This is a genomic window from Cereibacter sphaeroides 2.4.1, assembly GCF_000012905.2.
GTDB lineage: Bacteria > Pseudomonadota > Alphaproteobacteria > Rhodobacterales > Rhodobacteraceae > Cereibacter_A > Cereibacter_A sphaeroides.
The window spans coordinates 599,596-657,266 of record NC_007494.2 but is presented as its reverse complement, the minus strand read 5'-3'; the positions used below and the strand labels follow the sequence as shown (position 1 = coordinate 657,266).

Sequence of the window (57,671 nt, the reverse complement as noted above, 5' to 3'; positions counted from 1 at the left end):
GCCCACCGCCACCCACGGGTTGGAGGGCACGAAATGATAGGTGGGATCGCGGGTCACGACAGTGATCCGGTCCTCGCTGCGGAGCTGCTGATGCAACTCGTAGGCCATGATCGAGCCGCCCAGACCGGCCCCGAGAACGACGACATGCGCCATTGATTCCTCCTCTTCCCTGCCAAGACGATAGATCATGAAACATGAATATGTCGAGCGGCGAGGCGGGCGCGGTAGACAGGCACAAAAGGACCCCGGTCGCGGGGACCGGGGCCGAGGAGGTCGCATCGGGAAGGGTATCGACAGGCAGCGGTCCCAGGGCTTCGTGATGAAAAGGCATTGGGGTCAAAAAAAGCCGAACGATGGCGAACTCGTGCGGGGGAAGGTCTCAACGGATCGATTGAACAGGCATCCCCGGAACCGCTGAATTCTGAATAGCACGCCTTGCCTTTCCCGCGAATACGGGGGGCCGGGGTTCCCGTTCGAATTGACGGAAGTTTCACGTCAAAACGGGAAGAAGGGCGCAGTTTCGCGCGTGCGGGGCAGAGGGGAGGGGGCGAGCGGCCTCGTCCGGCCCGCGAAGCCGACGGTCCAGAGCGCCCGGAATTGGCTCCGGCCGCGACTCGGGCAACGGACCGGCATGGTGTGCCAGCCCTGTGGGAGAGAGCCGGGCGCGCGACCTTTCGGGCCGGGGAGTGCATGGTCCGCACCGGATACCGCCAAAGAAGGCGCCGCGCGCCGAGGAGCCGCATCCTTCGCGCTTCGCGAATGGCAGGGGCTCCGGCGCGTCCGGTTCTGGGTTCTCATCCCGGACATCCCTGCGACGGACTCAGGCGCGCGAGAGGGAGGTCCGGCGCGCCGGGAGGCCGCCGGCGAGGAACTCGGAGGCTCCTGCCCGGAGAAGCGACGAAAGCGCGTCCAGAATGGCCAGAGGCCCGGGCCGTTCCGGCCCGGGCCTCTTGAACGAATGGGGCAGGGCTTACTTCGGGATCTCGCCCGAGATGCCCTCGACATAGAAGTTCATGCCGAGAAGATCCGTGTCCGCCGCCGTCTCGCCCTCCGCGAGCCACGCCGAGCCGTCCTGCTTGTTGAGCGGGCCGGTGAAGGGATGATAGGTGCCCGCCCCGATGGCATCGTGAACTTCCATCGCCTTGGCCTTCACCTCGGCCGGAACGGCCTCGGTGATTTCGCCGATCAGCACCTCGCCGCCGCCGATGCCTTCCCAGGCGTCCGTGCTCTCCCAGGTGCCGTCGAGCACCATGCCCACGCGCTTGACGTAGTAGGGCGCCCAGTTGTCGATGATCGACGAGACCCGCGGCGAGGGCTTGTAGTTGGCCATGTCCGAGGCCTGACCGAAGCCGATCACGCCCGGCGTCTTGGCGGCCTCGGCCAGCGGCGCGGTCGAATCGGTGTGGGCGAGGATCACGTCCATGCCCTGCTCGATGAGCGCCTTGGCCGCATCCGCTTCCTTGGCCGGATCGAACCAGGTGTAGGCCCAGACGACCGAGATGGAGACGTCCGGGTTCACCTTCCGCGCATGGATGAACGAGGAGTTGATGCCCTGGATTACCTCGGGGATCGGATAGGAGCCGATGTAGCCGATCTTGTTCGACTTGGTCATCAGGCCGGCGATGGTGCCGCAGACCGCGCGGCCCTCGTAGAAGCGGGCGTTGTAGGTGGCGACGTTCGGATGCTCGCGCTTGAAGCCGGTGCAATGTTCGAACTTCACGTTCGGGAACTTGGCCGCGACATTGTTCGTCGCATCCATGTAGCCGAAGGAGGTGGTGAAGATGATGTCGCAGCCCGACAGCGCCATCTGGGTCAGCACGCGCTCGGCGTCGGAGCCCTCGGGCACGCTTTCCTGATAGATCGTCTCGACCCGGTCGCCGAATTCCTTCTCGACGGCCAGCCGGCCCTCGTTGTGCTGGAAGCTCCAGCCGCCATCCCCGATCGGGCCGACATAGACGAAGCCCACCTTCACCTTGTCCTTGGCCTGGGCCATCGCGACCCGGCCTCCCGCCAGCGACAGCGCGAGTCCCGAGGCGGCGCTCGCGAGAAGCGTTCTGCGATCCATTCTTTAGCTCCCTGTTCCTGCCGGACGCTGCCGGCCGATAGCTGCCTCAGCGCGAGGCGTGGAAGGTCTTGCCCAGCGAGGCCGGTGCCGCCGTGCTGCGGCGGCGGTCCGCGGACATGATGACCAGCACGAGGATCGTTATCAGATAGGGCGACATGGACAAGTATTGCACCGGGATCCGTGCGCCCGCCGCCTGCAGGTTCAACTGGAGGACGGTGATGCCGCCGAAAAGATAGGCGCCGAGCAGGACCCGCCAGGGCCGCCAGCTGGCGAAGACCACGATGGCCAGCGCGATCCAGCCCGCACCGGCGGTGATCCCGTCGGTCCATTGCGGCACCCGGATGAGGCTGAGATAGGCCCCGCCGAGCCCCGCCATCGCGCCGCCGAACAGGATCGCCAGCACCCGGATCCGCACCACATGGTAGCCGAGCGCATGGGCTGCCTCGTGATTCTCGCCCACCGCCCGCAGGACGAGGCCCGTCCGGGTGTGGCGCAGGACGAACCAGACCGCCGCCACCGCCGCGATCGAGAGATAGACCATCGCGTCGTGCCGGAAGAGCATCGTCCCGATCCAGGGGATGTCCGAGAGCGGGCCGAGGTCGAGCCGCCCGGTCGGCGGCGGTTTCACGCCCACATAGCTCTGGCCCAGAAGGCTCGAGAGACCGAGGCCGAAGAGCGTGAGCGCGAGGCCCGTTGCCACCTGGTTGGCCATCAGGACCTGCGTGAGGAGCGCGAAGATCAGGCTCAGCGCCGCGCCGCCCAGGGCCCCGCCCACGAAGCCCAGAAGCGGGCTTCCGGTCTCGACCGCCACCGCAAAGCCGCAGATGGCGCCGATGATCATCATGCCCTCGACGCCGAGGTTGAGGACGCCCGACTTCTCCACCACCAGTTCGCCGATGGCCGCAAGGATGATCGGCACCGAGGCCATCATCAGCGAGGCCACCAGCACGGCGGGATTGATGCCTCCGAGCAGGTCCATCAGGCGGCCTCCTTCCGGCTCGGGCGGATGCGGTAGTTGGACAGAAGGTCCACGGCGAGGAGGAAGAAGAGGAGCATCCCCTGGAAGGCCTGGATCGAGGCCGCGGGCAGGCCGAGGTTGGTCGAGGCATTGTCGCCGCCGACATAGGTCAGCGCCATGAGAAGCCCCGCGAGCAGGATGCCCACCGGGTTGAGCCGGCCGAGGAAGGCCACGATGATGGCGGTGAAGCCATAGCCCTGCGCGAAGTCGATCGAGATCTGACCGGCCGGGCCCGTCACCTCGAAGAGCCCGGCGAGGCCCGCGAGCGCGCCCGAGATCCCCATGCACAGGAGCACCAGCCGGTTGGGCGAGACGCCCGCGAAGCGCGCGGCCCGCGGCGCCTGCCCCGCAAGCCGGATCTGGAAGCCGAGGATATGGCGCTGCAACAGGATATAGGCCGCGATCACCGAGGCGAAGGCCGCGACCACTCCCCAGTGCATGCCCGTTCCCGCGATCAGCTCGGGGTTGGCCGAGGAAGCCCATTGCGAGAGGTTGCGCGAGCCGGGAAAGCCGCCGCCCTCGGGGTTTCGCAGCGCGCCCAAGGCCATCGAGGCGAGGATCGACTGCGCTACATAGACGAGGAGCAGCGAGACGAGGATCTCGTTCGTGCGGAATTTCGTGCGCAGGATCGCGGGGATCATGGCCCAGATCCAGCCGCCGAGCGCGCCCGCCACCACCATCAGCGGGAAGATCAGCCGGTTGTCGGCGGGATAGAGCGCAAGCCCCGCCGCGGCGCCGAAGATGGCGCCCATCATGTATTGTCCCTCGGCGCCGATGTTCCAGATCCCCGCCCGGAAGCCGAGGCTCAGGCCCACCGCGATCAGGATCAGCGGCCCCGCCTTCACCAGAAGCTGGCCGCGGAAATACCAGGCGAACTCTCCGAACAGCGGATCCCAGAAGATCGTGCGGATCGCCTCGACCGGGTTCTTGCCCAGCAGCGCGAACATGAGCCCGCCCGCGACCATCGTCAGCACGACGGCGAGAACCGGCGTTGCGTAGTTCCAGAACCGCGACGGGTTCGGGCGCTTCTCGAGCCTCAGCATGGGCGCGCCTCTGCGCCGTTACCCGTGAGCATGATGGGCCACCTCCATTCCATGCGCGCCGCCCATCATCAGACCGATCTCGTCGATGGTCAGCCCCTGCGTGGGTCGGGGAGCGCTCAGGCGGCCCTCGTTCAGCGCGGCGAAGCGGTCGGCGATTTCCAGAAGCTCGTCAAGGTCCTGGCTGATGACGACGACCGCCGCCCCCGCCGCGGCCCGGTCGAGGATCGCCTGCCGGATCGCCGCCGCGGCCGAGGCATCGACGCCCCAGGTCGGCTGGTTGATGACGATGACCGAGGGCTCCTGCGACAACTCGCGCCCCACCACGAACTTCTGCAGGTTGCCCCCCGAGAGGGCGCGGGCCGCGACCCAGGTGCCGGGGGTGCGCACGTCGAACCGCTCGACGATCTCGGAGGCGAAGGCGCGGGTGCCTGCCCAGTCGATGAAGCCGCGCCAGGTCAGCCGTTTGCGCACCACGCCCGAGAGGAGTGCGTTCTCGACGAGGCTCATGTCGGGTGCCGCCGCATGGCCCAGGCGCTCCTCGGGGGCGGCCACGAGGCCGCGCAGGCGCCGCTCGTTCGGCCCGAGGTCGCCCACGCCGCTCCCTTCGATCTGCACCGCATCGCGCGCAGCCCGCAGTTCGCCCGAGAGCGCGATCAGAAGCTCGTCCTGCCCGTTGCCCGCCACGCCGGCGATGCCCAGCACCTCGCCGCGGCGCACCTTGAAGCCGATGTCCTTGAGCGAGGTGCCGAAGGGGATGGGCGAGGCGACCGAGAGCCCCGCCACCTCCAGCGCCACCTCGCCCTTGGGCGTTGCATGCCGCTCGGGCGGGGTCAGGACGGCGCCCACCATCAGTTCCGCCATCTCGCGGGCCGAGCGCTCGCGCGGGGTGCAGGTCGCCACCACCTTGCCGCGGCGCAGGATCGTCGCCTCGTCGCAGAGCGCGCGGATCTCCTCGAGCTTGTGGCTGATGTAGAGAATCGCCGTGCCTTCGGACGAGAGCTGGCGCAGGGTCTGGAACAGGATCTCCACCTCCTGCGGGGTCAGGACCGAGGTCGGCTCGTCCATGATGAGGAGCTTCGGATCCTGCAGCAGGCAGCGCACGATCTCGACCCGCTGCCGCTCGCCCGCCGACAGATCGCCCACCATCCGGTCGGGATCGAGCGGCAGGCCGTATTCCTCGGACACCTGCCGGATACGGGCCGCCAGATCGCGCAGCTTCGGCGGATCCTCCATGCCGAGCGCCACATTCTCCGCCACGTTCATCGCCTCGAACAGGCTGAAATGCTGGAACACCATGGCGACGCCCGCCGCCCGCGCCTCGCGCGGCTCGCGCGGGGCGTAGTCCTGCCCGCGCAGGCGCATCCGCCCCTCGTCGGGCCGCACGAGGCCGTAGATCATCTTGACCAGCGTGGATTTGCCTGCGCCGTTCTCGCCGAGAAGCGCATGCACCTCGCCTTCCCGGATCGAGAAAGACACGTCCGAGTTCGCGACCACGCCCGGATAGGCCTTCGTCACTCCCTCGATCCGCAGAAGTTCCGTCATGACGCGATCTCCGCCCCCACCCTGCGCTTTTGCCCCAGCAACCCCACCGCGACGCCCAAGGCAATTGCCTGCGGATGCTTGCCCAAGGACTTGTCGCCGATCGGGCACACCATGTGCGCGATCTGCCCGTCCGAATGGCCAAGCGCGCGCAATCTGCCGCGGAAGCGGGCGGCCTTGGTGGCCGAGCCGATCACGCCGAGCCCGGCCGCGCCGCGCGACAGGATGCGATGGCAGAGCTCGAGGTCCAGCGCATGCGAGAAGGTGAGCACGAGATGCTCGGCATGGGGCGGCGCATGGGCCACCAGTTCCTCCGGCCGCGGTGTCCAGATCGCCCGCGGCCCCTCCGGCAGGATCTCGGGAAAGCGGTCGCGCGCCACATCGATCCAGGTCAGGGCGAGATCGGGCAGGGGGCTCAGCACCGCGACCAGTGCCCGGCCGACATGACCCGCCCCCCAGATCCAGATCTCCCGCTCGGGCAGGGCCAGAGGCTCGATCAGCCAGCCCTGCCGGATCTGCGCCGGAGGCCGCGCCCCCTCGCGCCGGGCGCGGTCCAGAAGGCGCCGCACCTCGAGCCCCATCGGCCGCCCGTCGAGGCTGCGCGCGACGAGCGGCCCCTCGATCCCGTCGAGGGCCGCCGCGTCCCAGACCTCGGTCACCAGCGTCACCGATCCGCCGCAGCACTGGCCGAGCGCGGGGCCGAGCGGCCTCCGGTCCACCCTGAGCCCGCCCTCCGCCAGAAGCGCGCGGGCCCGGGCGATGGCCTCCCATTCGAGCGCGCCGCCGCCGATGGTGCCCCGGGCTCCCCCGGCCCAGACCAGCATCGCGGCGCCGGGTCCGCGGGGTGCCGAGCCCTCGACGGCGCCCACCACCACGCGCGCCACGCGTCCGTGGCGGGCCACCGCGGCCCGCAGCCCCCCGAGGTCGAAGCCCTCAGCCACGCTGCCGCCTCACCGCGGCAAGGATCCGCTCGGGCGTCGCGGGCGCATCGAGCGCCGGATAGATGCTGCCGTCGCCGCAGGCCGCCACCGCCTCCGAGAGCGCCATCAGCACCGAGATCCCGAGCATGAAGGGCGGCTCGCCCACGGCCTTCGAGCGGCCCACGGTCTCCTCGGGGTTGGGCCGGTTCCAGAGCGCCACATTGAAGATCCGCGGCCGGTCCGAACAGGCGGGGATCTTGTAGGTCGACGGCGCATGGGTCCGCAGCCGCCCCTCGGCGTCCCAGACCAGCTCCTCGGTGGTAAGCCACCCGGCGCCCTGCACATAGCCGCCCTCGATCTGCCCCAGATCGAGCGCCGGATTGAGGCTCGTGCCCGTGTCATGCAGGATGTCCGCGCGCAGGATCCGGTTCTCGCCGGTGAGGCTGTCGATCGCCACCTCCGACACGGCCGCCCCGTAGGCGAAGTAGAAGAACGGCCGCCCGCGCCCCTTCAGCCGGTCCCAGACGATCTTCGGCGTCCGGTAGTAGCCGGTGGCCGAAAGGGGCACGCGCGCCTGATAGGCCATGGCCGCCACTTCGGCAAAGGAGAGATCCGCGCCGCCCACGCGCACGCGCCCCTCCTCGAACCGCACCTCCTCCGCCCGCGCCTGATGCCGCTCGGCCACCAGCTCCGCCAGCCGATCCCGCAGCGTGACGCAGGCCGCACGCACCGCCATTCCGTTCAGGTCCGATCCCGACGAGGCCGCCGTGGCCGAGGTGTTCGGCACCTTGCCCGTGTCGGTCGGCGTGATCTTCACCGCCTCGACCGGCAGCCCCAGTTCGGCCGCTGCCACCTGCGCCACCTTCTGGAACAGCCCCTGTCCCATTTCGGTCCCGCCATGGTTCAGATGCACCGAGCCGTCCTGATAGATATGGACCAGCGCCCCCGCCTGGTTCAGCCAGCTGAGCGTGAAGGAGATGCCGAACTTCACCGGCGTCAGCGCGATGCCGCGCTTCAGGATCGGGCTCTGCCGGTTCCAGTCGCCGATCTCGGCGCGGCGGCGGGCATAGTCCGCCCGCTCGGCGAGCTCCGCCACCAGCGCGTCGCCGATGAAATCCTCGACCGGCATGTGATAGGGCGTGGTCTGCACCCCCTCGGGCGCGGGCGGCGGCAGATCGTGCTCCATCGCCTCCGCCCCGCGCGAGGTCAGATCCACCTCCTCCGCCCCGAGCCGCGCCCGCGCCTCCGTCTCCTCCTCCTTCATTCTGGCGGAAATATCCCGGGGGTCCGGGGGCAGCGCCCCCGGCCTTCCCGCCGGATCCGCGGCACGTCCGCCCCCGACCTGCCCCATCGGCGCGTAGAAGTTCGCCTGCCGCACCGCCAGAGGATCGCGCCCCACCGCATGGGCCACATGGTCCATCACCCGCTCGATCCCGATCATGCCCTGCGGGCCGCCGAAGCCGCGGAAGGCGGTGGCGCTCTGGGTATGGGTGCGCAGCCGGTGGCTCTCGATCCGCACCGCGGGCAGGTGATAGGCATTGTCGGCATGGAGCATCGCCCGATCCGCCACCGGCAGCGACAGGTCCTGCGACCAGCCGCAACGGAAGAGATGGCGGAACTCGACGCCCGCGAGCCGCCCTTCGTCATCGAAGCCCGCGCGATAGTCGATCCGAAGGTCGTGGCGCTTGCCGGTGATCGCCATGTCGTCGTCGCGGTCGTAGCGCATCTTGCAGGGCCGCCCCGTCGCGCGGGCGGCCAGTGCGCAGGCGATGGCCAGCGCATTGCCCTGGCTCTCCTTGCCGCCGAAGCCGCCGCCCATGCGCCGCACCTCGACCCGCACCGCGCTCATGGGCAGTCCCAGCGCATGGGCCACCTTGTGCTGGATCTCGGTCGGATGCTGGGTGGAAGAATGGACATGCATGTCGCCCGCCTCCTGCGGCAGGGCGAGCGCCACCTGACCCTCGAGGTAGAAATGCTCCTGTCCCCCCACCTCCATCGTTCCCTCGATCCGGTGCGGGGCTGTGGCGATGGCTTCGGCCGCGCGGCCCTTCTCCCAGACGACGGGCCCCGCCTCGAAGCGGGCATTCGCGGCGAGCGCCTCCTCGACGGTCAGGATCGCGGGCAGGGGCCGGATCTCGGGGCGCGCGGCGCGCGCTGCGCGGCGGGCGGCGCGGTGGCTCTCGGCCACGACGAGGAAGAGCGGCTGGCCCACATACTGCACGCGGCCCACTGCAAGGAGCGGCTCGTCATGGGCCGAGGGCGAGCAGTCGGGCATCGGATCGAGATCGCCGGGCCCGATCACCCGCACCACGCCCGGCATCCGGCGCACCGGGTCGAGATCGAGGGTCAGGATCTCGCCATGGGCCACGGGCGACAGGCCGAAGGCCAGATGCAGCGTGCCGCGCGGGGTGGGCAAGTCGTCCACATAGCGCGCAGCGCCGGTGACGTGAAGCGGGGCCGCATCGTGCGGCAGGGCGCGACCGAGGCTCATGCCTCCACCTCCAGCACCGAGACGGGGTGGCCCTGAAGATCGTGGAAGGCGCGGACGAGAAGCGCCGCCGCGGCCTCGAGACGGTAGCCGGCCGAGGCGCGCATGTCGGAGAGCGGGGTGAAATCCTCGGCGAAGGCCGGGCGGGCCGCCTCGATCGTGGCGAGGGTCCAGGGGCGGCCCAGAAGCGCCGCCTCGACCGCCGCCGCGCGCTTCGGGATCCCGGCCATGCCGCCGAAGGCCAGGCGGGCCGCCGCGACGCGGCCCGCCTCGACCGAGATGTTGAAACAGCCGCAGACCGCCGAAATGTCCTGATCGAACCGTTTCGAGAGCTTGTAGCAGCGCAGCCCCGGTGCCTCGGTGGGGATCGTGACCGCCTCGACGAACTCGCCCGGGCGCCGGTCCTGCTTGCGGTAATCGAGGAAGAACTCCTCGAGCGGCAGGTCGCGGCGGGTCTCGCCCCGGCGCAGGTGCAGCGTGGCGCCGAGCGCGATCAGCGCAGGCGGCGTGTCGCCGATGGGCGAGCCGTTGGCGATATTGCCGCCGAGGGTGGCCGCGTTGCGGATCTGCACGCTGGCGAAGCGGCGCAGCAGGTCCGCGAGGCCCGGCAGGCGGGGGGCAAGTGCCGCGCGCAGGTCCGAGATGGTGACCATGGCCCCGACACGCAGACTGCCCGCCGCCTCCTCGATGCGGCGCAACTCGGGGATGGCGCCGAGGAAGAGGGGCATCGACAGGTCGCGCAGATCCTTGGTGACCCAGAGGCCCACGTCGGTGGCGCCTGCGATCAGCGTGGCCTCGGGATGGGCCTCGTAAAGCCGCGCGAGCTCCTCGAGGCTGGTCGGGCGGCAACCGGCTGCGGGGGGGCTGTCTGCCCCCCCGGGCCCGCCCGCGGGGCGGGCGTTCGCGGCCGCCCCTCCGGGGGAGGGGCTCTCGCCGCTCACGGTCCCCCCCGAGGATATTTGAGGCAGAGTGAAAGAGGGCAGCCAGTCGGGCGGAGGCGCCTCCTCGGCGGCGCGGGCGGCGCGGACGATGGGAGCATAGCCCGTGCAGCGGCAGAGGTTGCCCGCGAGCGTATCGTCATGGTCGCGGCAGCCGGTGGCATGGGCCGCGGCCATCGACATGACGAAGCCCGGGGTGCAGAAGCCGCATTGCGAGCCGTGATGGTCGATCAGCGCCTGTTGCACCGGATGGAGGCGGCCGTCGGGCGCGGCGAGGCCCTCGACAGTCCGGACCTCCTTGCCCTGAAGCTGGGGCAGGAACAGGAGGCAGGCGTTCAGCGCGCGGGGCCCGGTCTCGTCGGTCACCATCACCGTGCAGGCGCCGCAGTCGCCCTCGTTGCAGCCCTCCTTGGTGCCGGTGAGCCCGCGGTCCTCGCGCAGGAAGTCGAGCAGCGTCCGGGTGGGCTCCGCCGCGACGCTGAGGGGCGTTCCGTTCAGGATGAACGCGATCTCCGTCATGTGAAAACCTGCCGCCTTCTGTGGGTCCGGCTGCGCCGGTGCAGGCCACCCGATGCGGCGTAAAGCGGCCTGCGACAATTCGGACCCATCAAAGCCTGCCGGACCGCCCGATGGCAAGGGGGTCCTCTCGCCCGGCGCGCAGCATCTTTCCGCGGGAGAGCGGCTTCTGTAGGCTCCGCCCCATGTCGAACGCTCCCCGATTCATCCATCTGCGCGTCCATACCGAATATTCGCTGCTCGAGGGCGCGGTGCCGGTGAAGAAGCTGATCGGCCTCTGCACGGCCGCCGCCATGCCCGCCGTGGCGGTGACGGATACCAATGCCATGTTCGCCGCGCTGGAATTCTCGGTGCTGGCCAGCGGCGCAGGGATCCAGCCCATCGTCGGTTGTCAGGTCTCGGTCGCCTACGAGACGGCGGCGCTGGGCGAGCGGCCGAAGCCGCCCGCGCCGGTCGTGCTGCTGGCCCAGACCGAAACGGGCTACGGCAACCTCATGAAGCTCTCCTCCTGCCTCTATCTCGGCAAGGAGGGTGCGCTGCCGCAGGTGACGCCGTCCGAACTCGAGCGGCATGCGGAGGGGCTGATCTGCCTGACCGGCGGGCCGGACGGGCCGGTGGGCCGGCATCTGCGCGAGGGGCAGCGGGCGAAGGCCGAGGCGCTGCTGGGCCGCCTCGCCGCGATCTATCCCGGGCGGCTCTATGTCGAGTTGCAGCGCCATCCGGGCGAGGGCGGGCGGCTGACCGAGGCCGAGCGCGCGACCGAACCCGGGCATGTCGAGCTGGCCTATGCGATGGGCCTGCCGCTCGTGGCCACGAACGACGTCTATTTTCCGAAGCCCGAGATGTATGAGGCGCACGATGCGCTGATCTGCATCGCCGAAGGGGCCTATGTCGATCAGGTGGCGCCGCGGCGGCGGCTCACGCCGCAGCATTACTTCAAGTCCGAGGCCGAGATGGTCGCGCTGTTCGCCGACCTGCCCGAGGCGGTGGAGAACACCGTCGAGATCGCGCGCCGCTGCGCCTTCAAGGCGGCCAAGCGCCCGCCGATCCTGCCGCGCTTCGCCGATGACGAGGTGGAGGAGCTGCGGCGGCAGGCCAAGGAAGGGCTGGCCGCGCGCCTCGCCGTGATCCCCCATGCGGCGCCCGTCGAGGACTATGAGGCGCGCCTCTCCTTCGAGCTCGGCATCATCGAGCAGATGGGCTTTCCGGGCTACTTCCTGATCGTGGCCGACTTCATCAAGTGGGGGAAGGCCAACGGCATCCCGGTGGGACCGGGACGGGGGTCGGGCGCGGGCTCGCTCGTGGCCTATGCGCTGACGATCACCGACCTCGACCCCTTGCGTTACCAGCTTCTCTTCGAGCGGTTTCTGAACCCCGAGCGGGTGTCGATGCCGGACTTCGACATCGACTTCTGCATGGACCGGCGCGAGGAGGTGATCCGCTACGTCCAGGAGAAATACGGCCGCGACAAGGTGGGGCAGATCATCACCTTCGGCGCGCTCCTCTCGAAGGCCGCCGTCCGCGACGTGGGGCGCGTCCTCCAGATGCCCTACGGGCAGGTGGACCGGCTGTCGAAGATGATCCCGGTCGAGGGGGTGAAGCCCGTCTCGATCCAGAAGGCGCTGGCCGACGAGCCGCGGCTGCGCGAGGCCGCGAAGACCGAGGAGGTGGTGAAGCGGCTTCTGGACTACGGGATGCAGATCGAGGGGCTTCTGCGCAACGCCTCGACCCATGCCGCGGGCGTGGTGATCGGCGACCGGCCGCTCGACGAGCTGGTGCCGCTCTATCAGGATCCGCGCTCGGACATGCCGGCTACCCAGTTCAACATGAAATGGGTGGAAGCCGCGGGGCTGGTGAAGTTCGACTTCCTCGGCCTCAAGACGCTGACGGTGATCCAGAACGCGATCGATCTGATCCGCGGCACGGGGCGGCCCCTGCACATGGCTGCGGACGGGCGGGTGCTCTACGATCCGCCGCCGGGAGCCGAGAACGACATCGGGCATATCCCGCTCGAGGACAAGGCCACCTACGAGCTCTATGCGCAGGCCAAGACCGTGGCGGTGTTCCAGGTCGAAAGCTCGGGCATGATGGATGCGCTGCGACGCATGAAGCCCACCTGCATCGAGGATATCGTGGCGCTGGTGGCGCTTTACCGGCCGGGGCCGATGGAGAACATCCCGGTCTATTGCGAGGTGAAGCACGGGCTGCGCGATCTCGAGAGCCTGCATCCGACCATCGACCCGATCCTGAAGGAGACGCAGGGCATCATCGTCTATCAGGAACAGGTGATGCAGATCGCGCAGGTCATGGGGGGCTATACGCTCGGCGGCGCGGACCTTCTGCGCCGCGCCATGGGCAAGAAGATCGCCGAAGAGATGGCCAAGGAGCGCCCGAAGTTCATCGAAGGCGCAAAGAAGACCCACGGAATCGACGCGAAGAAAGCCGGCGAAGTCTTCGACCTGCTTGAGAAATTCGCGAACTACGGCTTCAACAAGTCCCACGCCGCCGCCTATGCGGTCGTGAGCTACCAGACCGCCTGGCTGAAGGCGAACCATCCGGTCGAGTTCATGGCCGCGGTGATGAACTGCGATATCCACCTGACCGACAAGCTCGCCGTCTACAAGCGCGAGGTGGACAAGCTCGGCATCCGCACGGTGGCGCCCTGCGTGAACGCCTCGCTCGCCACCTTCACGGTGCGCGACGGCGCGGTGGTCTATGCGCTCGGCGCGCTGAAGAATGTGGGTGTCGAGGCGATGCGGCTCATCGTCGAGGCCCGCGGCGACCGGCCCTTCGCCACGCTCTTCGACATGGCGCGGCGGGTGGAGCTGAAGCGGATCGGCAAGCGTCCTCTCGAGATGCTGGCGCGCGCCGGGGCTTTCGACGCGCTCGACCGCAACCGTGCCCGGGTGTTCGAGGCGCTGGATGCGCTGGTGGCCTATTCCGCCGCCATTCACGAAGCGCTAAATTCGAGCCAGGTGTCGCTGTTCGGCGAAGCAGGGGCGGACATCCCCGAGCCGCGGCTGCCGTCGCGCGACGACTGGCTGCCGGTCGAGCGACTGGCGCAGGAGCATCAGGCGATCGGCTTCTATCTCTCGGGCCATCCGCTCGACGATTACATGGGGGCGCTGAAGCGGCGCAACGTCACCACGCTTGCCGCGCTGACCGATCTGGCGCAGCGGGGGCCCATGGTGGCCAAGCTCGCCGGTGCCGTCTCGTCGCGGCAGGAGAAGAAGTCGGCCAAGGGCAACCGGTTCGCCTTCGTCCAGCTTTCGGATCCGACGGGGCTCTACGAATGCACCGTCTTTTCGGATGTGCTCGAGCAGGCGCGCGACCTGCTGGAGCCGGGCGGCCATGTGGTGCTGACCGTCGAGGCCACGCTCGAGGGCGACAGTCTGAAGCTCCTCGCCCGCGGGGTCTCGCCGATCGATGCGGTGGCGGCCGATGCGGGCGCGATGAGCCTGCGCGTCCATCTCGACCGTGCCGAGGCCGCGGCCTCGGTGGCGGCGCTGCTGGCCCGTGCGCAGGGCCGCGCCCGGGCGCCGGTGCGGATCTGCGTCCGCGATCCGTCGGGCGGGCAGGAGATCGACATCGAGCTCGGTCAGGATTTCGCCGTCTCGCCGCAGATCCGCAGCGCGCTCCGCGCCGTGCCGGGTGTGGAGATGGTCGAGGAGATCTAGCCCGCGCCTATGGCTCGACGGCGAGAGCAACGGCCCGCAGCTGGGCCGATCCACACCGACCGGCACGGCGGGCAAAGTCGGCGGCGCTCAGCCGGCCGTCTCGCTTCGCGCGGGAGCCGCCCCTTGGCGCGACACGAGGGCGCAGGCGTCAGTAATGCGGCGGGCGCTGGTCGGCGATCAGCGCCACCCCGTCCGCCTCGCGTTCGGCCTCGCGCTCGAGCAGCATCTCGACGCGGCGGCGGAGCTGCGCGATCTCGCCCGCCTGCCGCGCCACCACCTCCGAAAGATCCTCGACGCTGCGCACCAGATGCGCGATCTGCACCTCTGCCGCCTCGATCCGCTCGTCCATCGTCTGCTCCTCGTGTTTCGCCCGGCGCTTGTCCGCGGCCCGCCCATCCGATACACCGCGCGCGACGAACAGCGAAGGGTGCGATCCATGGCCAAGGACAAGGCTTCCCGCCGCCCGCGCGCGGAAACGCCCAAGGGCTTCCGCGACTATTTCGGTGCGGATGTGACCGAGCGCAAGGCGATGCTCGACGCCGTGGCCGAGGTCTACCATCGCTACGGCTTCGATCCGCTGGAAACCTCGGCCGTCGAGACCGTCGAGGCGCTGGGCAAGTTCCTGCCCGATGTGGATCGCCCGAACGAGGGCGTCTTCGGCTGGCAGGACGAGGATGGCGACTGGCTCGCGCTGCGCTACGATCTGACGGCGCCGCTGGCGCGGGTCGCGGCGCAGTTCCGCAACGACCTGCCGAGCCCCTACCGGCGCTATGCGATGGGCCCGGTCTGGCGCAACGAGAAGCCGGGGCCGGGGCGGTTCCGCCAGTTCTATCAATGCGACGCGGATACGGTGGGGTCGGCGAGCGTCGCGGCCGATGCCGAGATCTGCGCCATGCTGTCGGACGCGCTCGAAGTCGTGGGCATTCCCCGCGGCGACTATATCGTGCGGGTGAACAACCGGAAGGTCCTGAACGGGGTGATGGAGGTGGCGGGCGTGCTCGACCCGTCCGACCCGGCGAAGTTCGAGGCCGAGCGCGGCATCGTGCTCCGCGCCATCGACAAGATCGACCGGCTGGGTGAGACGGGCGTGCGCGCACTGCTGGGCTCGGGCCGCAAGGACGAGAGCGGCGATTTCACCAAGGGCGCGGGGCTCTCGGACGAGCAGGCCGAGGTGGTCATGGGCTTCATGGCCGCCAGGCGCGACACGGGCGCGGCGACGGCTGCGCGGCTGCGCGAGCTGGTGGGGGCCTCGACCCTCGGGTGCGAGGGCGTGCAGGAGCTCGAAACCATCGCCGAACTGCTTGACGTGCAGGGCTACGGGCCCGACCGGATCGTGGTGGATCCGTCGGTGGTGCGGGGCCTCGGCTATTATACCGGCCCGGTGTTCGAGGCCGAGCTTACCTTCGAGATCCTCGACGAGAAGGGCCGCAAGCGGCAGTTCGGCTCGGTCGCGGGCGGCGGGCGCTATGACGATCTGGTCAAGCGCTTCACCGGCCAGTCGGTGCCGGCGACCGGCGTCTCGATCGGGGTCGACCGGCTGCTGGCGGCACTGCGCGCCAAGGGTCGTGCGGGGGCCGAGGCGCAGGGGCCGGTGGTGGTGACCGTCATGGACCGCGACCGGATGGGCGACTACATGGCCATGGTGGGCGAGTTGCGCCGCGCGGGCCTCCGGGCCGAACTCTATCTCGGCAATCCGAAGAACTTCGGCAACCAGCTGAAATATGCGGATGCGCGGAAGTCTCCGGTGGCGGTCATCCAGGGGTCGGACGAGGCCGCGCGCGGGGTCGTGGTGCTGAAGGATCTGGTGCTCGGCGCGCAGATCGCGGCCGGCGCGAGCCTCGAGGAATGGAAGAGCCGGCCAGCGCAGGTCGAGGTGCCGCGGGCGGATCTCGTCCGGGCGGTGCAGGACATGCTCTCGTGACCAAGGCCGCGGTCCGCGCCGAGGCCGAGGCGCTGTTCGCGGCCTTTCAGGCGGCGGGGGCGCTGCCGGTCGAGGCGGACATCCTGCTGCCCGCGGGCACGCTCCTCGATCTTTACGGCGAGGACATCCGGGCGCGGGCCTATGTCACCTCGGACCCGCTCCGGGGCGAGATGATGCTGCGCCCCGACTTCACCGTGCCCGTGGTGCAGGCCCATATGGCCGAAGGGGCCGAGCCCGCGCGCTACACCTACATGGGCGAGGTCTTCCGGCGGCAGGAACATGCGGGGCCCCGGGCGTCGGAATATCTGCAGGTGGGCTTCGAACTGTTCGACCGCACTGAGCCCGAGGCCGCCGATGCCGAGGTCTTCGCGCTGATCGCCGAGCTGCTGGCGCCTCTGGGCCTTCAGGCGGCCACCGGCGACATCGGCATCCTGATGGCTGCGGTGCGCGGTCTCTCGACCACCGAGAAGCGCAAGGCGGCGCTTCTGCGGCATGTCTGGCGGCCCACGCGGTTCCGCGCGCTGCTCGACCGGTTCGCCGGGCGCACGCCGGTGCCCGAGGCGCGGCTGCGGCTGCTCGACCGGCTGGCCGGGGCGAGCGCCGTCGCGCTGATGGAGGCCGCGGGCCCGGCCATCGGGCTCCGCGAGCCCTGCGAGATCGAGGCCCGCGCCGCGGCGCTGATCGAGGATGCCGAAGCCGCGCCGCTCGGGGCCGAGGAGGCCGCGGTGCTCGACGATCTGCTGTCGCTCGAAGCTCCGGCGGCTGCGGCGCTCGGCCGCCTCGAGGCGCTGGCGCGGCGGATGCCCGCGCTCGAGCCCTCGGTGGCGCGGTTCGGCCGCCGTCTCGCCGCGCTGGCGGCCCGCGGGATCGCGGTCGAGCGGCTGCCGTTCGACGCCAGCCACGGCCAGAGCTCGCTCGAATATTACGACGGATTCGTCTTCAGCTTCCACGCCGCCGACGCAGGGCTGCCGCCGGTCTCCACCGGCGGGCGTTACGACGCGCTGACGGCGGTGCTGGGGCAGGGGCGGTCCATCCCGGCCATCGGGGGCGTGATCCGCCCGGGCCTCGTGGCCAGGCTGAAGGGGCTCGCATGACGCTGAAGATCGGGGTGCCCTCGAAGGGCCGGCTGATGGAAAAGACCTTCGACTGGTTCGGCGCGCGCGGCGTGACCATGCGCCAGACCGGGGCCGAGCGGGAATATTCCGGCGCCGTCGACGGGGTGGACGGGGTCGAGCTCGTGCTGCTCTCGGCGGGAGAGATCCCGCGCGAGCTCGGCGCCGGGCGGATCCATCTGGGGGTGACGGGGTCCGATCTGGTGCGCGAGAAGCTTGCGGACTGGTCGCTGCAGGTGGCCGAGATGGCGCCGCTCGGCTTCGGTCATGCCGATCTCATCATCGCGGTGCCGGCCTTCTGGATCGATGTGGATACGCTCGACGATCTCGACGCCGCCGCCGCGGCCTTCCGCGCGGCCCACGGCTTCCGGCTTCGGATCGCCACCAAATACCACCGGCTCGTGCGCGAGTTCCTGATGGCCAACGGGGTTGCGGATTATCAGCTGGTGGACAGCCAGGGCGCGACCGAGGGCACGGTGAAAAACGGAACCGCCGAGGCCATCGCCGACATCACCTCGTCGGGCGAGACGCTGCGGGCGAACCACCTGAAAATCCTTTCCGACGCGCTGGTACACAGTTCGCAGGCCGTGCTCTTCGCCTCGCGCCGGGCCGACTGGTCCGAGGCCGCGGGGCCCTTCGCGGCGCTCGGCGCGCGGCTGGGCCTGCCCCTGCCCGAGGCGCTTACCTGAGGCCTATGTCGGCCAGAGCCCGCGCCAGTTCCGGCGGCAGCGGCTCCTCGCGGGCGCGGTCCCTGGGCAGGTCGGCCGGGGCCTCTTCGGGCGAGAGATAGCGCCAGCCCTGGAACGGGCGCCGCGGGGCAGGGACGGTGCGGATCACCTCCGGTTCAAGCACCAGTGCGCAGCGCGCGATCCCGTCGGCACCCGTCACGGATTCGAGCCCGACGATGGGCTGGCGCGCCAGCACGAGCCCCTTGAACACCCAGTAGAGCGAGCCCCCGGCCAGCACCTCGGCCTCGCGCTTCGGCCACATGCGCGTGACATGGCGCGGAAAGCCGTCCGGCCAACGGGCGCGCTGGCTCTTCTGCCAGTCGAGAAGGTCTTCGACCGCCTCTGCGCCCACGCAGAGCTTGAGAATGTTCACATGATCGGACAAGGGGATTCTCCGCCGCAGAGGACCATCATATAGACGCGCGGGCCCCGGCCTCCAAGCGCCCCGGACATGGCTCTTTACGTTTGACCGCTCCCGCCCATGGGCATATCTTGGGCAACTCCTCCCTGAGAACCACAAGCCCAAGGATCTGCCCATGTCCCGATTCCATGCCCCCATCGCCGAGCAGATCTGGGATATGAAGTATCGCCTGAAGGATGGCGCGGGCCATCCGGTCGACGGATCGGTCGAAGATACCTGGCGGCGGATCGCGCGGGCGCTGGCCGAAGTCGAGGCCGAGCCTGCGCTTTGGGAGGATCGGTTCTACAGCGCGCTCGAGGATTTCCGCTTCCTGCCGGCCGGCCGGATCACCGCTGGGGCGGGCACCGGGCGCACGGTCACGCTCTTCAACTGCTTCGTCATGGGCACCGTCCCGGACAGCATGGCGGGTATCTTCGACGCGCTGAAGGAAGCGGCGCTGACGATGCAGCAGGGCGGCGGGATCGGCTATGACTTCTCGACCATCCGCCCGCGCGGCGCCGAGGTGAAGGGCGTCGCCGCCGACGCCTCGGGGCCCCTTTCCTTCATGGATGTCTGGGATGCGATGTGCCGGACGATCATGTCGGCAGGCTCGCGGCGCGGCGCCATGATGGCCACGATGCGCTGCGACCATCCCGACATCGAGAGTTTCATCGAAGCCAAGAAAGACCCGGCCCGGCTGCGGATGTTCAACCTCTCGGTTCTCGTGACCGACGCCTTCATGGAGGCCGTGAAGGCGGACGGCCCGTGGGAGCTCACCTTCGGCGGCAAGGTCTACAGGACGCTGCAGGCGCGCGACCTCTGGAACCGCATCATGCGTTCCACCTACGATTTCGCCGAGCCGGGCGTGATTTTCATCGACCGCATCAACCAGATGAACAATCTCGCCTACTGCGAGACGATCTCTGCCACCAACCCCTGCGGCGAGCAGCCGCTGCCGCCCTATGGCGCCTGCCTTCTCGGCTCGGTGAACCTCGCCCGGCTGGTCGCGAAACCGTTTTCCGACGGGGCGGAGCTCGATCTAGCCGAGCTGGACGAGCTGGTGCGCCTTGCCGTCCGGATGATGGACAATGTGGTGGATGCCTCGCGCTTCCCGCTGCCCGAACAGGCGCGCGAGGCGCAGATGAAGCGCCGGATCGGCCTCGGCGTGACGGGCCTTGCGGATGCCCTGCTGATGGTGGGGCTGCGCTACGGCTCGGAAGAAGCCGCCGCCCGGACCGAGGCCTGGATGAAGGCCATCGCGCGCTCGGCCTATCTCGCCTCTGCGGATCTCGCGCGCGAGAAGGGCGCCTTCCCGCTGTTCGAGGCCGACAAGTATCTCGGGTCGGGCTCGCTCACCCATATGGACGAGGATGTGCGCGCGGCGATCCGCACCCACGGCATCCGCAACGCGCTGCTGACCTCGATCGCCCCCACCGGCACGATCAGCCTCTACGCCGGCAACGTCTCGTCGGGGATCGAGCCGGTCTTCGCCTATGCCTACAAGCGCAAGGTGCTGCAGAAGGACGGAAGCCGCACCGAGGAGGAGGTCGTCGATTACGCCGTCCGCCTCTGGCGCGAACAGATGGGCGACGCCCCGCTGCCGGACTATTTCGTGAATGCCCAGACGCTGGCGCCGCTCGAACATGTGCGGATGCAGGCGGCGGCGCAGAAATGGATCGACAGTTCGATTTCCAAGACGATCAACTGCCCGGAAGATATCGGTTTCGAGGAATTCGCCGACGTCTACCTCGCGGCCTGGGATCAGGGCTGCAAGGGCTGCACGACCTATCGGCCGAACGAGGTGACGGGCTCGGTGCTCTCGGTCTCCGAGGCGGGGCAGGCGGCTCCGGCCGAGGCGCCCGAGCCCAAGGGCGGCGAGGTGGTCTATCTCACCGATCCGCTCGACCGCCCCGCAGCCCTTGAGGGCGCGACCTACAAGGTGAAATGGCCGGGCTCGGAACATGCGCTCTACATCACGGTGAACGACATCGTCATCTCCGGCCACCGCCGGCCGTTCGAAGTGTTCATCAACTCGAAGAACATGGAGCATTTCGCCTGGACGGTGGCGCTCACGCGGATGATCTCGGCCGTCTTCCGGCGCGGCGGCGACATTTCCTTCGTGGTCGAGGAGCTGAAGGCGGTCTTCGACCCCCGCGGCGGCGCCTGGATGGAGGGGCGCTACATTCCCTCGATCCTAGCAGCCATCGGCGGCGTGATCGAGCGCCACCTGATCGCGATCGGCTTCATCGAGGGCGAGGGCATGGGTCTGAAGACCGACCCTCATGCCGATGTGCAGGTCTTGGGGGTGAAGGCCAAGGCCTGCTCCTCCTGCGGCAGCTACGACCTCCGCATGGTGGAAGGCTGCATGACCTGCGCCAGCTGCGGCTTCTCCAAGTGCGGATGAGGGCGGGGAGGCAAGAGTCTCGCGGTTCAGATAAATTGTCCATTATGCTGAAAAACGACGTCAAATGAGCAAAAAGCGACGGCTAGTCGTGGTGCGCAATGGATCCGCGGACTGACGAAGTGGTGTTTGGTGAAGGAGGTGAAGAGGCATGGCGAGATGTACTGCACCAGTAAATGGTCATCGCTCGGCAGCTGCCGCAGCCGCATGTCCTGCATGTGGGAGCCGCTACAGCCGCTCCAGCGGCTATAGCGGGTATGGCTACAGCAGTTACGGGTCATATTCGTCCCCTTCATCCTCCTCAGGGAGCAGCAGCGGTCGGACCAGCGGTAGTTCAGTGCGCCGCACCGCCAAACCGCGCTGGTCGGGAACAGGTTCGTCAGTCTGGTACACGCCTGAACAGGTTCAGGCGCTCACGCCGGTTCGAGAAAACGTCGAAAACCTGGCGGCCTCGCAGCCTGATCTTCGAGATGTGTTTCTATGCCACGCATGGGATGACAGGCAGGGCTCCGCCAAGGAATTGCATGATTTGCTGGAGGCCCGGGGTGTCCGGGTATGGTTCAGTGAAAAGGACCTTGGCCTCGGGGTGCCAATGATGCGGGCGATCGACAAGGGCTTGGTAAACTCTCGAGTCGGTATTGTGTTGGTAACCCCGGCCATGTTGCGCCGCCTCCCCGCGGAAGGCATCGCAGACAAAGAGCTTTCGGCTCTCCTCCGGCGTGAGCGTCTTGTCCCGGTCGTTCATGGAACGACCTATGAAGAGCTTGAGAAGGTCAGTCTACTGTTGGCGTCCCGTGCGGGGCTGAGCACTGCCGAAGAGTCAATGGCGGAGGTCGCGGCTAAAATTGCAGAATTGGTAGCCATTTAGTCGCGGCGAGTGCTAATGGAGGACGGGCGGAGCGCGCGAGCGGGCGCTCCCACCTCAGATGGTCTTCCTCTCATCCCCATAGAACTGATCTTCGTAGAACCAGACATACTCTTTGAACATGTCGTAGCATTCATGAATTCGTTGTATTTGTTCAACGAGTACAGCGACGACATCATCAAGCTTCAGCGCTTCTTGTCCGCCAAACACGTAGATGATACGCTTTTCGCCAGGGTTCATTGGCGGGCGCCGAAGTTCTTGCGGCATCCTGCTCTGGTCTCCGAAAATGACGTCAAGATCTTCCTGATTCTTGAAAATGGACCGGGTGACAAACCGAGTCATCCCAACGTGAATGCCCGGCGTAATTTGATGGCTGAAGCCATTTCTGAAGTTCTGAGTTCTTCTGGACATTTCTTCATCAGAAATCCGATCCAGAAGGGTCAGAAAGTCTTGTCCTTTCGGCCAGTCGCCAATCAATTTCCTCGCAACATCGCGATTTATTCGATGATCCTCGACAAGGTTATCCTGCACTGGTCCATGTGATATTCGTCGCACCTGATTGGCGAGATGCGAAATGTAGAAGTAGAACTTCTCTTTCATGGCTTGCGGCATGCACAGCGCGAGCGTGACTGGTAACCTAATAAATTCATAGTAGATCTCGTTTCTTTAACTTTCATCGGCGGTCTCGCTCATCATGGCAGTCCAATCCGCAACATCCCTCGTTAATACCACGAGTTTATTGATGTGGTTTGCGGCGTCTCTGGCAAACTCGGCGGACATTTCATCAAACTCCATGAAGTCAAAGGAGAGGCTGCCCTTGTTGGCGTCACTGCGGCGCCAATTGTTGTCGGCGAGCTTGAGGTTGAGGCCTTTGCCGCAAAACTGTCGACGATGGAGTTTCTCATACAAATTCAGTCGTTTTCTCAGGAGTTCCTCAAACTCTTCTTGTGATACTCTCTGACCGTCCATATTGCCCTCCGATTGGCTGCATTTTAACTACATGTGTATTTCGTCAGTCAACTTAAATACGGTGGTTCTTTTGAATTGCCCGATGTAATTTCGGGAAGGCCTTTCTGCCAGACGAGTGCTTAATTCTCAATTTCTATGCTGACTTTCTTGCTCCGCGCACGGCTCGCCCGAACATCAGCCCCATGATCATCTCCCGGCCTTCCCGATCTTGGAGGAAGGCGCTCTGCATCTGGCGGTCGCGTTGGAACGCCAGAATGGCCCTACGCATGAACTCCTCGCCGAACCTGGGCCGCACGACCTCGGGCGGGTTGTTCCGCAGCATTTCGGCCCAAGCCTCGTCGTCGAGGATGGCCTCGTTCACTGCCTCGAAGCGGATGTAATCCTCTTCGGTGAAGTTCGTGGCGTGCCGGTCGTTGAACGCCTTGATGATTTCCGAAAGCGTGCGCCGCTCTTCTTCAGTAAAAGGGTTCGCCCCGAAACGGTCGATCGGGGACAGCGGCTTCGCCTCTGTTGCTTCGAGCGACGCATCGACAACCTCGCCTTCCGAGAGCCGGAAGGCCTGCAACTCCAGCATGTCGTCGGTGACATCGCCGCCTTGCGGCGCCTCGCGCGACGGAAGCAGGCGTTTCAGCCAGCTGCCGAAGAGGTACATCTTCTCGAGGTCGCTGTCCTCGAGGGCGATGACCTGCGAGATGAAGGCATAAAACCGCAGGAAGGAAGCCAGCAGCTGCCGGAACTCTTCCTGCTGCTCCTCGGTCAGGGCCGTCCGGAAGCGCTCCACTGTCTGCCGGACGATGCCTTCCAGCACCGGCCGCTCATCGGCCCGCTGATTGGCTTGCAGGAAGCGTGACACGAACCGGTCGATCTCGCCTTGGTCGAGGATGTGCATCTCCTGCATCCGGGCAAGCAGTGCATAGACCTGGTGCGGGTCGGAGACCTCTAGCTTTATATCGCCGCCGAAGATGCCGTCGCGTTCCACCGGCGATACCTGACCCCGTGTACCCTCGCGCATGAGGTTGGGCGCAGTCGTGAACTGTCCGAAATCGGATACCCCATTGCCTTGAGGGTCTTCCTGTTGAGGTCCTTCCAGCCGCCCTTTGCATCGAGAATGCACTCGACGATCCGTGCCGGCTGGCCCGACGGGAGGACCGCCGCGCTTTCCTGGAAGCGGCGCAGCAGATCGCGAATTTCCTTCGTCTTGCCGCTTCCCGAAAGGCCCGTGACGACGAGGCATTCCGACTCGAACGGGCGGCCACCACGGAGGCTTCCGAGGTGCGGCTGAAGATCTTGGCGAAGGCCGTCTGCAGATCCGTCGCGCGGGCGAGCGGGAAATGTCGGTGCGATACCTGTTCCGCGAGATCGGCGATTTCGGGGATGATGAAGGGATTGGTCACAGTTTGCTTCCCTTGATGGGGGCGAATGCAGGGGCGTCGGTGGGAACGGCCGTCGTGGCCGCCTGGAGGATCGAAGCCGGCGGGAGAGCCGGAGGAGGAGCGGACGCTGTTGCCGCCCGCCGGGAGGGCGTTCTCCCGGACCAGTCCATGATGCTTCCGGGCGCCGCTGTCACACCCATCGTCGGTACAGGTCGCGCTTCGACCTGGGCCAGGTGATCGGCCTCTTCCTCCAGTTGCGCGATGGTCCGATTGCTCGACGGGGCCTGGGGATCCGGGAAGAAGCCCGATTCACCCGGGCACGCTGGGCAAGCGCCTCCTGAAAGTGGCCGTTGTTCAGCACGCGCTTCTTCGGATTGGCTTCGGCGGTGGCCTTCTGCAGGTCGAGGATTTCCTCCAGCGTCAGGTCATTGAACGCCGTCATGCGAAGATCGACCTTGATGATTTCAGGGTGACCCTTCGCCGTGACATAGGCGTGCCGGATGAAGTCCGGATCGATGTGAACCGTGACCTCCTTCGATCTGCCGGCCGCGAACACTTGCAACGCGGTGGAGTTGAAGGGGATGTTGAAGGGATTGACGCCTTCCGAGGTGGTATGCATCTTGCGCTTCACGCCGAGGTGCAGACAGCGATCGCGACGGTTGGGCACATCGATCCCGCCATAGAACTTCGTAACTTCGTCGTACTTCTGCCAAGGCGTCGCTTTATACATGCCGGTGCCGCGGTGCGGGGCGAACGGATATTCGTCGACGAAGTAGCGCGTGATGATCCCGTAGAGTTCGTCATGGGTGATCCGGGCGTTCGCCTCCGGCTCGTAACCCTCCAGTTCACCCGGACGACTGCCGGCATAGCCATCGAGGAAATTCAGCACCTGCCACTGCAGGGTTCCGAACGGCCGTTCGATGAAGGAATTGTCCGTGGAGTGATGGGTTCGGCTCTTCATGACGATCGAGTCGATGCCAAGCTGGCTAGCGTAGACGGTCCCGTTCCGCGTTGCCGTCCCGTTGTCCGCCGTCGTCAGAAGCAGACCAGCGGGGGGCGCCGGATCCCGCTTGCAACGATAGCGGACCTTCTCCTTCGTCTTGTCGCGGGTTGCCATGCGAAGGAGCGCGTGGCTGTGATCGGCATCGGCGGACTCCGCGATGATCCATCCCAGCGGAAGACGCGTCGCGACGTCGATCATCAGATGCAACCAGAGCCGGCAGATCTCGTTGTCTTCCAGATCTTCCGACGCCTTCGCGGGATCGATCTCCGTCGCGCGCACGATGCCTTTGCCATCGGTGTGGATCGACAGGTAAACTTGGTCGACTGCGCAATACTCGCCGAACATCAGCGCAGGAATGTCCGTGGATCCCGCGCCCTTCAGGTTCGCGCCCTGACGGATCCCCTTCCGGCCAAGTGTCTGTGCCACCTCGGAGATCGCGTTCTTTCGGGTTTGTAGCGTGGTGATTGTGGGATACCAGCGGTCGCGCGCGATTTCCTCCGGCGGAATGGGAAACTGAGTCTCGGCCATTCTCGCGAGCGGCGCGAGGGGCGGCTTCTTTTCATCGTGCCAGAGGTTGAGGACGTAGGAGATGAAACGCTCCTGCCAGTAGCTCATTCGCTGGCGATCTTTTGCCTCCCTCGGCCCTTTCATGTGGTCCCGATCCAGCAGCACCACGGAATTCCTGCCGAACCTGAGGTAGGTGTCGACGTATTTCCTGAGGGTCCTGCCCTGAGGCCAGTCGAGGCTGACGGTAACCCTGCCGCCCCTCTTTGCCCCCAGCAGCGGATCATCGTTGGCGATGACCCGGGCACGCTCCTTCAGTTCCCTCAGCGCCCTGCCCTCGGAATGGGTGGCCTTGTTGGGGCTCATGTTCCGATGGGTCAGCGCCGTGAGGTCATCGAGGATCGGCTGGGCCGCCGCGGCGTCGAAGGTCTCCCAGCCATCGCATGTGCCCTCGGCCGCGTCCGCCACGATCCCGGCCTCGGCCAGCATCCGGCGCATGCGCCGCTGGTCGATGCCGGTCGCCTGCCCCGCGGTTCGTACGGAATGCAGGCGGCGCACCGTCACCGGCTCGCCCATCAGCTCGTCGCCCGGCCCGAGTGGCGAGGTCTCCACCAAGTGGTCGCGCAGGATCCGGCGGAACACCTCGACGTTCGGTACGCCGCCATCGACCTCGCGCCCTAAGCCGACGGCAGCATCGCTCCCGCCTGCGCCACCATCCACGAAAGCGTCGGCAGCTCCGCCATCGATGCGCAACCGGAGACAATGAGCCTCCGGTAAGCCCGGCGCGGTTCAAATCGACGTGGGAGCCGGTCCCCGCTCTGGCTGGACGGGTCCTGTCGCCCGGTCGGTGCTCCATCCCGCCAGAGCGGGGCCCTTGGACCCCGCACGGCGGAGCACTGATCCGACAGCGGCTTCGTCGGACGAATGTCGCGCGACGGCCCACGGTGTCCGGGCAGGGCGCACAGGCACCGCGCGTGGGGTGTTTCCAAAGTGGGGCAGCCGGCTGCCACGGCACTGATGACCCCCATAAGGAGGGCTGTCCCGTCCGTTTCCGAACACATGGGCTGAAAAGACCGTCCTTCGGACAGTCAGGGCGACCGTTGCAACATTGCCACCATCCTCTTCCCTGACGCCGAGCGACGATCATCAACATTGCACGCTCAAGATGAGACTTTTATCGCAGAAATCACGTTCCGGTATTCTTGTTCGGGAGCGCGGATCTGCCGCTCGTTCCCTTAGGTCAACTCAGCGACAGCCGAGTCAAATTCGGCACGAATTTGCCTCAATTTAGACGCCCATTCGACACATCCGATGCGGAAAAGCCGAGTGCAGCCCTCGTGGAGATTCTCATGCCGACAGTGAACCTGACCTCTGCCCTGACCTTCTCCGAGGGCGGCGTGCCGCAGCTCGTCGACCCGAACATCACGATCACGGGCGGCGGAGCCTTTACCGAAGGCTACATCGAATTCTCGGTCAGTTCGCCCACGGCCGGCGACAACTTCAGCCTGACCAGCGCCGCCAATCCGCTGGCCAACGGCGCGATCTCGTTCGAGAACGGCGACGTCTATCTCGGGACCGGCTCGGCCCGCGAGCGGATCGGCTCGGTCGATGCGACCTTCGACGGCCAGGACGGCCAGCCGCTGCGCATCCTGTTCTCGAGCCCGCTGCCGAACGCCGGCTTCGAGGAAGGCGAGGCGAACTGGACCATCCGCGACGAGCAATATGGCGACAACGGCAGCGAGCTGAACCTCGACGGCCTGCAGATCACGCTGGCCAATGACTCGGCCTACAGCGGCGGCACCGGCACGACCAACGTCCAGGCCTCCGCCGGCATGACCTGGGACGGGTCGGTGCAGGATGGTGCGGGCGTTGACGGATCGCGCGCCCTCTATCTCGGCAGCGGCGGAAACATCGTTGCGGGCGATCAGAACCCGGCCGGCGGCTATCAGGTCAACGGCTACGGCTCGATCCACGGCCCCTATGCCACCAGCTCGGTGATCACCGTCGCGCAGGGTGACTCGATCTCGCTCGACTTTCAGGCCGTGGGCACGAGCGACGACTACGAGGTGTTCGGCTTCCTGCGTCGCGTCGACGCCAACGGCAACTTCCTGAGCAACAGCGTCAGCAGCCCCGACAACATCCTGCTCTTCGCCCAGCGGGGCGATGACACCAGCGGGTGGACGACCATCAGCAAGGACGGCCTGCCCGCAGGCAGCTACCGGTTCGAGTTCGTCGGCGGCACCTATGATGGCACGGGCGGCCTCGCGGTGGGCTCGAACCTCTTTGTCGACAACATCCGCCTGATCTCGGCCACCTCGGTGAACGACAGCATCGCCCAGGCCATCGCCCGGCAGGTCGCCTACCAGAACGACGCCAATGATGCGCCGGTCACCCGCCAGATCACGGTCACGGCCGTGGACGGCAACGGCATCAGCGGCTCCTCCTCGAACGGCCTGACCTTCGAAGGCGAGAACGACGCGCCGAGCCTTGCCAACACCACGCTCACCTCGATCGCCGAGGACAGCAGCCCCGCCGGCCAGACCATCGCCGCAGCCTTCGGCGGCTCCTTCTCGGATCCCGACAACGCCTATTCCCCCACCGACTCGATGGCGGGCGTCGTCATCACCGGCAATGCGGCGACCGGCGCCCAAGGCGACTGGCAGTATTCGACCGACGGCGGCACCACCTGGATCTCGGTCGGCAGCGTGACCTCGCAGAGCGGGCTCGTGCTTTCCTCGGCCACGCTGATCCGCTTCGAACCCGCGCTGAACTGGAACGGCACGCCCGGCGCGCTGACGCTCCATGCGCTGGACAGCACCTATGGCGGCAGCTTCACCAGCGGCACGACGGCGGTGAACCTCGACACGACCGGCGCCACCGGCACCGGCGCGCTCAGCCAGAACAGCGCCACCGGCTCGATCACCGTCACCCCGGTCAACGACGCCCCCGTCTTCACCGCGGCCCCGGTCGCGCTGACGGTTGCCGACACCGAGGCCGTGGACACGCCGGCCGCGCTCACCGGCTCGATCTCGGCCTCCGACCTGCATGGCGGTGCGCCGGGCGAAGGCGGCACGCTCAGCTACGGCGTTCAGGGCGGCGTGTCGGCCAACGGCTTCTCGGTTCTGACGCTGCCCTACGGCACGCTGTCGGTGAACCAGTCGACCGGAGCCTACAGCTTCCTGCCGAACCCCACGGCGCTGAACAGCCTCGCCGAGGGTGCAGAGGCGAACTTCTCCTTCACGCTCACCGTCTCGGACGGGCAGGGCGGCACGCAGACCGCGCCGCTCGACATCACCTTCACCGGCGCCAACGACGTGCCGGTCGTCAGCGCCCAGACCGGCACGGCGGTCGAGGCCTCGGGTCTCAACAACAACGTCGCCGGCAGCGCGGCCACGGGCTCGCTGCTGACCGGTCCGAATGCGGCGACCGATATCGACGGCGACGAGATCTCGGTGGTGGGTGTGCGCACCGGCGGCCAGTCCGAGACCGGCACCGAAGGCGTCTGGACCGACGGCACGATCACGCTTCAGGGCACCTACGGCACGCTGACGCTGAACGAGGACGGCAGCTGGTCCTACGCGGCCGACGATGACAACCCGACCGTCGACGGCCTGACCGGGCCGACCGACACGCTGGAGGAGACCTTCACCTACACCGTGACGGACGCGAACGGCGCCACCGCGTCGCAGGAGCTGACCGTCACCATCTCGGGCCGCAACGACGCGCTGAACGTGTCGAGCAGCATCGGCACCGATATCTCGACGGGCGAGGATGCCGACACGCAGATCGACCTTACCGGCCTCGTGTTCGAAGACCCCGATCTGGGCTCGGAAATCTACGAATTCGCCGTGGATGCGGGCCAGGGCACGCTCTGGACCGAAGGTGTGGACGGGCTGACCGTCACCGGCAACGGAACGGGCCAGCTGGTGCTGACCGGCTCGGCCACCGCGATTTCCGAATGGATCGCGGCCAACGACCTGACCTACCGCTCGCCCGTGGAAGGCAGCGGCGCCGACACGATCAGCCTCTCCTACAGCGAGGCGGGCGCCGAGGTCCGCACGGCGCTCGAGTCCATCGACGTCGCGGTGGACATGATCAACGACCCGGCCGTGGTCGATGTGAACGGCTCGGTCACGACCCAGGGCAGCGCCGGCGTGGCCGAAGTGGCTCAGGTCACCTTCCTGTCGACCGGCACCGCTCAGGTGCTGAATTTCGACGGGGTGCAGATGCAGATCGCGGCCGGCAGCACTGCCGCCGAGATTGCCGAAGCCTTCGCGGCGCAGGAGTTCCCGAACTGGACCGTCAGCCTTGACGGCGAGGGCCGGGTGACGCTGACCGCGACCGCCACCGGCGCGCGGCCGGACCTGACGGCGGCCGACTTCACCAACGGCTCGGGCGCCTTCTCGCCGCTGGTCGAGACCACCGGCGGCACCGACGGCAGCATCAATTTCACCGCGCGCGGACCGGCCATCGCCATCCTGCCGACGCTGGAACTGAGCGACGTCGACAGCGCGATGATGTCGGGCGCCAAGGTCAGCATGACCGAAGGCCTGTTCGACAACGGGTTCGGCACGATCTACGAACGGCTCTCGCTGTCGGCGGAGGCGCGGGAATTCGCGCAGCAGAACGGCGTGGGCATCAGCATCGTGACGACGGCCGCTGCCGGCTCGGTCATCACCTTCACCGGCATGGCCTCGGCGGAGGTCTACGAGACCATCCTGCGCGGCGTGATCTACAGCAACACCAACCCGAATGCGGTGGCGGGCACCCGCCCCGTGAAGATCGAAGTGACCGACTCTGACGGGCTCGCCTCGAGCCTCTCCAGCGTCAACCTGACAGAGGGCAACACCGACATCGCCGTCGGCCAGCGCATCTTCATCAACGGCGTGGACAGCGGCCAGGTCGTCTCGATGGTGCGCGACGCCACCAGCTTCGTGGCCAGCGGCCCGCTGGCCGATCTGGAGCCGGGTGCGGTGCTGAGCTTCCATGACGGCAGCGGTCAGCAGACCACGGCGGTTTCGGCGGGCGACGGCACGGCCACGATGGACGTGAACGTGATCTGGGCTCCCGTGATCGACATGAACGGCGCCGGCGCGGGCGATATCCACCGGACGACCTACATCGAGCAGCATGCCCCGATCGCCATCGCGACCGCCGATGCCCGCATCGTCGATCAGGAAGGTCTGATCCGCTCGCTCGACGTCGTGCTGACCAACCCGCTCGACAATGTCGAAGGTTCGGCTCCGGTCGAATATCTCGGCATCTCGAAGGCGGTGCTGGACGTGCTGGCGGCCCGCGGCATCACCATCGGTGCCCATGACGGCCAGTTCGACGCCAACGGCAACCTGACCGGCGCCACCTCGATCACCTTCGCGGCGGCCAACGGCGCCAGCGCCACCAGCTTCCAGATTGCGCTGCGGGGCGTGACCTATGCCAACATGGACGATGCCCCGGACACCGGGACGCGGATCGTGACGGCGCAGGGCACCGACATGGACGGCAACGAGGGCCTGATCTCGCACACCGAGATCAACCCGATCGCGGTGGGCGACGCGCCGGTGGCGATCGACAGCGGCGTGACCGGCTCCGAAGATGCGGGCCATGTCTTTGCCGCCGGAGACTTCGGCTTTGCCGATCCGCTGGATGGCGGCGCGAACCAGCTCGCCTCGATCACCATCAACAGCCTGCCCGCCACGGGCACGCTGCTCCTGGGCGGGGTCGCGGTCGCCGTGGGCACCGTGGTCACCCTCGCGCAGCTTCAGGCCGGCGCGCTGACCTATCAGCCGGTGGCCAACGTGAACGGTGAAGGGGTCGCCTCGTTCGACTTCCTCGTGACCGACAACGGCAGCCTCGCCAACGGCGGCCAGACCACCTCGACCGCTCCGGCAACCATGGTGATCGACCTGACGCCGGTGAACGATGCTCCGGTCCTGCCGGAAGGCACCTCCGTCACCGGCACCACGATCACCGAAGACCAGCAGCTGAATGCCGGTGAACTGGTGGCCGATCTGGTCGGCGCCATGACGGATGTCGATACGGGCGTGCACAGCGCCACGAACGGCACCCAGCAGGGCATCGCGGTTTATGGCGCGGGCTCCGAAGGGTTCGGCGGCGGCACCTGGCAGTATCGTCTCGCCGGCGGCACCGACTGGATCGACGTCACCCTCGATCCGGGCGAGGTCCTGCTGCTCGGTGCGGACGACCGCATCCGCTTCTCGCCGGATGGCGAGAACGCGACCGAGGCGCAGCTGTCCTACTACGCCTGGGACGGGGCGACCGGCACCGCGGGCAACGTGGTCGCAGGCATCGCGGGGCCGGGCAATGCCTCGAACCGTGGCGGCACCTCGGCCTTCTCCAGCAACGGCGCCTCTGCCACGGTCGAGGTGACAGCTGTCAACGACGCGCCGTCGATCAGCATGGGCGAGGGCAATACCTTCTATGCTCGCGGCGAGGCGGTGGCGCTGTTCTCGGACGAGACGCTGCAACTGACCGACCCGGACGAGGGCGCGGCGGTAAGCCAGATTGTCATCACGCTCGATGGCGAGACCACGGTCGACAACGCCTTCGGCACCACCTACGAGACGATCTTCTCGGCCAGCGGCTCGACCTTCGTGGCCCAGTCGGGCACCGAACTGACCATCTCGGGCACCGGTGTGGCGGGCGATCCGCTCACCATCTCGGGGGCCGGGTCGATGGAGGACTACCGTGAGGCGCTCCTCAGCCTGCGCTACGAGAACACCAACCCGAACGCCTTCGCGGGCGACCGGGCGATCTCGGTCACGGTGACGGATGAGACGGGGGCGGGCTCCGCGCCGACGGACTTCATCCTGCCGGTGGAATGGGCAACGGTGGCCGATCTCAACGGTCCGTCGGGCGAAGGCCGCGACCACTCGATCACCTATCTCGAGGGCAGCGGCAGCCAGGCCATCGCTACGGCCGATGCCGAGATGATCGACCAGGACGGCAACACCGTCGAGGTCGTCATCACGCTCGAGGATGCGGTGAACGGCTCGGCCGAGATGCTGTTCGTCGATCCGGCGGTCCTGCCGGCTCTGGCGGCGCTGAACATCGTGGTCACCGGCAACGGCACCCACGAGATCCGGCTGACGAGCGAGGAGGGCGTGGATCCCACGAACTTCCAGCTGGCGCTGCGGGCCGTGCGTTACGTCAACAGCTCGACCGCACCCACCGCGGCGGAGCGCCATGTCACGGTCTCCTCGACCGATGCCGACGGCAACCCGGGCGTTCCGGCCACCACGGTGATCGGGATGGAGCTGGTGAACGACGCACCGGTTGCGGATCTCTCGATCTCCTACGAGGCGTCCGAGACCCGCAACCCGCTGTCGGGCGATCAGCTGCTGCTCGACGGCACGCTGGACGATGCCGACGGGCTCGGGCCGAACCCGCCGGTCATCGAATGGCTGCGGGACGGTGTGGTGATCGCTTCGGGCAACGGCATGCCGGTCTACACGCTGAAACCGGCGGATGCAGGCCATGTCATCAGCGCCCGCATCACCTACACCGACGGTGAAGGCAACCTCGAGGTCATCAACGTCGATGGCCCCGCCATGGTCGGGCTGAACCTCGAAGGCACCGACGGCGCCGATCTGCTCATCGGCTCGCGGGGCGCGGACGTGATCTCCGGCCGGATGTTCAACGACACGCTGATGGGCGGGGCGGGCAACGACAGCCTCTACGGCAACGGTGACGACGACCGCCTCTACGTTAACGAGGGCAACGACAGCCTCTATGGCGAGGAGGGCAACGACTGGCTGCATGGCGGTCAGGGCGACGACCTGGTCGTGGGCGGCGACGGCAACGACACGCTCGCGGGCGGTCTGGGCAACGACACCCTGCAGGGTGGCGCGGGCAACGACACGGCCAGCTACGAAACGGCCACCGAGGGCGTTACCGTCAGCCTCGCGCTGCAGGGCGAAGGCCAGTTCGTGAACGCGCAGGAAGGCAACGACCCGCTGACCTCGATCGAGAACCTGACGGGCAGCAATCACGACGACACGCTGATCGGGGACGAGGGCGACAACGTGCTCTCGGGTCTCGCGGGCAACGACGTGCTGGTGGGCGGCGCGGGCAATGACACGCTGCTCGGCGGTGCCGGCAACGACATCGCCGACTACGCCGCGGCGACGGGCGGGGTGACGGTCAATCTGGCGCGTGATGGGCAGGCGCAGATCATCGGCGCCGATCAGGGCACCGATGTCCTGAGCTCGATCGAGGGTGTCATCGGCAGCGCCTTCAACGACATCCTGTCGGGCAGCGCGGTCGCCAACCTCATCTTCGGTGGGGACGGTGCCGACCTGGCCACCGGTGGCGCGGGCAACGACACCATCCTCGGCGGCGCCGGATCGGACAGCCTCTATGGCAACCTTGGGGATGACCTCCTCTTTGGTGACGTGGGCAACGACTGGATCCACGGCGGCCAGGGCAACGACACCGTCCTCGGCGGTTTCGGCGACGATACGCTGGCCGGCGGCGTCGGTGACGATGTGGTGGATGGCGGCGATGGGATCGACACCGTCGAGTTCCAGACCGCAACCGCCGGTGTCACCGTGGATCTCTCGCTGCAGGGTCAGGCGCAGCGCATCAGTGCCGAGGAAGGCACGGATACGCTGTTCTCGATCGAGAACATCCTCGGCAGCCGGTATGACGACCGCCTGCTGGGCGATGCGGGCTCCAACTTGATCGACGGCAGTGCCGGCAACGACACTGCCATGGGTCAGGCGGGCGAGGACCTCATCTTCGGCGGGGACGGCAACGACAGCCTCTATGGCAACCAGGACAACGACACTCTGGTCGGCGGCAACGGCAACGACTGGTTGCACGGCGGTCAGGGCAACGATCTCCTGGTGGGCGATGCCGGCAGCGACACCCTCAACGGCGGCGTGGGCGACGATGTGCTGGTCGGGGGTCAGGGCTTCGACCTTCTGACGGGCGGCACCGGGGCGGACACTTTCGTCTTCGGCAGCCTCGACAGCGCGGATGCGGATCGGATCACCGATTTCGAGCAGGGCGTCGACCAGATCGTGATCGCCGACCAGCTGATGTGGGCGCTGGAGAATGCCGAGCTGAACCTCGCCGATCAGATCGTCTGGAATGCCGAGACCGGCATGCTCTCCATCGATCTCGACGCCGGGGAGGCGACCCGTCTGGTGGATCTTGCTCAGATCGATCATGATGGAACGCTGAACATCACGATCGACGACTTCCAGTTCCTGCGCTGAGAACCCTGCCGGCTTCGGCCCGGCAGCCTCCGGCACCAGAAAAGGGCGGCGTCCGAAAGGGCGCCGTTTCGCATGATGAGCATGATCGACCACGGACCCGATCCGACCCAGACTCCGATTGCCGTCGGCGCCATCGGCGGCAGCGGCACCCGCGTCGTCGCCCGCATCCTCAAGGGGGCGGGCGTCTTCATGGGGACGAGGCTGAACGAGTCGGAAGACAATCTGGACTTCACCGAGCGTTTCCGCCATCGCGAGGTGCTCGCTTTGCCCGATGGGGCCTTCGAGGCGCGGCTGCGGCAGTTCGAGGGCCTGTCGCGCGCCGGCATGCGCGAGGCCGGGCAGCGGCACTGGGGCTGGAAAGAGCCCAACACCCATGTGGTGATCGACCGGATCCTCGCGGCCTATCCGAAGATGCGCTATGTCCATCTGCTGCGCAGCGGGCTCGACATGGCCTTCTCCGCCAACCAGCGCCAGGCGTGGTTCTGGGGGCCTTACTTCCTCGAGCGTCCCGTGGCCGAGCCGCCGGGGCCGCGGGACATGCTGGCCTATTTCTGCGCGGTGCACCGCCGGATCAGCGCCCTGGCCGACCGGCCGGAGAACCGTGGCCGGGTGCTGTTCCTGCAGTACGAGGCGCTCTGCGCCCGGCCCGAAGCGGAGATCGTGCGGCTGCTGGACTTCCTCGGGCTGGAGCCCGCCCAGCCCGTCGCCACGCTGGCCGCCCTGATCGCGCCCCCCGCCAGCATCGGCCGGCACCGGGAGCACGATCTGTCGGTCTTCGATCCGGCCGATCTGGCCTATCTCAAACAGACCCAGCCCGCTCCCTGAGGCTCTTGCCCCGGGAAGCGGGTCCGGTGCGGGCGCCTGCCCGGGCTGCGCCTAGAGCTTCACGACCATCTTGCCGAAGTTGCGTCCCGCCAGCAGGTCGTTCAGCGCCTGCGGCGCGGCCTCCAGCCCTTCGACGACCTGCTCGCGATATTTGACCTTTCCCTCGGCCAGCCAGCCCGTCATCTCGCGGGCGAATTCGGCATAGAGGCTGCGCGGGAAACTGTCGAAGATGATGAAACCCTGCAGCTTCACCTTCATCCGCAGGATGGTGCCCATGAGAGCCGGCGCCATGTCCGGCCCCTCGGGCAGGCCGGGACTGTTGTACCAGGAGACGATGCCGCAGACCGGCATCCGCGCGAACGGATTCAGGAGCGGCAGCACGCCATAGAGGACCCGGCCGCCGACATTCTCGAAATAGATGTCGATGCCGTTCGGGCAGGCGGCGGCGAGCTGCGCCTCGAAATCCGGCGCCCTGTGGTCGATGCAGGCGTCGAAACCCAGCGTCTCGACCACATACCGGCACTTGTCGGCGCCGCCCGCAACGCCCACGGCACGGCAGCCCTTCAGCTTCGCGATCTGCCCGACCGTGGCCCCCACCGGGCCGGAGGCCGCCGCGACCACCACCGTCTCTCCGGGCTGCGGCTCGCCGATCTTCAGAAGACCTGCATAGGCGGTGTATCCGGGCATCCCGAGGATGCCGAGCGCGCGCGAGGGACGCTCGGGCGCCTTGCCGAGATTGACCACCTCGGTCCCGTCCGACAGCGCATAATCCTGCCAGCCGCTGCCCGCGAGAACCATGTCGCCGGCCTCGAACCCGGGCAGGCTCGACTGCATCACCTCGGCCACCACCTGTCCGGTCATCACCCCGCCGATCTCGACCGGCTTGGCATAGGATTTCGTGTCGTTCATCCGCCCGCGCATGTAGGGATCGAGCGACAGCCACACCGTCCGCAGGAGCATCTGCCCCTCGGCGGGCTCAGAAATGGGGACCTCTTCCATCCGGAGCGTGCTTTCGTCGGGCGTGCCCTTCGGACGCTGCGCCAGCACCACGCGGCGGTTGATGTCGGATCTCTGCGGCATGTATTTCTCCCGGCTGTCCGGGCGGATGTAGTGCCGAAGCCCCGCTCGGGAAGGTGCGGCAGCAGGAGAAGCCGCAACCGTCGCGCGACGGCTGCGGCTGCCTCTGTCCCGCTCCTGCGCGGGGGCGGCAGCCTGGACGATCTGCGCTTCGGTCGTCCGAGCCGGCAGGAGAGGCCGCGCAGCAGGTCCGCCGGTGGCCGATCTCAGACCCGTTCCAGCGCGATGGCGATGCCCTGACCCACACCGATGCACATGGTCGAGAGTGCCCGCCGCCCGCCCGTGCGCTGCAGCTGGAGCGCCGCCGTGCCGGTGATGCGGGCGCCCGACATGCCCAGCGGGTGGCCGAGGGCGATGGCGCCGCCGTTGGGGTTCACCCGCGCATCCTCCTCGGCGATGCCGAGCTGCCGGAGCGTGGCCACCCCCTGCGCGGCGAAGGCCTCGTTCAGCTCGATCACGTCGAAAGCCTCCGTGGTCAGTCCGAGCCGGGCCATCAGCTTGCGGGTGGCGGGCACCGGGCCTATGCCCATGATGCGCGGAGGCACGCCCGCGGTGGCGCCGCCCAGCACCCGCGCCATGGGGGTAAGCCCGTGGCGCCGGACCGCCGCCTCGCTGGCGAGGATCAGGGCCGCCGCGCCGTCGTTGACGCCGCTGGAATTGCCCGCCGTGACGGATCCGCCGGCGAAGAGCGGCTTCAGCTTGGCAAGCGCCTCCGGCGTCGTCGCCCGCGGATGCTCGTCCTGCTCCACCCGGACCGGCTCGCCCCGGCGCTGCGGAACGAGGACCGGCGTGATCTCCTGTGCGAGCCGCCCGTTCGCCTGCGCCGCCGCCGCCTTCGTCTGCGAGGCGAGGGCCATGGCATCCTGCGCTTCACGGCTGATGCCGAAGTCGCAGGCGACGTTCTGACCGGTCTGCGGCATGGGATCCACCCCGTAGGCCGCCTCCATCGCCGGATTGACGAAGCGCCAGCCGATCGTCGTGTCATGGATCTCGGCCGAGCGCGTGAAGGCCGTTCCCGCCTTCGGCAGCACGAACGGCGCGCGCGACATGCTCTCCACCCCGCCCGCGATCACGAGATCCGCCTCACCCGCGGCGATCTGGCGGGCGGCGGTCAGCACGGCATCCATGCCCGAGCCGCACAGCCGGTTGATCGTCGTGCCCGTGACACCCACCGGCAGCCCCGCCAGCAGCGCCGACATGCGGGCCACGTTGCGGTTGTCTTCGCCCGCCTGATTGGCGCAGCCGAAGATCACATCGTCCACGGCCTCCCAGTCCACCCCGCCATTGCGGGCCATCAGGGCCTTGAGGGGCACGGCGCCCAGATCGTCGGCCCGGACCGGGGAGAGCGCCCCGCCGTAGCGGCCGATGGGCGTGCGGATATAGTCGCAGATGAAGACCTGGGTCATGTCGGTGCGGCCGAATCGGCCCCTCCTTGCGTGGATGTGCTCCGGCCGGCCTCTAGCGCGCCGGTCATGCTCCGCCCGTGCGGCTTCGGGTCTTGCGCGCGGCGTGAAACATCGGTCCCCCCTTGTGACGGGGGAAGCCGTAGCCATGCACCTCGACCAGATCGATGTCCGAGGGGCTCTGCGCGAGGCCCTCGTCGCAGATCCGTTGGCCTTCCTCGGCCATGGCGGCGATGAGGCGGTCGGCAATCTCGGTGCCGCTCGGCCGCGGGCCGGGGGTCACCAGAGGCGCGATCAGAGCGGCTGCCTCCGGCGACGGCTGGGGAAGGCGGCTGCCCGGCGCATAGTCGTACCAGCCGCCGCCCGACTTGCGGCCGAGGCGGCCTGCGCGCACCAGCCGGTCTCCGGGGCCTTCGGGCAGGTCCTGCCCGAGCGCGCGGGCGGCCTCCCGCGCGCGGAAGGCGATGTCGAGCCCGGCCATGTCCTGCATCTCGAACGGACCCATGCCGAGGCCGAAGGCGCGCATGGCCTCGTCGATCTCGGTCGGGGTGGCTCCTGCGAGCAGCAGAGCCTCGGCCTCGGCGCGGTAGCGCTTGAGGATGCGGTTGCCGATGAAACCCTCGCCGTTGCCCGCCTGTACCGGGATCTTGCCGAGCCGCGCCGCCAGAGCGACGCCGGTGGCGAGGGTGCGCGGCGCGGTGGCGGCCAGCGGCACGATCTCGAGCAGCTTCATCACCTGCGCCGGGCTGAAGAAATGCAGCGCGATGAAGCGGTGGGGGTGCGGCAGGCCCTCCACGATCCGTTCGGGATCGAGGTAGGAGGTGTTGGTGGCAAGGATCGCCTCGGGCCCGCAAAGACGGACCAGCTCTTCGAACACCCGGCGCTTGACGGCGAGATCCTCGAAGACCGCCTCGATCACCAGATCGCAGTCCGCCAGCGCCCCGAGACCGACCGTGCCGGTGACGCGGGCCATCCGCTCCGCCGCGCCGGCCCGATCCGTCAGCCCGCGCTTGACCTGCGCCTCGAAGATGGCCTCGACCCGCTCGAGGCCGGCCGCGAGCGACTCGGGCCCGGTTTCAGTGAGACGCACCTCCAGCCCGGCCGCGGCGAGGGCGGCCGCGATGCCGCTGCCCATCGTGCCGCCGCCGATCACGCCTGCGCGGGTGAGGGGCACAGGCTCGATGCCGCGAAGGGCGGCCGGGCGCAGGGCCGCACGCTCGGCGAAGAAGAGATGGCGCAGGGCCGCGGCTTCGTCCGAAGCGCGGAGCCGCAGGAAGGTCTCGCGCTCGGCGCGGAGACCCGCGGCGAAGCCTTCCGCCACGCCCGCGCGGATCGCTTCGAGGGCCGCGGCGGGCGCGGGATTGCCTCGGGCCGCCCTGGCGATGCGCGCGCGGGCCTCGTCCCAGAAGGCGGGCCCGGGATCGGCGAGCGGGGCCGCAGAGGCAGGCAGGGGCAGGGCGCCGTCGAGGGTGCGGGCGAAGGCCAGCGCCTCGGGGATCAGCTCGCCCGCGGCGATCCGGTCCGCAAGGCCCGCCTCCCGCGCCTCGGCGGCCGACAGGGTGCGGCCGGCGGTGATGACCTCGATGGCGGGAGCAAGGCCGATCCGGCGCGGCAGGCGCTGCGTGCCGCCCGCGCCGGGGATGAGGCCGAGGCTCGTCTCCGGCAGGCCCAGCCGGGCGGTATCCGCGAAGATCCGGTAGTGGCAGCCGAGCGCAAGCTCGGCCCCGCCGCCGAGGGCCGCGCCGTTCAGCGCCGCGATCCACGGCTTCCGCGAGGCCTCGATGGCGGCGATCACATCGGGCAGGTGCGGCGCCTCGGGCGGGCGGTCGAACTCGGCGATGTCCGCGCCGCCGACGAAGACCCGGCCCTCGGCCGCAAGCACCACGGCGCGCACGCTCTCGTCGGCCTCGAGCTCGGCCGTCAGCGCGGCGAGCCTCTGGCGCACCGCGAGGCTCAGCGCGTTCACCGGCGGGTTGGCGAGGGTCAGAAGCGCGATCCCGTCGGAGTCGCTGCGCCGGATGAGGTCGTTGGTCATGATGGGTTCGGCCTTTCGATGATCTGCCGCGGAGGATGCCGGATCCCGGCCGCTCCCGAGAGGGCGGCCACGGCCAGAATAAGCACGGCTGCGAGGCCATCGCAACATTTCTGATTGATCGGGCAATCAGAAATGTTGACTTGTTCCGCCGGAGTGCCCACTACTGGCGGCAGAGGCGGTGCCCGGTTGCGGGGGCTTGCCCGGGAATGAACCGAAATGCGGACGAGAGGGGAGGTCGGCGATGACGCGGAATGACGCGACGAATGCTGCCGGAGCGGTGGGCGCGGCGATGCGGGATCACATCCTCTTGCCTGCACAGGAAATGGCGAAGCTCGGCAAGTCCGCGCAGCCGGTGCTGACTCATGCCGAGGGCATCTATGTCCATACCGAGGACGGCCGCCGCCTGATCGACGGGCCGGCGGGCATGTGGTGCGCGCAGGTGGGCTACGGCCGCCGCGAGATCGTCGATGCCATGGCGCATCAGGCGATGGTGCTGCCCTATGCCTCGCCCTGGTATATGGCCACGAGCCCCGCGGCGCGGCTGGCGGAGAAGATCGCCACGCTGACGCCGGGCGATCTCAACCGGATCTTTTTCACCACGGGCGGGTCGACCGCGGTGGACAGCGCGCTGCGCTTCTCGGAATTCTACAACAACGTGCTGGGCCGGCCGCAGAAGAAGCGCATCATCGTGCGCTACGACGGCTATCACGGCTCGACGGCGCTCACCGCCGCCTGCACCGGCCGCACCGGCAACTGGCCGAACTTCGACATCGCGCAGGACCGGATCTCGTTCCTCTCGAGCCCCAATCCGCGCCACGCCGGCAACCGCAGCCAGGAGGCGTTCCTCGACGATCTGGTGCAGGAATTCGAGGACCGGATCGAGAGCCTCGGCCCCGACACGATCGCGGCCTTCCTGGCCGAGCCGATCCTCGCCTCGGGCGGCGTCATTATTCCGCCCGCAGGCTATCATGCGCGCTTCAAGGCGATCTGCGAGAAGCACGACATCCTCTATATCTCGGACGAGGTGGTGACGGGCTTCGGCCGTTGCGGCGAGTGGTTCGCCTCGGAGAAGGTGTTCGGGGTGGTGCCGGACATCATCACCTTCGCCAAGGGCGTGACCTCGGGCTATGTGCCGCTCGGCGGCCTTGCGATCTCCGAGGCGGTGCTGGCGCGGATCTCGGGCGAGAATGCCAAGGGAAGCTGGTTCACCAACGGCTATACCTACAGCAATCAGCCGGTGGCCTGCGCCGCGGCGCTTGCCAACATCGAGCTGATGGAGCGCGAGGGCATCGTCGATCAGGCGCGCGAGATGGCGGACTATTTCGCCGCGGCGCTGGCTTCGCTGCGCGATCTGCCGGGCGTGGCGGAAACCCGGTCGGTGGGCCTCGTGGGTTGCGTGCAATGCCTGCTCGACCCGACCCGGGCGGACGGCACGGCCGAGGACAAGGCCTTCACCCTGAAGATCGACGAGCGCTGCTTCGAGCTCGGGCTGATCGTGCGCCCGCTGGGCGATCTCTGCGTGATCTCGCCGCCGCTCATCATCTCGCGCGCGCAGATCGACGAGATGGTCGCGATCATGCGGCAGGCCATCACCGAAGTGAGCGCCGCCCACGGTCTGACCGCGAAAGAACCGGCCGCCGTCTGAGGCGGCCGCGACGAAACTCCCTCCAACAGGATCCCAGATGCTGCAAGAGATCGACTGGCACGCCCGCGCCAAAGCCGTGGCCCTTCCGAACCGTCCCTTCATCGACGGCCAGTATGTCGACAGCCTGTCGGGCGAGACCTTCGCCTGCATCTATCCCGGCGACGGGCGGCCGCTGACCGATGTGGCCTCGTGCAATGCGGCGGATGTGGATGTCGCGGTGCGGTCGGCCCGCAAGGCGTTCGAGGCGGGGGTCTGGTCGCGGATGGCCCCGGCCGACCGGCGCCGCATCCTGCTGCGCTTCTCCGAGCTGATCCTCGCCAACCGGGAGGAGCTGGCGCTCCTCGAGACGCTGAACGTGGGCAAGCCCATCGCCAATGCCTACAACGGCGACGTGGTGAGCGCTGCCGCCTGCATCGCCTGGTATGCCGAGGCGATCGACAAGGTCTATGGCGAGGTGGCGGCCACGGCTTACGACATGACGACGCTCGTCATGCGCGAGCCCTTGGGGATCGTGGCGGCCGTGGTGCCGTGGAACTATCCGATGTCGATGGCCGCCTGGAAGCTCGGGCCTGCGCTTGCCACCGGCAATTCGGTGATCCTGAAGCCCGCCGAACAATCGCCCTTCACCGCGCTGAAGTTCGGCGAGCTCGCCATCGAGGCGGGGATGCCTCCGGGGGTGCTGAACGTGGTGCCGGGCCTCGGCCATATCGCGGGCAAGGCGCTCGGGCTGCATATGGATGTCGATTGCGTGGGCTTCACCGGCTCGACCGAGGTCGGCAAGTATTTCATGCAGTATTCCGGCCAGTCGAACATCAAGCGGATCGGGCTCGAACTCGGCGGCAAGTCACCTCAGGTCGTGCTGGCGGATTGCGATGATCTCGATGCGGCGGCGGCCGGGATTGCGGCCGGCATCTTCGCCAACACCGGGCAGGTCTGCAACGCGGGCTCGCGCCTGATCGTGGACGAGAAGATCCACGACCAGCTCCTCGAGAAGATCGCGGCTCAGGCCAAGGTCTTCGCGCCCGGCGATCCGCTCGACACCGCCACCCGCATGGGCTCGATGGTGAGCGAAGAGCAGATGGACCGCGTGCTGGGCTACATCGACGCCGGCCGCGCGGACGGTGCACGTCCGGTCATCGGCGGCGGCCGGGTGAAGACCGAAACCGGCGGCTTCTACATCGAACCCACGATCTTCGAGGGCGTGCGCAACGACATGAAGATCGCGCAGGAAGAGATCTTCGGGCCGGTGCTGTCGGCCATCCCGGTGAAGGGCTTCGACGAGGCGATGGCGACGGCCAATGACACGGTCTACGGGCTCGCGGGCGCGGTCTGGACCGGGTCGGTGAAGAACGCGCACCGGGCGGCCAAGTCGCTCCGCGCGGGCGTGGTCTGGGTCAACTGCTTCGACCGCGGCTCGCTCGCCGTGCCGTTCGGCGGCTTCAAGCAATCGGGCTTCGGCCGGGACAAGTCGCTGCATGCGATGGATAAATACACCGACCTGAAGGCCGTCTGGTTCGCCCACTGACCTCAGCGCCCGCCCATCGGGCGGGCACTTCTTCCTGTTGCCCACGCCACTCACTGGAGCCCGCCGATGTGGAAGGATGAAGTCCTCGCCCAGGCCGTCGTCCCCTACGAGGACCGCCGCCGCCGGATCGAGGCCGAGCCGTTGCCGGAGAATATCGGGGCGCTGATCGACGCGGCCGCCGCGGAGGCCGGCGACCGGGTGGTGTGGAACTTCTTCGAGAGCGGCGAGACCCTTACCTACGGCGAGATGCGCCGCAAGGTGAACGGGCTGGCCGCGCGCCTCGTGGCCCTCGGGATCGGCAAGGGCACCCATGTGGGCGTGATGCTGCCGAACGTCGAGGCTTTCCCGCTGACCTGGCTGGCGCTCGGCCGGATCGGGGCAGTGATGCTGCCGATCAACCCCGGCTACACCCCGCGCGAGATCGCCCATGTGATGAAGGTCGCCGAGGCAGACTGGGTGGTGACCCACGACAGCACGCGGGCCGTGCTCGACGAGGCCCATGCGGCGGGCCTGATCGCGCTGCCCGCCGAGCGGCTGATCGTGGTGGGCGGCGCCCTAGGCGGGGCGCATGACTGGGCCGAGCTTGCCTCGGAGCCGCAGGACCATTTCACCCCGCCCGAGCCGGTGGGGCACGACGATCTCCTGAACATCCAGTTCACATCCGGCACCTCGGGCTTTCCCAAGGGCTGCATGCTCGGCCAGCGCTACTGGATCTCGGCGGGCAAGGTGAACGCCTTCCGCGACGGCCGGATCTACCGGCGCATCCTCGCCTCCACGCCCTTCTTCTACATGGATCCGCAATGGCTCCTGCTGATGACGCTCTACCAGCGCGGCACCCTGTTCGTGGCGGCCCGGCAATCGACGAGCCGCTTCTCGGGCTGGCTCGAAGAGCATGAGATCGACTTCTGTCTGCTGCCCTGGGTGCTGCACGGCATGGCGCCGCAGCAGCATGACGCGCAGAATCGGGTTGTGCGCGCCAATATCTACGGCTGCCCGCGCGACCTGCACCGCGGGCTCGAGGAGCGGTTCGACCTGAACGCCCGCGAGGCCTTCGGCATGACCGAGATCGGCCCGGCGATGTTCGCGCCCATCGAGCGCGCGGACAAGGTGGGCTCGGGCTCCTGCGGCGTGCCGTGCCCGTTCCGCGAGTGCCGCATCGTGGGCGAGGACGGCCAGCCCGTGGCGCGGGGCGAGATCGGCGAATTGCAGATCCGCGGACCGGGCATCATGCTCGGCTACTACAACAACCCCGAGGCTACGGCCGAGGTGTTGAAGGACGGCTGGTTCTCCTCGGGCGACCTCTTCCGTCAGGATGAGGACGGGTTCTTCTACATCGTGGGCCGCAAGAAGGACATGATCCGGCGTTCGGCCGAGAACATCGCCGCGCGCGAGGTCGAGACGGTGCTGGCCGCGGCGCCCGGCGTGGCCGAGGTGGCGGTGGTGGGCGTGCCCGACCCGCTGCGCGGCGAGGAGGTCAAGGCCTGCATCCGCCTGAAGGAGGGCGTGGTCGCCGATGCCGCGATCCTCGAGGGCATCGTGGCCACCGCGCAGGCCGGGCTCGCGCCCTTCAAGGTGCCGCGCTTCTACGCCTTCGTCGAGGATTTCCCGCGCACCGCCTCGCTGAAGATCGCCAAGCCCCGGATCACCGAAGGCGTGGCCGACCTGCGCGCGGGCAGCTTTGACCGCACCAGCGGGGAATGGATCCCCGCGACCGAGGGAGCCTCCGCATGAGCCCGCAGTATGATGCCATCATCGTGGGCGGCGGCCACAACGGGCTGACCTGCGGCGCCTACCTCGCCCGCGCCGGCGTGAAGGTGCTGGTGGTGGAGCGCCAGCCCATGGTCGGCGGGGCGGCGGTGACGGGCGAGATCGCGCCCGGTTACCGCAGCTCGCTCGCCTCCTATTATCAGGGGCTTCTGCAGCCCAAGGTCATCCTCGATCTCGAATTGCAGAAATACGGCTTCGAGGTCATTCCCGCAGCCCCCACCGTCTTCGCGCTCGAGGGCGGGCGCACCTTCACGCTCTGGGACGACCCGGAGAAGTTCGCCGCCGAGATCGCGAAATTCTCGAATGTCGATGGTGCGGCCTATGCCGGCTACCGGGCGCACATGCTGAAGATTGCGCCGCACATGAAGCAGCTTCTGTGGGAGGTGCCGGTCGATCCCGCCAGCGGCAAGATCCGGGATCTGAAACGGCTCGCGGGCTTCGTCTGGCGCTTCCGCAAGGTCGGGCCGCAATTCTACGACATCTACAATCTCCTCACGATGAGCGCCTGGGACTATCTCTCGCGCTGGTTCACCTCCGACGAAGTGAAGCTGGTTCTGGGCTTCTTCGCCGGCGGGGGCGGGGCCAATTCCAGCCTGAAGACGCCCGGCTCGGCCTATATGCTCGCGCGCGGCATCGTGCGCGACGGCGGCACCGCCGCGGGGCCCGCAGGCTTCATGAAGGGCGGCATGGGCGCCATTTCCGAGGCGATCCGCCGCTCGGGCGAGGCGCATGGCATGGAGGTTCGCACCGCCTGCCCGGTGGAGCGGATCCTCGTCGAGAACGGCCGCGCCGTGGGCGTGCGGCTGGAGGGCGGCGAGGAGATCCGCTCGAAGATCGTGATCGCCAATGCCACCGCCCGCACCACCTTCACGAAGCTCCTCGATCCCGCCGAGCTGCCCGAGGAGTTCAACCGCGACATCCGCAACATCCGCTGCGAAAGCACGGTCTTCCGGGTCAATCTGGCTCTGTCGGCGCTGCCCGAGGCCCCGGTCTTCGGCCAGACCAATCCGCAGGGCTCCATCGTGCCCCAGATGACCGTTGCGCCGAACGTGGCCTACATGGAGCGGGCCTGGCATCAGGCGCAGGGCGGCGAGATCGCCGAGGCACCCTTCCTGATCGTCAAGGTGCCCTCGATGGTGGATCCGACGCTCGCGCCCGAGGGGCATCACATCATGAATGTCTTCGGTGGACATGCGCCCTACACGCTCGCGCGGGGCGACTGGGACAGCCGCCGCGAAGAGCTGTGGGGCCGGGTGCTCGCGGTGCTGAAGACCCAGTTCCCCGACATCGAGAGCAGGATCCTGCACCGCCAGATCATGACGCCGCTGGATCTCGAGCGGATCTTCGATCTGCCGAACGGCCATGTCCACCACGGCGAGATCAGCGCGGACCAGATGTTCTTCCGCCGTCCCTCGCCGCAGTTCGCCGATTACCGCAGCCCGGTGGACCGTCTCTATCAGGCCTCGGCTTCGGTCCATCCCGGCGGCGGCGTGACCGGCGTGCCGGGGCACAATGCGGCCAAGGTGATCCTCGAAGACCGCCGGAAGTGGAGCTGAGCCGATGCTGATCGATTTTTCCTCGCGCCCGCCGCACCCGGATTTCTCGCCCCCCGCCCCGCATCTGCAGAACTACCGCAGGGTCTATCAGGCGAGCGAACGCCGCTCGGCCGCCTCGGACGCGGCGCAGGGGCTGGACAGCTGGCTCGAGACCTACGAGCGGCTGGGCGCGCGCCATGTGGTGCTGAAGGCGCGCGACCTGACCACGACCTTCGGCTTCAGGATCTCCAACGAGGCGGTGGCGGAGTTCATCCGGGCGCACGGCCCGCGCTATGTGGGCTTCGCCGGTGTCGATCCCTGGCAGGAAGATGCGGTGGACCATTTCGACCATGCGATCCGCCACCTCGGGCTGCGCGGTCTCAATCTGCAATGTTTCGAGCTGAAGATGCGCCCCGACGACGAGCGGCTGTTTCCGCTCTACGAGAAGGCCATCGAACTCGATGTGCCGGTGAACATCCATTGCGGCATCAACTTCTCGACCCACACGCCCATGGCGCTGGGGCGGCCGGAATATCTCGACAACGTCATGGTGCGCTACCCGGAGCTGCGCGCCGTGGCCTCTCCCCCCGGCTGGCCCTGGGTGCAGGAACTGATCGGGGTCGCCTGGCGCCACCCGAACCTCTCCATCGGGCTCCTGGCCGTGCGGCCGAAGCTTCTCGCCAAGGCGCATTCCGGCTACGAGCCGCTGTTGCAGTACGGCCGCACGCTGCTGAAGGAGAAAATCATTTTCGGCTCCGCCTTTCCGATGATGCCGGTCGAGACGGCGCTGGCAGAACTGGACGCGCTGGGGCTCGACGCGGACACGCGCCGGCTCTGGCTGCACGACAATGCGGCGCGGCTGCTGGGTCTCGACACCGCCGCAACTTGACTTTGCCCTTCCGCCCTTTATTCCCGAGGGGACTGCGCCGCTCCCACGATCCTGCCGCAAAGTGACCCAAGCTCCCATGACCGAGCCGAAACCGAGAGCGAGACGCAGCGGCGCTGCCCCGGCCAGGACCCGCGACGATCAGGTGGTGGACCGGCGCCGGTCGCTGCTGAAGGCGGCGGTGAAGGTGATCTCGAAGCGCGGCCTCACGGGGGTCACGATCAATTCCATCGCCGCCGAGGCGAAATGTTCCTATGGTGTGGTCGCCTTCCACTTCCAGTCGAAGGAAGGCATCATCTTCGCCGCGCTGGACCATACGGCTGCGGAATACGAGGCCTATCTGGCGCAGCTGAACGCTTCGCAGCGCGGCCCGGCCGAGCGGATCCGGCACATGATCGACACGGACTTCAGCCGCAAGGCGGCGGGGCACGAGTCCATCGCGCTCTGGCTCGCCTTCTGGGCCGAAGCCGCGCGCGTGCCGAGCTTCCGGCAGCGCTGCGCCGCGCTCCGGGTTCAGTATAACGAGGCGGTCGCCGCCGATGTGGCCGAGCTTGCGGCGCTGCGCGGGCGGACGGTCGAGGCCGAGCAGGTGGCGCTGACGCTGAACGCCATGATCTCGGGGCTCTGGGTCGAGAATCTGCTTCTGCCCATCACCATCGCAGAGGGGCAGAAGCGCGGGCACGATGCCTCGCTGGCCTATCTGAGGCTGATCTTCCCCGACGACTTCTGACTCCGCGGGGGGCGGCTGAGGGCTCAGCCGCGCTCCGCCTCATATCCCTTCAGAAGCTGCACGACATTCTCGCCGATGGCCTCGATGGCATAGCCGCCCTCCATCACGAAGAGGGTGGGCAGGCCGAGGGCGGCGATCATCGCGCCGATCCGGGGGTAATCCCCGCTCTCCAGCCGGAACTGCGAGATCGGATCGTCCATGAACGTGTCGACGCCCAGAGACACCACCAGCCGGTCGGGCGCGAAGGCCCGGATCCGCGCCAGGCCTTCGGCAAGCGCGCTGCGGTAGGAGGCGAAATCCGCGCCCCAGGGCAGCGGCAGGTTCAGGTTCGCACCCGCTCCCTCACCCTCGCCGGTCTCGTCGGCGAAGCCGATATAATAGGGATAGTCCTGCACCGGATCGGCATGGACCGAGACGGTCAGCACGTCGCCGCGGTCGTAGAAGATGTCCTGCGTGCCGTTGCCGTGGTGATAGTCGATGTCGAGCACCGCCACCCGCTCCGCGCCGAGGCTGCGGAACTGCTGCGCGGCGATCGCCGCATTGTTAAGAAAGCAGTAGCCGCCGAAATAGTCGCGCCCCGCATGGTGGCCCGGGGGACGGCTGAGGGCGAAGGCCGCGGGCTCGCCCGATTCGATCAGGGCCACGCCGGTCAGGGCGCAGTCGACACCCGCCCGCGCGGCCTCCCATGTGCCCGTAAGGACCGGGCTGCTCATGTCGACGACATAGCGGCCGAGTTCGGCGCCGGGCCGGACCGTCGGGATCGTCCGCGACCGGCGCGGCGGCCAGAGGTTGGGATAGGCCGGAACCGGGCCCATCTCGGCCACCCAGCTCTCCCAGGCGCCTTCCAGAAAGCGCACGAAGGCCGCATCATGAACGGCCAGCACGGGCCCGAGGTCGAACGGCTGCGGCGCTGTCACGGGGCCCAGGCCCGCGCGCGTGACGGCGGCCAGCACGAGTTCGGCGCGGCGGGGGATCTCGAACGCCTCCACCCAGCCGCCCCGGTAGAATTCGCGCTCCACGCTCTGCAGCGCGTGCTTGTCGGAGAAGATCGTCTTCATCGGGACCTCAGAAGGGCAGGGAGGGACGGGTTGCGGCGGTGCCATACCAGCCGCCGAGAGCGGTCTCGTAGGCGAGGCCCGCCGTGAAGACGCTCTGGTCTTCATAGGTCCGGCCCACCAGCTGGATGCCGGTGGGCACGCCGTTCGGCGCACGGCCCGAGGGCAGCGACAGGACCGGGCAGCGGCTGAGCATGTTGAAGGGCCAGGCCATCGTCCAGCCGAGATAGGAGTCGATCTCTTCTCCGTTGATGATCAGCGGATCGGAGAAGTCGAACTCGGCCGGCACGGCGGGAATGGCGAGGGTGGGGCAGAGGAACAGGTCGAACCCCTCCATCATCGGGCCGAAATGCGACCAGATCCGGCCCTCGATCTCCATCCCGGCGAGATAGTCGCGGGTGGTGGTGGCGAGCGCGTCGCGGGCGAAGCGGCGGGCGTAGGAGGTGAGCCGCTCCTCGCGCTCGTCCAGATACTCGGCAAGCCAGGCGCCGAACAGCGCCTTGTGATGGGTGGCGGCGGCCCGATAGACCTCCCAGGACCAGGGCAGCGCCACCTCCGTGACCTCGGCGCCGAGCGCGCGGAACACGTCCAGCGCCGCAAGCGTGTTGGCCCGCACCGCCGGATCGATCTCCATGAAGCCGAAATCCAGCGAATAGGCGATCTTCCAGCCCTTCACCCCCGACCGGTCGAGCCGCAGCTCGAGCTTGGGCTTCAGCGAGGCGATGTCCTCCGGATGGGGGCCGGCGAGCACGTTCTGCATCAGCAGGCAATCCTCGACCGTGCGCGCCATGGGGCCCGGATGGTTGTAGGGATCGAGGTTGAAGGGCGGGGTCGAGGGCACACGGCCGTAGGGCGGCTTGAAGCCCACCACCCCCGAGGCGGAGGCCGGGATCCGAATCGAGCCGCCGATGTCCGAGCCCGTGGCCAGCGGCGCGAGCCCCGCCGCGAGCGCCGCCCCGGAGCCGCCCGAGGAGCCGCCGGGCGTGAAGGCGAGGTTCCACGGGTTGCGCGTCACGCCCCACTGCCGCGAGTGACAGAAGGGAGCGCAGGAGAATTCGGGCGTGGTGGTGCGGGCATGGATCACCGCGCCCGCCTCGACCAGCCGCTGCACGACCGGCGCGCTCTTCGCAGCCACATGGTCCGCGTAGAGGAGCGAGCCGTAGGTCGTGACCTTGCCCGCCATCATGGTCTCGTCCTTCAGCGCGGCAGGGATGCCATCGATCATGCCCGGTTTCTGTGCGCCGGACATATATCGCTTCTCGGAGGCGCGTGCTTCCTCCAGCGCCTCCTCCGGGTAGGTGAAGCAGACCGCGTTCAGACTGTCTCCGCTGGCCTCGATCCGCGCGAGGGCGTCCGTAACCACTTCGACGGGCGAGATTTTCCGGGCGCGATAAAGGGCCGTCAGCTGCGCGGCGCTGAGGTAGGCGAGGGGCGTCTCGGTCATGGGGGAGGGGCCTTCGGCAGCGGGGGAAACCTGGCGCATTCTGGTGGTTGCTCGATTGATTGGTCAATCAGTTTGTTGACAGGATTCGATTTCTGCGTATCGTGATTTCCATAAGGATCACCGGCAGGTCGGAAGGCTGCGCAAGACAGCTGCATCCCGGCGGGACATCCAAGGATAACCAAACCTGACAGGGTGAACACATGAACAAATCGCACCACCTGCTGATGGACGATCTGGTCACGCGGCTGCGGCGCGGACAGCTGTCGCGTCGCGAGTTTCTGGCCCGCAGTTCGGCGCTGCTGGCGGCCGGCGCCATGAGCGGCCTGCCCGGTGCGGCGCTTGCCCAGCAGGCGGCACCGAAGGCCGGCGGCTTCATGCGGCTCGGCCTGCACAATGCCTCGCAGAACGACAACCTCGATCCCGGCAGCTGGTCGACGAGTTGGACCGGCGCCTCGTTCAACGGCGGCGTCTACAACAACCTCGTCGAGATCCTGCCCGACGGCTCGGTCGCGGGCGATCTGGCCGAGAGCTGGGAGGCGGAGCCCGGCGCGAAGGTCTGGCGCTTCAAGCTGCGCTCGGGCGTGACCTTCCACAACGGCAAGAGCCTCGAGGCGGAAGACGTGCGCCAGTCGCTCGAGCATCACATGAAGCCGGACTCGACCTCGGGCGCGCGCGCCATCGTCGAGCAGATCGAGACCATCGACATCGAAGGGTCCGACACCGTCCGCATCACCCTCTCGGAGGGCAATGCCGACCTGCCCTACCTCCTGTCGGATTATCACCTCTCGATCTATCCGGCGCTGGAGGGCGGCGGGATCGACATGGAGAGCGCCAACGGCACCGGCGCCTTCCTCCTCGAGAGCTTCGAGCCGGGCATCGCCACCCGCCTCAAGCGGAACCCGAACTACCACAAGAACAACAAGCCCTATCTCGACGAGGTCGAGTTCATCAACATCACCGACGCCACGGCGCGGCTGAACGCGCTGCTGACCGGCGAGGTCGATTTCATCCAGGATCTCGACATCCGCAACGTGGCGATGGTCGAGCGCAGCGGCGATTTCTCGGTTCAGCGCGTGCCGAGCCTGCGCCACTTCACCTTCGACATGGACACCCGCGTCGCGCCCTTCGACAATCCCGATGTGCGGCTGGCGCTGAAATATGCGCTCGACCGGGATGACGTGATCGAGAAGGTGTTCCTTGGCGAGGCCACGAAGGGGAACGACAACCCGGTCGCCTCGATCCAGAAATTCTACCACGACATGCCCGCGCGCGAATACAGCATCGCGAAGGCCAAGGAGCATCTGGCCAAGGCCGGGCTCGATCAGGTGAGCGTCGATCTGTCGGTGGCCGAGAATGCGTTTGCGGGCGCCATCGAGGCGGCGACGCTCTACCAGCGCCATGCGGCCGAGGCCGGCATCAACATCAACATCGTGCAGGAGGCGGCCGACGGCTACTGGGAGAACGTCTGGCGCAAGAAGCCCTTCTGCGCGGTCGACTACTTCGGCCGCGCCACCGTCGACTGGCTGTTCTCGACGAGCTATGTCACCGGCGCGCCGTGGAATTCGGGCTGGTCGAACGCGCGGTTCGACGAGCTGCACCAGACGGCGCGGGCCGAGACCGACGAGGCCAAGCGCGCCGCCTGCTACGCCGAAATGCAGGAGATCCTGCGCGACGACGGCAACGTCATCACCGTGGCCTTCGTGAGCTGGCGCAACGCCGTCTCGAACCGCATCGGCTTCGGCGAGGTCGGCGGGCTGATGCCGCTCGACAACATGCGGATGTGCGAGCGCTGGTGGGTCAAGGACTGAGGTCGGCAGGCCCGGTCTCAGACGGCCCGGAGCGCGAGGCGCGCCCCGGGCGACATTCCGACATTTTCGTTCAGGGCGGAGAAAACCTGATGCGCTACCCCACGGGCCCCATCGGCGGGCAGATCCTTGCGCAGGCCATGAGCCTCGCCCCCTCGCGACGGGCCTTTCTGGGGGGCGCGGCCGCCGTGGCCGGCGCCTTCTGCCTGCCCGCCTCGCTGCGAGCCGAGGAAGGGCCGAAGCGGGGCGGCCGGCTCCGCTACGGCGTCAACGACGGCTCGCAGCAGGATTCGCTCGAGCCCGGCAGCTGGGCCACCGTCATGTGCGGTGCGGCCTTCAACGGCGCGCTCTGCAACAACCTCGTCGAGCTTCTGCCGGACGGGTCGCTGGCGGGCGATCTCGCCGAAAGCTGGGAGGAGGCCGAGGGTGCCACCCGCTGGACCTTCACGCTCCGCAAGGGTGTCCTGTTCCACGACGGCCGCCCCTTCACCCCGGAGGATGCCCGGCAGTCGCTGATGCATCACATGGGCGAGGGCAGCACCTCGGGCGCGCTCGCCATCGTCAGCCAGATCAAGGAGATCGCCGTCGAGGGCGAGGACCGGCTGATCGTGACCCTCACGCAGGGCAATGCCGACTTCCCCTATCTGCTGTCGGATTATCACCTCTCGATCTTCCCGGCGAAGGAGGGCGGCGGCATCGACTGGGAGAGCGGCATCGGCACCGGCGCCTTCAAGCTCGACAGTTTCGAGCCGGGCGTCGCGGTCCGACTGCTCCGCAATCCGAACTATCACAAGCCCGGCCTGCCGCATTTCGACGAGGTCGAATTCATCGCGATCCCCGACCGGTCCGCGCGGCTGAATGCGCTGCTGACCGGCGAGGTCGATGTGATCGAGGATGTCGACATCCGCAACGTCCCCCTGATCGAGCGCAATCCCGATCTGGTGCTGCACCGCACGCCGAGCCTGCGGCACCTGACCTTCGACATGAACTGCCAAACGGCGCCCTTCGACAATCCGGTCGTGCGCAAGGCCCTGAAGCTCAGCCTCGACCGCGAGGATGTGATCGCCAAGGTGTTCCTCGGCGAGGCCGAGACGGGGAACGACAACCCGGTGGCGCGCATCATGCCCTTCTGGGCCGAGACGCCGCCCGAGCACCGCTACGATCCCGAGGCCGCGCGGGCGCTTCTGGCCGAGGCCGGGATCGAGGGGCTGACGGTCGATCTCTCGGTGGCCGAATCCGCCTTTCCCGGTGCGGTCGAAGCGGGGGTCCTTTTCCGCGAACATGCCGCCAAGGCCGGCATCACGATCAACCTCGTGCAGGAGGCCGATGACGGCTACTGGGACAATGTCTGGCTGGTGAAGCCCTTCAACGCCGCCGACTGGTACGGGCGGGTCACGCTCGACTGGCTGTTCGCCACCTCCTACACCTCCGACGCGCCCTGGAACAACACGGGGTTCAAGAACGCCCGCTTCGACGAGCTGCATGCGGCGGCGCGGTCGGAGACCGATCCCGCCACGCGGGGCGAACAGTATGCCGAGATGCAGCAGATCCTGCACGACGACGGCGGCGTGATCACGGTGGCCTTCGTGTCCTGGCTGCTCGCCATGTCGCGCGCCATCGGCCATGGTGAGACCGGAGGCATCCTGCCCGCCGACAATCATCGCTGCGCCGAGCGGTGGTGGCGCACCGACGTCTGACACAACGGGGTGGGCGGACCTGCCTGACCGCCCTTTCACCCGAGCCTTGCCGGAGACAGCCGAGTATGAACAGAACTTCCCATCCGATCTTGTCCATGGTGGCCAGTCGGGTCGGTCTGGGGCTTCTCAGCCTCCTTATCGTGTCTCTGGTGATCTTCTTCTCGGTGAGCCTGCTGCCGGGCAGCTATGCCTCGGCCATCCTCGGGCAGAATGCGACGCCCGAGGCGGTGGCGGCTCTCGAGACCCGGCTCGGGCTCGATCAACCGGCGATCTGGCGCTACCTTTCGTGGCTCGGCGCGGCGGCGACGGGCGATCTCGGCCAGTCCTTCGCCGGTCGGCCGGTCATGGCGGTGCTGGGGCCGCGGCTCCTCAACACGATCACGCTGGCCTCGATCACGGCCGTGATCGCGGTGCCGCTCGCGATCACCCTCGGTGTGATCTGCGCGCGCTTCCGCGGCCGGTTCATCGACCGCTTCCTGTCGACCTCGACGCTCGCCTCGATCTCGCTGCCGGAATTCTTCGTGGCCTATCTGATGATGATGATCTTCGCGGTGAAGCTGCAATGGTTCCCCTCGATGGCGGGGATCCGCAACAGCATGGATCTGGGCGAGCAGCTCTACCGCATGGTGCTGCCGATCCTGACGCTGCTCCTCGTCATTCTCGCGCACATGATCCGCAACACGCGCGCGGCGATCCTGTCGGTGATGTCGAGCCCCTATGTCGAGATGGCGCGGCTGAAGGGCGAATCCGAGGGCCGCGTGGTCACGCGTCAGGCGCTGCCCAATGCCATCGGCCCCATCGCGAGCGTGGTGGCGCTGAACCTCGCCTATCTCATCTCCGGCGTCGTCGTGATCGAGGTGGTCTTCGTTTATCCGGGCGTCGGTCAGGCGATGATCGACGCGGTGCGCAACCGCGACGTGCCGGTGATCCAGGCCTGCGCGCTGATCTTCGCCACGGCCTACATCGGCTTCAACCTGCTGGCCGATATCGTCTCGATCGTCAGCAACCCGCGCCTGCTGCATCCGCGCTGAGAGGGGTATCATGGACCAGAGCATCGACGCCCGCCCCGCCACGCCGTCGCGCCTGACCCGCGCCCGCAGGCTTCTCACCACCGCGCCCTTCACCGCACGGCTGGGAATGGTCCTCGTCGCGATCTACGCCTTCGTCGCGATCTTTGCGCCCTGGATCGCGCCCTACGGCGAGGTCGAGGTGGTCTCGCGCATCCCCTTCGACGGCTGGAGCGCCCAGCATCTGCTGGGCACCGATCAGCTCGGGCGGGATTTCCTGTCGCGGCTGATCTTCGGGGCGCGGAACTCGATCTCCATCGCGCTCGTGACCACGATGATCTCCTTCGGGCTGGGCTGCCTCCTCGGCGTCTTCTCGGCGCTGATCGGCGGCTTCGTCGATCAGGCGATCTCGCGCTTCGTGGATGCGCTGATGTCGGTGCCGGATCTGATCTTCATCCTGATGATCCTGTCGATCTTCGGCAATTCGATCCCGAACCTCATCCTCATCATCGCCGTGCTGACCTCGACCCGCTTCTTCCGCATCTCGCGCGCCGCGGCGCTGAACGTGGCCAGCCTCGATTTCGTCGAGGCCGCCCGGGTGCGCGGCGAGAGCCTGCTCTGGATCTCGGTCCACGAGGTGTTCCCGAACGTGCTGCCGCTGATCCTGTCCGAGCTCGGCATGCGCTTCTGCTTCATCTTCCTCTCCATTGCGGCGCTCTCCTTCCTCGGCGTAGGCATCCAGCCACCGCTGGCGGAGTGGGGCTCGATGGTCCGGGACAATGCGGCCCTCATCAACATGGGCGATATCACGCCCCTGATCCCGGCCGCCTCCATCGCGCTGCTCGCCATCGCGGTCAATTTCGTGGTCGACTGGCTGCTGAACCGGGCCAGCGGCCTGAACGAGGAGGGCTGAGCCATGGCCGTCGAACCGTCCCCCGCCGTGCTCGAGATCCGCGACCTGAGGATCGAGGCGAAATCCTCCGACAGCTGGTCCGAGATCGTCCGGGGGGTGAGCCTCTCGCTCTGCAAGGGCGAGGTGCTGGGGCTCGTGGGAGAATCCGGCGCAGGCAAGTCCACCGTGGGGCTCGCAGCTCTCGGCTACCTGCGGCCGGGCGCGCGGGCGAGCGGCGGTTCGGTCCGGCTGTTGGATATCGAGCTGCTCGCCATCCCCGAGGAAGAGCGCCGCCGCCTGCGCGGCACGAAGGTCGCCTATGTGGCGCAGAGCGCGCAGGCCGCCTTCAACCCGGTGCACCGGCTGATGGATCAGATCACGCTCGTGGCCGTCGACCGGGGCGGCCTGTCGCGCGCGGAGGCCGAGAAGCGGGCGGTGGCGCTGTTCACCGCGCTGCAGCTGCCCGATCCGCAGAACTTCGGCGCGCGCTACCCGCATCAGGTGTCGGGCGGCCAGCTGCAGCGGGCCATGGTCGCGATGGCGATGATCTGCAATCCGGCGCTGATCGTCTTCGACGAGCCGACCACGGCGCTCGATGTGACGACGCAGGTCGAGGTGCTGATCTCGATCCGCAAGGTGATCGAGGAATTCGGCGTGGCCGCGATCTACATCACCCACGATCTGGCCGTCGTGGCCCAGATCGCCCATCGCGTGGCGGTGCTGCGCTATGGAGAGGTGGTGGAGGAGGCGCCGATCTCCGCCATCATGGATCACCCCGAGCATCCCTACACGCAGAGCCTCTGGGCGGTCCACGAGATGCCCGCGAACGAGGCGGCCGTGGAGGGGGCGACGGCTGCGGCGCTCCTGTCGATCGAGAGGCTCGGCGCGCGCTTCGGCACGTTCGATGTGCTAAGCGACATCGACCTGCGGATCGGGCGCGGCGAAACGGTGGCGCTGGTGGGCGAATCCGGCTCGGGCAAGTCCACGCTCGGCCGGGTGATCGCGGGGCTGAAGGCGCCCTCGGCGGGGCGAGCGCTCTTCGACGGAGCGGCGCTGCCTCCGAAGCTGCGGCAGCGCCCGCTCGAGCTTCTGCGCCGCATCCAGATCATCTACCAGTCGGCCGATACCGCGCTGAACCCGCGCCAGACGGTGCGGGCCATCGTGGGCCGGCCGCTGACCCTTTATCAGGGGCTGCGGGGGGCTGCGCGCGAGAAGCGGCTGATCGAGCTTCTGCGCATGGTCGAACTCGACGAAAGCCATGCCGAGCGCCTGCCGGGCCAGCTTTCGGGCGGCCAGAAGCAGCGCGTGGCGATTGCGCGGGCTCTCGCGGCCGGGCCCGAACTCATCATCTGCGACGAGATCACCTCGGCGCTCGACAAGGTGGTGCAGGCCGACGTGCTGCGGATGATGATCGGGCTGAAGGAGCGTCTGGGCGTGTCCTACCTCTTCATCACCCACGACATCGAGGTGGTGCGCGCCATCGCCGACCGGGTGGTGGTGATGCAGCACGGACGCATCGTGGAGCAGGGCGAGAAGGACCGGGTCTTCGCCCCGCCGCACGAGCCCTATACCGAACGGCTCCTGGCCTCGGTCCCGGACATGGCGGTGGGCTGGCTCGACCGGA

Annotated in this window: 39 protein-coding genes (2 of these 39 only partly in view); 19 read left to right on the top strand and 20 right to left on the bottom strand. The window is 67.9% G+C overall.

Annotation, left to right across the window (positions count from 1 at the left end):
- The 8 genes from RSP_RS18440 to xdhA form a co-directional block, all read right to left on the bottom strand.
- On the bottom strand, nucleotides 1–153 hold the 5' portion of the coding sequence (locus tag RSP_RS18440) for an NAD(P)/FAD-dependent oxidoreductase (RefSeq protein WP_002724487.1). It extends 1,128 nt beyond the left edge of the window; only the first 153 of its 1,281 coding nucleotides appear in the window; its start codon is at nucleotides 151–153; the stop codon falls past the left edge of the window.
- An 817-nt stretch (nucleotides 154–970) separates the two neighbouring features.
- The gene (locus RSP_RS18435; protein ID WP_011339413.1) at nucleotides 971–2,065 is read right to left on the bottom strand and encodes a BMP family ABC transporter substrate-binding protein; all 1,095 of its coding nucleotides are present in this window, start codon (nucleotides 2,063–2,065) and stop codon (nucleotides 971–973) included.
- Between the two features lie 46 nt (nucleotides 2,066–2,111).
- On the bottom strand, nucleotides 2,112–3,044 hold the full coding sequence (locus RSP_RS18430; RefSeq protein WP_009564218.1) for an ABC transporter permease: 933 nt from the start codon (nucleotides 3,042–3,044) through the stop codon (nucleotides 2,112–2,114).
- A complete protein-coding gene (locus tag RSP_RS18425; RefSeq protein ID WP_011339412.1) occupies nucleotides 3,044–4,126 on the bottom strand; it encodes an ABC transporter permease in 1,083 nt (360 codons plus the stop codon). The genes RSP_RS18430 and RSP_RS18425 overlap by 1 nt, the downstream gene beginning before the upstream one ends.
- A gap of 18 nt (nucleotides 4,127–4,144) precedes the next feature.
- Nucleotides 4,145–5,668: an ABC transporter ATP-binding protein gene (locus tag RSP_RS18420; protein ID WP_011339411.1), complete on the bottom strand. Its 1,524-nt coding sequence runs from the start codon at nucleotides 5,666–5,668 to the stop codon at nucleotides 4,145–4,147.
- Nucleotides 5,665–6,606 carry a xanthine dehydrogenase accessory protein XdhC gene (gene xdhC / locus RSP_RS18415; RefSeq protein ID WP_011339410.1) on the bottom strand — a complete coding sequence of 314 codons (942 nt, stop codon included), beginning with the start codon at nucleotides 6,604–6,606 and terminating at the stop codon, nucleotides 5,665–5,667. The genes RSP_RS18420 and xdhC overlap by 4 nt, the downstream gene beginning before the upstream one ends.
- Nucleotides 6,599–9,076, bottom strand: coding sequence for a xanthine dehydrogenase molybdopterin binding subunit (locus RSP_RS18410; RefSeq protein WP_011339409.1), 2,478 nt, complete (start codon nucleotides 9,074–9,076; stop codon nucleotides 6,599–6,601). The genes xdhC and RSP_RS18410 overlap by 8 nt, the downstream gene beginning before the upstream one ends.
- Nucleotides 9,073–10,530, bottom strand: coding sequence for a xanthine dehydrogenase small subunit (gene xdhA, locus RSP_RS18405; RefSeq protein WP_011339408.1), 1,458 nt, complete (start codon nucleotides 10,528–10,530; stop codon nucleotides 9,073–9,075). Before xdhA ends, RSP_RS18410 begins: the two co-directional genes overlap by 4 nt.
- Before the next feature lie 182 nt (nucleotides 10,531–10,712).
- Here xdhA and dnaE point away from each other — a divergent pair, with 182 nt between their 5' ends.
- Complete coding sequence (gene dnaE / locus RSP_RS18400; protein ID WP_011339407.1) at nucleotides 10,713–14,204, top strand: DNA polymerase III subunit alpha; 3,492 nt, start codon at nucleotides 10,713–10,715, stop codon at nucleotides 14,202–14,204.
- A gap of 148 nt (nucleotides 14,205–14,352) precedes the next feature.
- On the opposite strand, the gene RSP_RS18395 is transcribed toward dnaE, so the two are convergent.
- Nucleotides 14,353–14,553, bottom strand: a complete 201-nt coding sequence (locus RSP_RS18395; protein ID WP_002724468.1) for a SlyX family protein — start codon at nucleotides 14,551–14,553, stop codon at nucleotides 14,353–14,355.
- Nucleotides 14,554–14,640: 87 nt separating this feature from the next.
- On the opposite strand from RSP_RS18395, the gene hisS reads away from it, so the two are divergent.
- Genes hisS through hisG form a run of 3 tightly spaced genes read left to right on the top strand, consistent with a single transcriptional unit; the run spans nucleotide 14,641 to nucleotide 17,926 of the window.
- Nucleotides 14,641–16,125 carry a histidine--tRNA ligase gene (gene hisS / locus RSP_RS18390; RefSeq protein ID WP_011339406.1) on the top strand — a complete coding sequence of 495 codons (1,485 nt, stop codon included), beginning with the start codon at nucleotides 14,641–14,643 and terminating at the stop codon, nucleotides 16,123–16,125.
- A complete protein-coding gene (locus RSP_RS18385; protein ID WP_011339405.1) occupies nucleotides 16,122–17,219 on the top strand; it encodes an ATP phosphoribosyltransferase regulatory subunit in 1,098 nt (365 codons plus the stop codon). The genes hisS and RSP_RS18385 overlap by 4 nt, the downstream gene beginning before the upstream one ends.
- Nucleotides 17,216–17,926 carry an ATP phosphoribosyltransferase gene (hisG, locus tag RSP_RS18380; protein WP_002724462.1) on the top strand — a complete coding sequence of 237 codons (711 nt, stop codon included), beginning with the start codon at nucleotides 17,216–17,218 and terminating at the stop codon, nucleotides 17,924–17,926. The genes RSP_RS18385 and hisG overlap by 4 nt, the downstream gene beginning before the upstream one ends.
- On the opposite strand, the gene RSP_RS18375 is transcribed toward hisG, so the two are convergent.
- On the bottom strand, nucleotides 17,919–18,350 hold the full coding sequence (locus RSP_RS18375; protein WP_011339404.1) for a DUF1489 family protein: 432 nt from the start codon (nucleotides 18,348–18,350) through the stop codon (nucleotides 17,919–17,921). The two genes, hisG and RSP_RS18375, sit on opposite strands and share 8 nt — an antisense overlap.
- A gap of 151 nt (nucleotides 18,351–18,501) precedes the next feature.
- Here RSP_RS18375 and RSP_RS18370 point away from each other — a divergent pair, with 151 nt between their 5' ends.
- Nucleotides 18,502–20,769, top strand: a complete 2,268-nt coding sequence (locus tag RSP_RS18370; protein WP_011339403.1) for an adenosylcobalamin-dependent ribonucleoside-diphosphate reductase — start codon at nucleotides 18,502–18,504, stop codon at nucleotides 20,767–20,769.
- A gap of 334 nt (nucleotides 20,770–21,103) precedes the next feature.
- Nucleotides 21,104–21,634, top strand: a complete 531-nt coding sequence (locus tag RSP_RS18365; protein ID WP_227590648.1) for a toll/interleukin-1 receptor domain-containing protein — start codon at nucleotides 21,104–21,106, stop codon at nucleotides 21,632–21,634.
- 54 nt (nucleotides 21,635–21,688) lie between these two features.
- On the opposite strand, the gene RSP_RS22475 is transcribed toward RSP_RS18365, so the two are convergent.
- From RSP_RS22475 to RSP_RS18340, 5 genes are all read right to left on the bottom strand, one after another.
- Nucleotides 21,689–22,231: a hypothetical protein gene (locus RSP_RS22475; RefSeq protein WP_227590647.1), complete on the bottom strand. Its 543-nt coding sequence runs from the start codon at nucleotides 22,229–22,231 to the stop codon at nucleotides 21,689–21,691.
- Between the two features lie 66 nt (nucleotides 22,232–22,297).
- Nucleotides 22,298–22,600, bottom strand: a complete 303-nt coding sequence (locus RSP_RS18355; protein WP_011339400.1) for a hypothetical protein — start codon at nucleotides 22,598–22,600, stop codon at nucleotides 22,298–22,300.
- 133 nt (nucleotides 22,601–22,733) lie between these two features.
- Nucleotides 22,734–23,579 carry a hypothetical protein gene (locus RSP_RS18350; protein ID WP_017140390.1) on the bottom strand — a complete coding sequence of 282 codons (846 nt, stop codon included), beginning with the start codon at nucleotides 23,577–23,579 and terminating at the stop codon, nucleotides 22,734–22,736.
- Nucleotides 23,546–23,776, bottom strand: coding sequence for a hypothetical protein (locus tag RSP_RS22775; RefSeq protein WP_373365309.1), 231 nt, complete (start codon nucleotides 23,774–23,776; stop codon nucleotides 23,546–23,548). The genes RSP_RS18350 and RSP_RS22775 overlap by 34 nt, the downstream gene beginning before the upstream one ends.
- Nucleotides 23,777–24,163: 387 nt before the next feature.
- Nucleotides 24,164–26,233, bottom strand: a complete 2,070-nt coding sequence (locus RSP_RS18340; protein ID WP_011339397.1) for a hypothetical protein — start codon at nucleotides 26,231–26,233, stop codon at nucleotides 24,164–24,166.
- Between the two features lie 596 nt (nucleotides 26,234–26,829).
- Between RSP_RS18340 and RSP_RS18335 the strand changes: the two genes are divergently transcribed.
- On the top strand, nucleotides 26,830–34,719 hold the full coding sequence (locus tag RSP_RS18335) for a VCBS domain-containing protein (protein WP_023004217.1): 7,890 nt from the start codon (nucleotides 26,830–26,832) through the stop codon (nucleotides 34,717–34,719).
- 81 nt (nucleotides 34,720–34,800) lie between these two features.
- Complete coding sequence (locus RSP_RS18330; protein ID WP_227590646.1) at nucleotides 34,801–35,544, top strand: sulfotransferase family protein; 744 nt, start codon at nucleotides 34,801–34,803, stop codon at nucleotides 35,542–35,544.
- Nucleotides 35,545–35,595: 51 nt separating this feature from the next.
- Here the strand turns inward: RSP_RS18330 and RSP_RS18325 are convergent, their stop codons facing one another.
- From RSP_RS18325 to RSP_RS18315, 3 genes are all read right to left on the bottom strand, one after another.
- Complete coding sequence (locus RSP_RS18325; protein WP_011339393.1) at nucleotides 35,596–36,624, bottom strand: NADP-dependent oxidoreductase; 1,029 nt, start codon at nucleotides 36,622–36,624, stop codon at nucleotides 35,596–35,598.
- Between the two features lie 203 nt (nucleotides 36,625–36,827).
- Complete coding sequence (gene pcaF / locus RSP_RS18320) at nucleotides 36,828–38,027, bottom strand: 3-oxoadipyl-CoA thiolase (protein WP_011339392.1); 1,200 nt, start codon at nucleotides 38,025–38,027, stop codon at nucleotides 36,828–36,830.
- Between the two features lie 64 nt (nucleotides 38,028–38,091).
- Complete coding sequence (locus RSP_RS18315; RefSeq protein ID WP_011339391.1) at nucleotides 38,092–40,059, bottom strand: 3-hydroxyacyl-CoA dehydrogenase NAD-binding domain-containing protein; 1,968 nt, start codon at nucleotides 40,057–40,059, stop codon at nucleotides 38,092–38,094.
- Between the two features lie 241 nt (nucleotides 40,060–40,300).
- Here RSP_RS18315 and RSP_RS18310 point away from each other — a divergent pair, with 241 nt between their 5' ends.
- The 6 genes from RSP_RS18310 (at nucleotide 40,301) to RSP_RS18285 (ending at nucleotide 48,147) form a co-directional block, all read left to right on the top strand.
- On the top strand, nucleotides 40,301–41,704 hold the full coding sequence (locus RSP_RS18310; protein ID WP_011339390.1) for an aminotransferase: 1,404 nt from the start codon (nucleotides 40,301–40,303) through the stop codon (nucleotides 41,702–41,704).
- 37 nt (nucleotides 41,705–41,741) lie between these two features.
- Nucleotides 41,742–43,229: an aldehyde dehydrogenase gene (locus tag RSP_RS18305; RefSeq protein ID WP_011339389.1), complete on the top strand. Its 1,488-nt coding sequence runs from the start codon at nucleotides 41,742–41,744 to the stop codon at nucleotides 43,227–43,229.
- 66 nt (nucleotides 43,230–43,295) lie between these two features.
- Nucleotides 43,296–44,960: a class I adenylate-forming enzyme family protein gene (locus RSP_RS18300; RefSeq protein ID WP_011339388.1), complete on the top strand. Its 1,665-nt coding sequence runs from the start codon at nucleotides 43,296–43,298 to the stop codon at nucleotides 44,958–44,960.
- Nucleotides 44,957–46,552 carry a phytoene desaturase family protein gene (locus RSP_RS18295; RefSeq protein ID WP_011339387.1) on the top strand — a complete coding sequence of 532 codons (1,596 nt, stop codon included), beginning with the start codon at nucleotides 44,957–44,959 and terminating at the stop codon, nucleotides 46,550–46,552. The genes RSP_RS18300 and RSP_RS18295 overlap by 4 nt, the downstream gene beginning before the upstream one ends.
- 4 nt (nucleotides 46,553–46,556) lie before the next feature.
- On the top strand, nucleotides 46,557–47,420 hold the full coding sequence (locus RSP_RS18290; protein WP_011339386.1) for an amidohydrolase family protein: 864 nt from the start codon (nucleotides 46,557–46,559) through the stop codon (nucleotides 47,418–47,420).
- Between the two features lie 76 nt (nucleotides 47,421–47,496).
- Nucleotides 47,497–48,147, top strand: coding sequence for a TetR family transcriptional regulator C-terminal domain-containing protein (locus RSP_RS18285; protein ID WP_009564165.1), 651 nt, complete (start codon nucleotides 47,497–47,499; stop codon nucleotides 48,145–48,147).
- A 23-nt stretch (nucleotides 48,148–48,170) separates the two neighbouring features.
- Here the strand turns inward: RSP_RS18285 and RSP_RS18280 are convergent, their stop codons facing one another.
- On the bottom strand, nucleotides 48,171–49,205 hold the full coding sequence (locus RSP_RS18280; RefSeq protein ID WP_011339385.1) for a histone deacetylase family protein: 1,035 nt from the start codon (nucleotides 49,203–49,205) through the stop codon (nucleotides 48,171–48,173).
- Nucleotides 49,206–49,212: 7 nt separating this feature from the next.
- A complete protein-coding gene (locus tag RSP_RS18275) occupies nucleotides 49,213–50,646 on the bottom strand; it encodes an amidase (RefSeq protein WP_023004215.1) in 1,434 nt (477 codons plus the stop codon).
- A 200-nt stretch (nucleotides 50,647–50,846) separates the two neighbouring features.
- Between RSP_RS18275 and RSP_RS18270 the strand changes: the two genes are divergently transcribed.
- From RSP_RS18270 to RSP_RS18250, 5 genes are all read left to right on the top strand, one after another.
- Nucleotides 50,847–52,454, top strand: a complete 1,608-nt coding sequence (locus RSP_RS18270; protein ID WP_011339383.1) for an ABC transporter substrate-binding protein — start codon at nucleotides 50,847–50,849, stop codon at nucleotides 52,452–52,454.
- An 89-nt stretch (nucleotides 52,455–52,543) separates the two neighbouring features.
- On the top strand, nucleotides 52,544–54,148 hold the full coding sequence (locus RSP_RS18265) for an ABC transporter substrate-binding protein (RefSeq protein WP_011339382.1): 1,605 nt from the start codon (nucleotides 52,544–52,546) through the stop codon (nucleotides 54,146–54,148).
- 65 nt (nucleotides 54,149–54,213) lie between these two features.
- On the top strand, nucleotides 54,214–55,179 hold the full coding sequence (locus tag RSP_RS18260; RefSeq protein WP_009564157.1) for an ABC transporter permease: 966 nt from the start codon (nucleotides 54,214–54,216) through the stop codon (nucleotides 55,177–55,179).
- 10 nt (nucleotides 55,180–55,189) lie between these two features.
- On the top strand, nucleotides 55,190–56,068 hold the full coding sequence (locus RSP_RS18255) for an ABC transporter permease (RefSeq protein ID WP_011339381.1): 879 nt from the start codon (nucleotides 55,190–55,192) through the stop codon (nucleotides 56,066–56,068).
- A gap of 3 nt (nucleotides 56,069–56,071) precedes the next feature.
- Nucleotides 56,072–57,671, top strand: partial view of an ABC transporter ATP-binding protein gene (locus RSP_RS18250; RefSeq protein WP_011339380.1) — the 5' portion only. The gene runs 23 nt beyond the window's last position; the window shows 1,600 of its 1,623 coding nt (coding positions 1–1,600); the start codon lies at nucleotides 56,072–56,074; its stop codon lies beyond the right edge, outside the window.

Excerpts from the sequence above, each read along its gene's own strand:
- RSP_RS18420 (WP_011339411.1), bottom strand. The coding sequence starts at position 5,668 with ATGACGGAACTTCTGCGGATCGAGGGAGTGACGAAGGCCTATCCGGGC.
- xdhA (WP_011339408.1), bottom strand. The coding sequence starts at position 10,530 with ATGACGGAGATCGCGTTCATCCTGAACGGAACGCCCCTCAGCGTCGCG.
- dnaE (WP_011339407.1), top strand. The coding sequence starts at position 10,713 with ATGTCGAACGCTCCCCGATTCATCCATCTGCGCGTCCATACCGAATAT.
- RSP_RS18395 (WP_002724468.1), bottom strand. The coding sequence starts at position 14,553 with ATGGACGAGCGGATCGAGGCGGCAGAGGTGCAGATCGCGCATCTGGTG.
- RSP_RS18260 (WP_009564157.1), top strand. The coding sequence starts at position 54,214 with ATGAACAGAACTTCCCATCCGATCTTGTCCATGGTGGCCAGTCGGGTC.
- hisG (WP_002724462.1), top strand. The coding sequence starts at position 17,216 with ATGACGCTGAAGATCGGGGTGCCCTCGAAGGGCCGGCTGATGGAAAAG.
- RSP_RS18285 (WP_009564165.1), top strand. The coding sequence starts at position 47,497 with ATGACCGAGCCGAAACCGAGAGCGAGACGCAGCGGCGCTGCCCCGGCC.
- RSP_RS18270 (WP_011339383.1), top strand. The coding sequence starts at position 50,847 with ATGAACAAATCGCACCACCTGCTGATGGACGATCTGGTCACGCGGCTG.
- RSP_RS18425 (WP_011339412.1), bottom strand. The coding sequence starts at position 4,126 with ATGCTGAGGCTCGAGAAGCGCCCGAACCCGTCGCGGTTCTGGAACTAC.
- RSP_RS18435 (WP_011339413.1), bottom strand. The coding sequence starts at position 2,065 with ATGGATCGCAGAACGCTTCTCGCGAGCGCCGCCTCGGGACTCGCGCTG.
- hisS (WP_011339406.1), top strand. The coding sequence starts at position 14,641 with ATGGCCAAGGACAAGGCTTCCCGCCGCCCGCGCGCGGAAACGCCCAAG.
- RSP_RS18370 (WP_011339403.1), top strand. The coding sequence starts at position 18,502 with ATGTCCCGATTCCATGCCCCCATCGCCGAGCAGATCTGGGATATGAAG.
- RSP_RS18315 (WP_011339391.1), bottom strand. The coding sequence starts at position 40,059 with ATGACCAACGACCTCATCCGGCGCAGCGACTCCGACGGGATCGCGCTT.
- RSP_RS18335 (WP_023004217.1), top strand. The coding sequence starts at position 26,830 with ATGCCGACAGTGAACCTGACCTCTGCCCTGACCTTCTCCGAGGGCGGC.
- RSP_RS18310 (WP_011339390.1), top strand. The coding sequence starts at position 40,301 with ATGACGCGGAATGACGCGACGAATGCTGCCGGAGCGGTGGGCGCGGCG.
- RSP_RS18255 (WP_011339381.1), top strand. The coding sequence starts at position 55,190 with ATGGACCAGAGCATCGACGCCCGCCCCGCCACGCCGTCGCGCCTGACC.
- RSP_RS18265 (WP_011339382.1), top strand. The coding sequence starts at position 52,544 with ATGCGCTACCCCACGGGCCCCATCGGCGGGCAGATCCTTGCGCAGGCC.
- RSP_RS18330 (WP_227590646.1), top strand. The coding sequence starts at position 34,801 with ATGATCGACCACGGACCCGATCCGACCCAGACTCCGATTGCCGTCGGC.
- RSP_RS18355 (WP_011339400.1), bottom strand. The coding sequence starts at position 22,600 with ATGGACGGTCAGAGAGTATCACAAGAAGAGTTTGAGGAACTCCTGAGA.
- RSP_RS18325 (WP_011339393.1), bottom strand. The coding sequence starts at position 36,624 with ATGCCGCAGAGATCCGACATCAACCGCCGCGTGGTGCTGGCGCAGCGT.
- RSP_RS18295 (WP_011339387.1), top strand. The coding sequence starts at position 44,957 with ATGAGCCCGCAGTATGATGCCATCATCGTGGGCGGCGGCCACAACGGG.
- RSP_RS18300 (WP_011339388.1), top strand. The coding sequence starts at position 43,296 with ATGTGGAAGGATGAAGTCCTCGCCCAGGCCGTCGTCCCCTACGAGGAC.
- pcaF (WP_011339392.1), bottom strand. The coding sequence starts at position 38,027 with ATGACCCAGGTCTTCATCTGCGACTATATCCGCACGCCCATCGGCCGC.
- RSP_RS18275 (WP_023004215.1), bottom strand. The coding sequence starts at position 50,646 with ATGACCGAGACGCCCCTCGCCTACCTCAGCGCCGCGCAGCTGACGGCC.
- RSP_RS18430 (WP_009564218.1), bottom strand. The coding sequence starts at position 3,044 with ATGGACCTGCTCGGAGGCATCAATCCCGCCGTGCTGGTGGCCTCGCTG.
- RSP_RS18305 (WP_011339389.1), top strand. The coding sequence starts at position 41,742 with ATGCTGCAAGAGATCGACTGGCACGCCCGCGCCAAAGCCGTGGCCCTT.
- RSP_RS18410 (WP_011339409.1), bottom strand. The coding sequence starts at position 9,076 with ATGAGCCTCGGTCGCGCCCTGCCGCACGATGCGGCCCCGCTTCACGTC.
- RSP_RS18290 (WP_011339386.1), top strand. The coding sequence starts at position 46,557 with ATGCTGATCGATTTTTCCTCGCGCCCGCCGCACCCGGATTTCTCGCCC.
- RSP_RS18280 (WP_011339385.1), bottom strand. The coding sequence starts at position 49,205 with ATGAAGACGATCTTCTCCGACAAGCACGCGCTGCAGAGCGTGGAGCGC.
- RSP_RS22475 (WP_227590647.1), bottom strand. The coding sequence starts at position 22,231 with ATGAAAGAGAAGTTCTACTTCTACATTTCGCATCTCGCCAATCAGGTG.